Origin of the sequence: Cryobacterium sp. Y82 (assembly GCF_002929495.1) — a bacterium.
GTDB lineage: Bacteria > Actinomycetota > Actinomycetes > Actinomycetales > Microbacteriaceae > Cryobacterium > Cryobacterium serini.
This window is the reverse complement of the sequence record NZ_PJJJ01000022.1, coordinates 1-55662: the sequence shown is the minus strand read 5'-3', so window position 1 is coordinate 55662 and position 55662 is coordinate 1. Positions and strand designations below refer to the sequence as shown.

General features: G+C 63.9%; 54 protein-coding genes and 2 pseudogenes (1 of these 56 only partly in view). 23 read left to right on the top strand and 33 right to left on the bottom strand.

What is annotated here, in order from left to right; genetic code table 11:
- The 4 genes from CXY70_RS02455 to CXY70_RS02440 form a co-directional block, all read right to left on the bottom strand.
- Positions 1 to 892, bottom strand: partial view of an aldo/keto reductase gene (locus CXY70_RS02455; protein WP_104190804.1) — the 5' portion only. It extends 86 nt beyond the left edge of the window; 892 of the gene's 978 nt are visible here — the first part of the coding sequence; the start codon lies at positions 890 to 892; its stop codon lies off the left edge, out of view.
- 112 nt (positions 893 to 1004) lie between these two features.
- Positions 1005 to 2072: an NAD(P)-dependent alcohol dehydrogenase gene (locus CXY70_RS02450; protein ID WP_104190803.1), complete on the bottom strand. Its 1068-nt coding sequence runs from the start codon at positions 2070 to 2072 to the stop codon at positions 1005 to 1007.
- Between the two features lie 203 nt (positions 2073 to 2275).
- Positions 2276 to 2503: a sulfurtransferase TusA family protein gene (locus CXY70_RS02445; RefSeq protein ID WP_104190802.1), complete on the bottom strand. Its 228-nt coding sequence runs from the start codon at positions 2501 to 2503 to the stop codon at positions 2276 to 2278.
- A gap of 53 nt (positions 2504 to 2556) precedes the next feature.
- Positions 2557 to 3669 carry a YeeE/YedE family protein gene (locus CXY70_RS02440; RefSeq protein WP_104190819.1) on the bottom strand — a complete coding sequence of 371 codons (1113 nt, stop codon included), beginning with the start codon at positions 3667 to 3669 and terminating at the stop codon, positions 2557 to 2559.
- 178 nt (positions 3670 to 3847) lie between these two features.
- Here CXY70_RS02440 and CXY70_RS02435 point away from each other — a divergent pair.
- The 4 genes and pseudogenes from CXY70_RS02435 to arfB all read left to right on the top strand — a co-directional run.
- A pseudogene (locus CXY70_RS02435) lies at positions 3848 to 4696 on the top strand (AMP-binding protein); the annotation flags it as partial.
- 317 nt (positions 4697 to 5013) lie between these two features.
- Positions 5014 to 5553 (top strand): DUF3090 domain-containing protein, encoded by a 540-nt coding sequence (locus tag CXY70_RS02430; RefSeq protein ID WP_104190801.1) that lies wholly within the window; start codon positions 5014 to 5016, stop codon positions 5551 to 5553.
- The gene (locus CXY70_RS02425; RefSeq protein WP_104190800.1) at positions 5553 to 6320 is read left to right on the top strand and encodes an SCO1664 family protein; all 768 of its coding nucleotides are present in this window, start codon (positions 5553 to 5555) and stop codon (positions 6318 to 6320) included. Before CXY70_RS02430 ends, CXY70_RS02425 begins: the two co-directional genes overlap by 1 nt.
- A gap of 62 nt (positions 6321 to 6382) precedes the next feature.
- Positions 6383 to 6805, top strand: a complete 423-nt coding sequence (gene arfB, locus CXY70_RS02420; RefSeq protein WP_104190799.1) for an alternative ribosome rescue aminoacyl-tRNA hydrolase ArfB — start codon at positions 6383 to 6385, stop codon at positions 6803 to 6805.
- 33 nt (positions 6806 to 6838) lie between these two features.
- Here arfB and CXY70_RS02415 read toward each other — a convergent pair whose 3' ends face one another.
- Positions 6839 to 8716, bottom strand: coding sequence for an FAD-binding monooxygenase (locus tag CXY70_RS02415; protein WP_104190798.1), 1878 nt, complete (start codon positions 8714 to 8716; stop codon positions 6839 to 6841).
- 242 nt (positions 8717 to 8958) lie between these two features.
- Here CXY70_RS02415 and CXY70_RS02410 point away from each other — a divergent pair, with 242 nt between their 5' ends.
- Together CXY70_RS02410 and CXY70_RS02405 are read left to right on the top strand one after the other, a co-directional pair.
- On the top strand, positions 8959 to 9939 hold the full coding sequence (locus tag CXY70_RS02410; RefSeq protein ID WP_199183345.1) for a squalene cyclase: 981 nt from the start codon (positions 8959 to 8961) through the stop codon (positions 9937 to 9939).
- Between the two features lie 52 nt (positions 9940 to 9991).
- A complete protein-coding gene (locus CXY70_RS02405) occupies positions 9992 to 10171 on the top strand; it encodes a hypothetical protein (RefSeq protein ID WP_199183344.1) in 180 nt (59 codons plus the stop codon).
- A 16-nt stretch (positions 10172 to 10187) separates the two neighbouring features.
- Here the strand turns inward: CXY70_RS02405 and CXY70_RS02400 are convergent, their stop codons facing one another.
- Positions 10188 to 11075 carry a 1,4-dihydroxy-2-naphthoyl-CoA synthase gene (locus tag CXY70_RS02400; protein ID WP_104190797.1) on the bottom strand — a complete coding sequence of 296 codons (888 nt, stop codon included), beginning with the start codon at positions 11073 to 11075 and terminating at the stop codon, positions 10188 to 10190.
- A gap of 232 nt (positions 11076 to 11307) precedes the next feature.
- Here CXY70_RS02400 and CXY70_RS02395 point away from each other — a divergent pair, with 232 nt between their 5' ends.
- On the top strand, positions 11308 to 12288 hold the full coding sequence (locus CXY70_RS02395) for an NAD(P)-dependent alcohol dehydrogenase (RefSeq protein ID WP_104190796.1): 981 nt from the start codon (positions 11308 to 11310) through the stop codon (positions 12286 to 12288).
- Here the strand turns inward: CXY70_RS02395 and CXY70_RS02390 are convergent.
- On the bottom strand, positions 12254 to 12838 hold the full coding sequence (locus CXY70_RS02390) for a CGNR zinc finger domain-containing protein (RefSeq protein WP_199183343.1): 585 nt from the start codon (positions 12836 to 12838) through the stop codon (positions 12254 to 12256). The two genes, CXY70_RS02395 and CXY70_RS02390, sit on opposite strands and share 35 nt — an antisense overlap.
- Positions 12839 to 12923: 85 nt before the next feature.
- Here CXY70_RS02390 and CXY70_RS02385 point away from each other — a divergent pair, with 85 nt between their 5' ends.
- On the top strand, positions 12924 to 14072 hold the full coding sequence (locus CXY70_RS02385) for a DMT family transporter (RefSeq protein ID WP_104190795.1): 1149 nt from the start codon (positions 12924 to 12926) through the stop codon (positions 14070 to 14072).
- On the opposite strand, the gene CXY70_RS02380 is transcribed toward CXY70_RS02385, so the two are convergent.
- Complete coding sequence (locus CXY70_RS02380) at positions 13976 to 14614, bottom strand: hypothetical protein (protein WP_104190794.1); 639 nt, start codon at positions 14612 to 14614, stop codon at positions 13976 to 13978. The two genes, CXY70_RS02385 and CXY70_RS02380, sit on opposite strands and share 97 nt — an antisense overlap.
- Positions 14615 to 14774: 160 nt before the next feature.
- Positions 14775 to 15173: pseudogene (locus CXY70_RS02375) on the bottom strand (manganese catalase family protein); the annotation flags it as partial.
- A gap of 159 nt (positions 15174 to 15332) precedes the next feature.
- Here CXY70_RS02375 and CXY70_RS02370 point away from each other — a divergent pair.
- On the top strand, positions 15333 to 15962 hold the full coding sequence (locus tag CXY70_RS02370) for a DUF1992 domain-containing protein (protein WP_233205700.1): 630 nt from the start codon (positions 15333 to 15335) through the stop codon (positions 15960 to 15962).
- A gap of 140 nt (positions 15963 to 16102) precedes the next feature.
- On the top strand, positions 16103 to 17134 hold the full coding sequence (locus CXY70_RS02365) for an NADPH:quinone reductase (protein WP_104190793.1): 1032 nt from the start codon (positions 16103 to 16105) through the stop codon (positions 17132 to 17134).
- Positions 17135 to 17321: 187 nt separating this feature from the next.
- Here the strand turns inward: CXY70_RS02365 and CXY70_RS02360 are convergent, their stop codons facing one another.
- Positions 17322 to 19187: a DEAD/DEAH box helicase gene (locus CXY70_RS02360; protein ID WP_104190792.1), complete on the bottom strand. Its 1866-nt coding sequence runs from the start codon at positions 19185 to 19187 to the stop codon at positions 17322 to 17324.
- A 246-nt stretch (positions 19188 to 19433) separates the two neighbouring features.
- Between CXY70_RS02360 and CXY70_RS02355 the strand changes: the two genes are divergently transcribed.
- Positions 19434 to 19865, top strand: a complete 432-nt coding sequence (locus CXY70_RS02355) for a VOC family protein (RefSeq protein WP_104190791.1) — start codon at positions 19434 to 19436, stop codon at positions 19863 to 19865.
- Positions 19866 to 19868: 3 nt separating this feature from the next.
- On the opposite strand, the gene CXY70_RS02350 is transcribed toward CXY70_RS02355, so the two are convergent.
- Complete coding sequence (locus tag CXY70_RS02350) at positions 19869 to 20645, bottom strand: alpha/beta fold hydrolase (RefSeq protein WP_104190790.1); 777 nt, start codon at positions 20643 to 20645, stop codon at positions 19869 to 19871.
- A 306-nt stretch (positions 20646 to 20951) separates the two neighbouring features.
- On the opposite strand from CXY70_RS02350, the gene CXY70_RS18175 reads away from it, so the two are divergent.
- Positions 20952 to 21767 (top strand): hypothetical protein, encoded by an 816-nt coding sequence (locus CXY70_RS18175; RefSeq protein WP_233205699.1) that lies wholly within the window; start codon positions 20952 to 20954, stop codon positions 21765 to 21767.
- A gap of 87 nt (positions 21768 to 21854) precedes the next feature.
- On the opposite strand, the gene CXY70_RS02340 is transcribed toward CXY70_RS18175, so the two are convergent.
- A complete protein-coding gene (locus tag CXY70_RS02340; protein ID WP_104190789.1) occupies positions 21855 to 22469 on the bottom strand; it encodes a hypothetical protein in 615 nt (204 codons plus the stop codon).
- A 130-nt stretch (positions 22470 to 22599) separates the two neighbouring features.
- Here CXY70_RS02340 and CXY70_RS02335 point away from each other — a divergent pair, with 130 nt between their 5' ends.
- Positions 22600 to 23013, top strand: coding sequence for an ankyrin repeat domain-containing protein (locus CXY70_RS02335; protein ID WP_199183342.1), 414 nt, complete (start codon positions 22600 to 22602; stop codon positions 23011 to 23013).
- A 55-nt stretch (positions 23014 to 23068) separates the two neighbouring features.
- Here the strand turns inward: CXY70_RS02335 and CXY70_RS02330 are convergent, their stop codons facing one another.
- From CXY70_RS02330 to CXY70_RS02315, 4 genes are all read right to left on the bottom strand, one after another.
- Positions 23069 to 23632, bottom strand: a complete 564-nt coding sequence (locus tag CXY70_RS02330; protein ID WP_104190788.1) for a hypothetical protein — start codon at positions 23630 to 23632, stop codon at positions 23069 to 23071.
- Positions 23633 to 23877: 245 nt separating this feature from the next.
- The gene (locus CXY70_RS02325) at positions 23878 to 24738 is read right to left on the bottom strand and encodes a 3-methyladenine DNA glycosylase (RefSeq protein WP_104190787.1); all 861 of its coding nucleotides are present in this window, start codon (positions 24736 to 24738) and stop codon (positions 23878 to 23880) included.
- Positions 24739 to 24772: 34 nt separating this feature from the next.
- Positions 24773 to 25660 carry a dihydrodipicolinate synthase family protein gene (locus tag CXY70_RS02320; protein WP_104190786.1) on the bottom strand — a complete coding sequence of 296 codons (888 nt, stop codon included), beginning with the start codon at positions 25658 to 25660 and terminating at the stop codon, positions 24773 to 24775.
- A gap of 254 nt (positions 25661 to 25914) precedes the next feature.
- Complete coding sequence (locus tag CXY70_RS02315) at positions 25915 to 26103, bottom strand: hypothetical protein (RefSeq protein WP_104190785.1); 189 nt, start codon at positions 26101 to 26103, stop codon at positions 25915 to 25917.
- A 300-nt stretch (positions 26104 to 26403) separates the two neighbouring features.
- On the opposite strand from CXY70_RS02315, the gene CXY70_RS02310 reads away from it, so the two are divergent.
- Positions 26404 to 27402: an LLM class flavin-dependent oxidoreductase gene (locus CXY70_RS02310; protein WP_104190784.1), complete on the top strand. Its 999-nt coding sequence runs from the start codon at positions 26404 to 26406 to the stop codon at positions 27400 to 27402.
- Between the two features lie 116 nt (positions 27403 to 27518).
- Here CXY70_RS02310 and CXY70_RS02305 read toward each other — a convergent pair whose 3' ends face one another.
- Positions 27519 to 28181, bottom strand: coding sequence for a histidine phosphatase family protein (locus tag CXY70_RS02305; protein ID WP_104190783.1), 663 nt, complete (start codon positions 28179 to 28181; stop codon positions 27519 to 27521).
- Between the two features lie 93 nt (positions 28182 to 28274).
- Entirely contained in the window at positions 28275 to 28568 is a 294-nt protein-coding gene (locus CXY70_RS02300; RefSeq protein ID WP_233205698.1) for a putative quinol monooxygenase, read from the bottom strand.
- Positions 28569 to 28806: 238 nt separating this feature from the next.
- Between CXY70_RS02300 and CXY70_RS02295 the strand changes: the two genes are divergently transcribed.
- Positions 28807 to 29133, top strand: a complete 327-nt coding sequence (locus CXY70_RS02295; protein ID WP_104190781.1) for an antibiotic biosynthesis monooxygenase — start codon at positions 28807 to 28809, stop codon at positions 29131 to 29133.
- Positions 29134 to 29202: 69 nt separating this feature from the next.
- Here the strand turns inward: CXY70_RS02295 and CXY70_RS02290 are convergent, their stop codons facing one another.
- The 3 genes from CXY70_RS02290 to CXY70_RS02280 are packed head-to-tail and all read right to left on the bottom strand — an operon-like array spanning position 29203 to position 31156.
- On the bottom strand, positions 29203 to 29649 hold the full coding sequence (locus tag CXY70_RS02290; protein WP_104190780.1) for a hypothetical protein: 447 nt from the start codon (positions 29647 to 29649) through the stop codon (positions 29203 to 29205).
- The gene (locus tag CXY70_RS02285) at positions 29646 to 30662 is read right to left on the bottom strand and encodes a DUF6545 domain-containing protein (protein ID WP_104190779.1); all 1017 of its coding nucleotides are present in this window, start codon (positions 30660 to 30662) and stop codon (positions 29646 to 29648) included. Before CXY70_RS02285 ends, CXY70_RS02290 begins: the two co-directional genes overlap by 4 nt.
- Positions 30662 to 31156 (bottom strand): hypothetical protein, encoded by a 495-nt coding sequence (locus tag CXY70_RS02280; RefSeq protein ID WP_104190778.1) that lies wholly within the window; start codon positions 31154 to 31156, stop codon positions 30662 to 30664. The genes CXY70_RS02285 and CXY70_RS02280 overlap by 1 nt, the downstream gene beginning before the upstream one ends.
- A 391-nt stretch (positions 31157 to 31547) precedes the next feature.
- Here CXY70_RS02280 and CXY70_RS02275 point away from each other — a divergent pair, with 391 nt between their 5' ends.
- The 3 genes from CXY70_RS02275 (at position 31548) to CXY70_RS02265 (ending at position 36260) form a co-directional block, all read left to right on the top strand.
- Positions 31548 to 31928, top strand: coding sequence for a hypothetical protein (locus tag CXY70_RS02275; protein ID WP_104190777.1), 381 nt, complete (start codon positions 31548 to 31550; stop codon positions 31926 to 31928).
- A gap of 87 nt (positions 31929 to 32015) precedes the next feature.
- Positions 32016 to 35651, top strand: coding sequence for a methionine synthase (gene metH, locus CXY70_RS02270; protein ID WP_104190776.1), 3636 nt, complete (start codon positions 32016 to 32018; stop codon positions 35649 to 35651).
- Positions 35652 to 35789: 138 nt separating this feature from the next.
- Positions 35790 to 36260, top strand: a complete 471-nt coding sequence (locus tag CXY70_RS02265) for a hypothetical protein (RefSeq protein WP_104190775.1) — start codon at positions 35790 to 35792, stop codon at positions 36258 to 36260.
- Positions 36261 to 36289: 29 nt separating this feature from the next.
- On the opposite strand, the gene CXY70_RS02260 is transcribed toward CXY70_RS02265, so the two are convergent.
- From CXY70_RS02260 to CXY70_RS02220, 9 genes are all read right to left on the bottom strand, one after another.
- Complete coding sequence (locus CXY70_RS02260; RefSeq protein ID WP_104190774.1) at positions 36290 to 37252, bottom strand: ECF transporter S component; 963 nt, start codon at positions 37250 to 37252, stop codon at positions 36290 to 36292.
- Positions 37249 to 39291 (bottom strand): ATP-binding cassette domain-containing protein, encoded by a 2043-nt coding sequence (locus CXY70_RS02255; protein ID WP_104190773.1) that lies wholly within the window; start codon positions 39289 to 39291, stop codon positions 37249 to 37251. Before CXY70_RS02255 ends, CXY70_RS02260 begins: the two co-directional genes overlap by 4 nt.
- Positions 39291 to 39863 (bottom strand): hypothetical protein, encoded by a 573-nt coding sequence (locus CXY70_RS02250; RefSeq protein WP_104190772.1) that lies wholly within the window; start codon positions 39861 to 39863, stop codon positions 39291 to 39293. The genes CXY70_RS02255 and CXY70_RS02250 overlap by 1 nt, the downstream gene beginning before the upstream one ends.
- 20 nt (positions 39864 to 39883) lie before the next feature.
- Entirely contained in the window at positions 39884 to 41305 is a 1422-nt protein-coding gene (locus CXY70_RS02245) for an O-acetylhomoserine aminocarboxypropyltransferase/cysteine synthase family protein (protein ID WP_233205697.1), read from the bottom strand.
- Entirely contained in the window at positions 41302 to 42495 is a 1194-nt protein-coding gene (locus CXY70_RS02240) for a MalY/PatB family protein (protein ID WP_104190771.1), read from the bottom strand. Before CXY70_RS02240 ends, CXY70_RS02245 begins: the two co-directional genes overlap by 4 nt.
- A 670-nt stretch (positions 42496 to 43165) precedes the next feature.
- The gene (locus CXY70_RS02235; RefSeq protein WP_104190770.1) at positions 43166 to 43942 is read right to left on the bottom strand and encodes a hypothetical protein; all 777 of its coding nucleotides are present in this window, start codon (positions 43940 to 43942) and stop codon (positions 43166 to 43168) included.
- Positions 43939 to 44313, bottom strand: a complete 375-nt coding sequence (locus CXY70_RS02230) for a PadR family transcriptional regulator (protein ID WP_104190769.1) — start codon at positions 44311 to 44313, stop codon at positions 43939 to 43941. Before CXY70_RS02230 ends, CXY70_RS02235 begins: the two co-directional genes overlap by 4 nt.
- Positions 44314 to 44461: 148 nt before the next feature.
- Positions 44462 to 45193, bottom strand: a complete 732-nt coding sequence (locus tag CXY70_RS02225) for a Type 1 glutamine amidotransferase-like domain-containing protein (RefSeq protein ID WP_104190768.1) — start codon at positions 45191 to 45193, stop codon at positions 44462 to 44464.
- A gap of 301 nt (positions 45194 to 45494) precedes the next feature.
- A complete protein-coding gene (locus CXY70_RS02220) occupies positions 45495 to 46505 on the bottom strand; it encodes a YafY family protein (protein WP_104190767.1) in 1011 nt (336 codons plus the stop codon).
- Between the two features lie 95 nt (positions 46506 to 46600).
- On the opposite strand from CXY70_RS02220, the gene CXY70_RS02215 reads away from it, so the two are divergent.
- Positions 46601 to 47635, top strand: a complete 1035-nt coding sequence (locus CXY70_RS02215) for an NADP-dependent oxidoreductase (protein ID WP_233205696.1) — start codon at positions 46601 to 46603, stop codon at positions 47633 to 47635.
- 185 nt (positions 47636 to 47820) lie between these two features.
- Here the strand turns inward: CXY70_RS02215 and CXY70_RS02210 are convergent, their stop codons facing one another.
- Together CXY70_RS02210 and CXY70_RS02200 are read right to left on the bottom strand one after the other, a co-directional pair.
- Complete coding sequence (locus CXY70_RS02210) at positions 47821 to 48075, bottom strand: hypothetical protein (protein WP_104190766.1); 255 nt, start codon at positions 48073 to 48075, stop codon at positions 47821 to 47823.
- A 1055-nt stretch (positions 48076 to 49130) separates the two neighbouring features.
- A complete protein-coding gene (locus CXY70_RS02200; protein ID WP_104190764.1) occupies positions 49131 to 50075 on the bottom strand; it encodes a YafY family protein in 945 nt (314 codons plus the stop codon).
- An 85-nt stretch (positions 50076 to 50160) separates the two neighbouring features.
- Here CXY70_RS02200 and CXY70_RS02195 point away from each other — a divergent pair, with 85 nt between their 5' ends.
- Together CXY70_RS02195 and CXY70_RS02190 are read left to right on the top strand one after the other, a co-directional pair.
- Positions 50161 to 50559 (top strand): VOC family protein, encoded by a 399-nt coding sequence (locus tag CXY70_RS02195; RefSeq protein ID WP_104190763.1) that lies wholly within the window; start codon positions 50161 to 50163, stop codon positions 50557 to 50559.
- A 35-nt stretch (positions 50560 to 50594) separates the two neighbouring features.
- Positions 50595 to 50990, top strand: coding sequence for a hypothetical protein (locus CXY70_RS02190; RefSeq protein ID WP_104190812.1), 396 nt, complete (start codon positions 50595 to 50597; stop codon positions 50988 to 50990).
- Between the two features lie 738 nt (positions 50991 to 51728).
- Here the strand turns inward: CXY70_RS02190 and CXY70_RS02180 are convergent.
- Complete coding sequence (locus CXY70_RS02180) at positions 51729 to 52010, bottom strand: hypothetical protein (protein WP_104190761.1); 282 nt, start codon at positions 52008 to 52010, stop codon at positions 51729 to 51731.
- Between the two features lie 94 nt (positions 52011 to 52104).
- Here CXY70_RS02180 and CXY70_RS02175 point away from each other — a divergent pair, with 94 nt between their 5' ends.
- A complete protein-coding gene (locus CXY70_RS02175) occupies positions 52105 to 52956 on the top strand; it encodes a class I SAM-dependent methyltransferase (protein WP_104190760.1) in 852 nt (283 codons plus the stop codon).
- Positions 52957 to 53174: 218 nt separating this feature from the next.
- Entirely contained in the window at positions 53175 to 55400 is a 2226-nt protein-coding gene (locus CXY70_RS02170) for a UvrD-helicase domain-containing protein (protein WP_104190759.1), read from the top strand.
- The last annotated feature ends 262 nt before the right edge of the window (positions 55401 to 55662 follow it).

The window sequence follows — 55662 nt, the reverse complement described above, 5'->3', positions numbered from 1 at the left end:
TGGCATCGCTGAGGTGGTGCGGCTTCGTGGCGCCAACGATCGGCGCCGTCACGGCGGGGTTGCCGGACACCCAGGCCAGGGCTACCTGAGCCCGCGGCACGCCGCGCTCAGCGGCGATGTCGGCGAGGACCGATGCAACCGCACGATCGCCCTCTTCCGCCTGCGCGTAGAGGGTCTGGCCGAACAGGTCCGTCTCGGTGCGGGCGGTCGTTTCGTCCCAGTTTCGAGTGAGCTTTCCACGCGCAAGCGGACTCCACGGGGTGAGGCCGATGCCGGCATCCACTGCGAGGGGGAACATTTCGCGTTCCTCTTCTCGGTTGATCAGGTTGTACTGGCTCTGCATTGATACGAACGGCGTCCAGCCGTTCGCCTGCTGCAGGCGCAGGGCCTTGGCAAACTGCCAGGCAAACATCGAGGAGGCGCCCAGGTAGCGCGCTTTACCCGAGCGCACCACGTCGTGCAGGGCTTCAAGCGTCTCCTCGAGGGGAGTGAATGGGTCGAAACGGTGCACGATGTAGAGATCCACGTAGTCGAGGTCGAGGCGATGGAGACTGTTGTCGATTTCCTGCAGCACTGCTTTGCGTGACAGGCCGCGCTGGTTGGGGCCTTCACCGACGGGTGCGTATACCTTGGTCGCTACAACGACCTCGTCCCGGTTCGCATACTCCTTGAGTGCTCGGCCGAGGATTTCTTCGCTCGACCCGGCCGAGTACCCGTTCGCGGTATCGAAGAAGTTAATCCCGGCTTCGACGGCCTGCCGAATGAACGGCCGGCTGGTCTCCTCGGTCAGTGTCCAGGCGTGGTTGCCGCGTTCCGGCTCGCCGTAACTCATGCACCCCAAGGCGATCGGGGAGACATCCAGACCGGTGCTGCCGAGCTTCACGTACTTCATGGGACTCCTTTAATGACGGATGCCCCGGGCCGCGTTGAAATCTGCGGCCCGGGGCGGTTCGTGCCTGGGTTTTTATCAACCGGCGCGGCTGATGCCGCGCCGGTCGGGGCGCCTACGCGTCGGCGCGGGTCTCGTTCGCAAACGTGGCCACGTCGATAACGAAACGGTAGCGCACGTCGCTGCGGATAACACGCTCGTAGGCCTCGTTCACCTGATCGACCGAGATGATCTCAATGTCGGCGCCGATTCCATGGGCGGCACAGAAGTCGAGCATTTCCTGGGTCTGGCGGATGCCACCGATCTTGGAAGCGGCGATGGCGCGACGCTGGGCGGCGAGCCAAACCATCTTCACGCTGTCAGGCTCGGTGGGGATTCCAACGTGCACGAGCGTGCCGTTGAGGGCCAGCAGCTTCAGGTAGCCCTCCAGGTCGAGGTTCGCGGCCACGGTGTTCACGATGAGGTCGAAGTGGTTCTCGAGCTCGGTGAAGGTGGTCGGGTCGCTCGTGGCGTAGTAGTGGTCTGCGCCGAAACGCAGGCCGTCTTCCTTCTTGCTGAGGGTCTGGCTGAGCACGGTGACCTCGGCGCCGAGCGCGTGGGCGATCTTCACACCCATGTGTCCGAGGCCGCCCATGCCGAGGATGGCAACCTTCTTGCCGGGGCTGGCTTCCCAGTTCACGAGAGGCGAGTAGAGCGTGATGCCGGCGCAGAGCAGGGGAGCGGCCTCGGAGAGCTCGATGCCGTCGGGGATGCCGAGCACGTAGTTCTCGTCGACGACGATCGCGGTGCTGTAGCCGCCGTTGGTGGGAGTGCCGTCGTGGTTGCGGTCGTTGTAGGTGCCGACCTCGCCTTTCAGGCAGTACTGCTCCTCGCCGGCTAGGCAGTTGGCGCACTCGCGGCAGGAGTCCACGAAGCAGCCGACGCCGACGCGGTCGCCAACCTGGTAGCGGGTGACGTCGCTGCCGACGGCGGAGATGATGCCGGCGATCTCGTGGCCGGGAACCATCGGGAACAGTCCCACGCCCCACTCGTCGCGAGCCTGGTGGATGTCGGAGTGGCAGATGCCGGCGAACTTGATGTCGATCGCCACGTCGTGGGCGCCGGGGGTGCGCAACTCGATCGTGGTGCGAGCGAGGGGTTGGTTGGCCGCGGGGGCGGCGAGTGCAGGAACAGTGGTCGTCATAAAAAAAGTCTTTCAGTGCCGATGATGAGATGCGAGGAAATCCCGTGCCGTGGCACGTGTCGACGGTGACATCCGCTCGCTCAACGTTACGTGATTGAACCGACCCGATCGAGACTGGAGCGTGGCACTGTCTGACCCACCCAGGCATCCGGTGCTCGCGTCTGCGCGGCCAGCCTGAGCCGGCTGACCGCGCTGCAGCGGCATTAGGCTTTCTGAACGGTGATGGTCCAAGCGGCGTCGCCGACACGGTCGAAATTGGTGACCGGGTAGCCTTCCTCCGCGGCCCAGCGTGGCAGGGCATCCGTCGCTTGGGTGCAGTCGAAGTTGATGACCAGCTCATCGCCCAGATCGAGCAGGGCAATGGCTTCCTTGGCCTCGACGATGGGGAACGGGCAAACCTGACCATCAGTTTCAAGTACGTGAACTGCCATGATGAATCTCCTTATTTTACGGTGAATTGAAACGTGGCGCGGGGCGAGCGATGCTAGCGGCGAACGGATGCCCGTGCAGCGTTAGGACCGGGCGTCGCGGTCTGACTGGACGAGCCCGCGGCTGCGGCATTGCGGGCGGAACGGGCTTTGGAAGGCCCGGTGATGAAGAGCCGGGTGGCGGCACCGGTGCCGAGGATCATAAAGCCGAAGGCTACCCAGCCTTGCAGCTCGAAGGAAGCTGTGTTGACCATGGCGTTGCCGATGGTGCAACCGCCCGCCAGGCTCGCGCCGATACCCATAAGTGCACCGCCGGCGATGCTGCGAACGGTGGTGACGGCATCCGGAATTCGAATGCGGAATTCTCCGCTGCCCTTGGCAGCGATGAACGCGCCCGTGAGGATTCCAATCACCAAATAAACTCCCCAGTCGATGACCTCGGCGTCGCCGCTCACCAAATAGTTGACGATGTTCGAGGATGGGCCGGTGATTCCAAGTCCCGCTTCACGGCCGGTGGCCCAGCTCAGCGGCCAGGCCAAGATAGCCAGCGCGGCAATCACGAGCGCGGTCGTGAACGCGCCCCACTGCTTCTCGAAGAGAAGATGGGCGATGCCGCGTTTGCGGGGCGGCAGGGTGGCTAGGCGAGCTCCTGGGCGTTTGCGCAGGTGATGCCGGACCAACAAACCAACCGCGCTGGCCAGCACGGCGATCAGGAGCCACGGCGAGACGCCCAGCAAACCGTGCACGGTTGAGGCTTCGACCGTGACGCTGCGCAGGCCGGAGACTCCCGTAGCCAGCACGCCGGTCTTTGAGATCGCGGAGAACAGCGCGTAGAAGATGAGTGCCAGCCAGCTGCCCACCAGACCCTCACCGGCGCGATAGTAGGTGCCCGTTGCGCAACCGCCGGCGAGCACGATGGCGAAGCCAAAGAGGAAGGCTCCAAGAACCGTGGCGAGCCAGGGAAAGGCGCTGGACGACAACGAGATTACGCCGACTGCATCCAGGGTAAAGACTCCGACGCTCTGCACGGCAATCACGATCAAAAACGCCGTGATCCAGCGAGTGTTGCCCGTGACCCAGAGATCACGGAATGCGCCGGTGACGCAGAAACGACCGCGTTGCATCGCGAAGCCGAGGGCAATGCCCAGGCCCAAACCAGTGAGAAGCATGTCGTATCCCCGTTCGTTTTTGACCTTCGCTGCAGTCGTGAAGGCACTATTGACGCTACGACTCATCATCGGATCAGCGCCGCAGAAGTCGCCGGGTGACCCTGTGAGACGACACATTTGACTGCTTCGAGGTTGAGCGCTACGCATCGAAATCATGAACCAGAGCAAGCAGGGCCTGCTCGTGCTGTTCCCTAAGTTTGAACCCGGGCTGGTTCTCGACGCCATGAAGAAGTCGCCCGCCACGGTCTACTGCGCAGTGCCGCCGATCTACGAGCGCACGGCGCTCGCCGCGAAGGAAAAAGGAATCTCGCTGCGCTCGTGCAAGTACTGCATTTCGGGCGCCATGAATCTACCCGATCATGTCGTGGAACTGTGGGAGTCGGTATCGGGCGGACTTCTTGTTGAGGGATACGGCATGACCGAGTCGTCTCCCGTTGCCCTGGGGAATCCGTTTCATGCCAGCCGACGCACGGGCACGATCGGTGTGCCGTTCCCATCGACCCTGATGAAAGTGGTCGATCTGGATGATTCGAACGTTGAGGTGCCGTTGGGGCAGCCGGGTGAGTTGTTGCTGAAGGGACCGCAGGTTTTTCAGGGTTATTGGAACAACCCCGAGGAGACCGCAAAGACGCTCTTGCCCAATGGGTGGCTGCGCACCGGCGATATCGTGAGCGTGGATGAGGATGGCTTCACCACGATCGTAGACCGCGCTAAAGAGCTGATCATCACGGGTGGTTTCAACGTGTCGCCCTCCGAGGTGGAGGCCGTCTTGCGGCTGCACCCGGGCGTGAGTGACGCCGCCGTGATCGGCCGACCGCTCGAACGGGGCGGGGAGATGGTTGTCGCCGCGATCGAACTCACGGCCGGTGCCACCCTCGATGAAGATGCATTGCGGGCGCACTGCCGGGAACACCTCGCGGCCTACAAGATTCCGCGGCGGATCGTGCAGATCGAAAACACACCGCGCTCGATGCTCGGCAAGGTGTTGCGCAAGCAGGTTCGTGAGCAGGTTTTACCGCTGCTCTGACACCGGGCCAACGGTGTTACCGGGGGGGGCATCCAGGTCTCCCAAAACAGGCGAGCCAATGGAGTCCATTGCGAGCTTGAAATTGAGCGGATACTGTTCCACTGAACACACCGGTGTTATCGCTCGAACGGTGGGAGCCTCATGACAGCATCCTCGCCGGTCAGGCGGCCATCGAACGGATGCGCACCGAGTGCAACTGTGCACGCCAGGAATACCGACGGCGACGGCCTATTCTGGCCGGCCGAGCGCATCCTCCCGAAAGATGCGCCGGTGGTGGCCCGCAGACGTCACGCAACTCTCGCGTCTAAAATACTTACATGCCCCAAATCGTTCATGAGTTCGTCTGGCCTGACCGGGTCGTCATCGGCACCGTCGGCCTGCCTGGGGAGCGTACGTTCTATCTGCAGGTACGCAGCGGCGCGCGGATTGTCAGCATCGCCTTAGAGAAACAGCAATCGGCCCTGCTCGCCGAGAAGATCGACGAGATTCTCGACCAGCTGATCACCTTCGAGGGCAACCCGTTTAGTATCCCCACTGGCACCCCCATCGAGCTCGTCGATAACGACCCGCTTGAGCAACCGGTCGCTGAGGAATTTCGCACCGGCTCGATGAGCCTGGGCTGGGATCCATCGACGGTTCAGGTGGTGATCGAGGCCTACCCGATTGTCGACGAAGATGAGGAAATGCTCGACCCGCTTGAAGCGGCCAATGTGTTGCTCGTGCGCATACCCGTCGGCACCGCTCGCGCATTCGCGATGCGCACTCGTGAGGTTGTGGGCGCCGGGCGGCCGATGTGCTCCCTCTGCGGTTACCCCATCGACGCCGACGGGCACACCTGCACCGTTCCCGGGGACTGATGTCGATTCCCGACCTGGTCGACGGCGAGTTGAAACTCACCGGCCGGATCACGACGGCCTCGAACGCGACCTTCCTGGGCAGCATCGATGGCGCGATGGTCGTCTACAAACCGGTGGCGGGGGAGCATCCGTTGTGGGATTTTCCGGATGGAAACCTCGCCAATCGTGAAGTGGCGGCTTATCTCGTCTCGCAAGCCTTCGGGTGGAACGTCGTGCCGCACACCTGGCTGCGCGAGGGTCCAATGGGTGAAGGCATGGTGCAGCTGTGGCGGGAGCCTGACCCCGCGCAGAGCCCCGTCGATCTGGTGGCAGCGGACGCCGTTCCGGAAACCGGCTGGCGCCACGTTCTCGACGGGCGAGACGAGCACGAACGGATGGTCACCCTTATTCACGAAGACAGCGCCCCGCTGCGGCGGATGGCCGTGTTCGACGTCGTCGTGAACAACGCTGATCGCAAGGGCGACCACATTCTCGCCATGACCGATGGGCACCGACACGGAGTCGATCACGGGCTCACCTTTCACGTCGAACCCAAGCTGCGCACCGTGCTGTGGGGATGGCTGGGCGATGCGCTCACCACCGACGAGCTCGACGGCATCGACCGGGTCAAAGCGGGGCTTTCCGGCGAGCTCGGCACCGCCCTCGCTGGCCTGGTCAGCGCCGAGGAGCTCACGGCATTCGTCGCGCGTTGCGACCAATTGCGCTCTGAAGCACGATTTCCGGCCCCGAGCGGCGACATGCCCGCAGTACCCTGGCCGCTGTTCTGAGATCGCCACTTTTTTGATACTTATCGTGCCCGAGGTAACTTCGGGTGTGCAACGCTAGGGACATGGATCTTGAGGTGTCGGCGGCGCTGACCATTCCCGAGCGCGAACTCGGCTGGCGGTTCTCCCGGTCGTCCGGTCCCGGCGGCCAGCACGTCAACACCTCCGACAGCCGGGTCGAGCTGTCCTGGAACGTCGCCGAGTCCACGGTGCTTTCCGACGACGAGCGGATGCTGCTGCTCACCCGTCTGAGTCACCGTCTCGTCGCTGGGGTGGTCACCATTGCCGCGAGCGAGCAGCGCTCCCAGCTGCGGAATCGCGAGATTGCGCTGCGAAAGCTCGCCGACCTGGTGATCGCGGGCCTTGCGGCAGAGCCGGCCGCGCGCCGGGCGACCAAACCCACCCGCGGCTCAGCCAGGCGGCACCTCGCGATCAAACAGCAGCGCTCTGCCACGAAGCAGAACCGGCAGCGTCCCGCGGCCGAGTAGGTGGGCGATCCACCGACATCCGTTTGATGCGTCCTACCGCACGAGCAGTATCTGCCGAAAGTACGCAGCCAGATCCGCGGTCGCCGTCAGCGGCAGCACGTTGGCGACATACTGATCGGGACGCACGATCACTACGACGCCGGTGCGGCTGATACCGCGCTGCTCGAATATGTCGTGGTGTGGATCGGCGGCGTACACCTTCTCGTAGTCGATCAGCCCGAACGGGCCGGTTTTCGGCAAAAACATCTTGTCGACCCGGCCCAGGTCGACCTCGGTGTGCGGCTTTTGGTAGACCACCTTCACGTCGAAGACGCTGTCGATGTCGATGTCGCTGTCGGTCGGGGTGTGCGCGAGCAGCGGCGAATCGGGTGCGGTACGCATCCACTCGGCCCAGGTGGCCAGTATTTCAGCGGATGCGTCAGCGAATGCATACACGCGCCAGCGGCCGTCGGCGCGGTGGTGGTGGCCCAGCTGCACCGGGTTGGCGTCACCCACGCGCACGACCGGGGCGGACTTGAACCGTTTGCCGATCGGGAATCCGGTGGCAATGGATTGGTGGGTCGCCTCGCCGATGAGCATCGATGGCGGGTATTGGGTCATGAAGCCCGATGGAAACTCGGCTGTCTGGGTGTAGAAATCCTCGAGCGGAACCTTGAGGTCTTCCGGCTTCGCCGCCATCAGGCTCGACCACTCCTTGTCGAAGTCGATCAGGTTCTTCGCGATGACCTGGCGCTCGGCGGAATAGGTGCTGAGCAGGCTTTCGGGGCTGCGGCCATCGAGCACGTAGGCGAGCTTCCAGCCCAGGTTGAAGCCGTCCTGCATGGAGACGTTCATACCCTGGCCCGCCTTGGCGCTGTGGGTGTGGCAGGCGTCGCCGGTGATGAAGACCCGCGGCGAACGGATGCCGATCTCCTCGGGAAGCAGATCGTCGAACCGGTCGGTGAGGCGGTGGGCGACCTCGTAGACGCTGTGCCAGGCGACGTTTTTCACGTCGAGTGTGTAGGGGTGCAAAATCTCATTGGCCTTCACGATGATCTCGTCGATCGTCGTCGTGCGCACGGCGCCATTGTCGTCGGCGGCCACTTCGCCGAGGTCGACGTACATGCGAAACAGGTAGCCGCCCTCGCGCGGAATGTGCAGGATGCTTCCGCCGGATCCAGACTGGATTGCGCACTTGGTGCGAATGTCGGGAAAGTCGGTGACGGCCAGCACGTCCATGACGCCCCAGGCATGGAAGGCCGCGTCGCCGGCGAGGGTGCAGCCGATGGAATCGCGGACGGAACTGTGGGCGCCGTCGGCGCCGACCACATATTTTGCGTGCACGATGCGCTCCTGACCGGTCAGCTCTCCGCTGGTGTGCCGAAGCAACACGGTGACGGGGTAGTCGCCCTCATTGGTGTTGGTCAGGCTGAGCATTTCATAGCCGAAATCCGGGGTCATACGGCTGGGCGAATTGGCCATGACCTCGGCGAAGTAGTCCAACACGCGTGCCTGGTTGACGATGAGGTGCGGAAATTCGCTGATGCCGGTGGGGTCATCGATGGCACGGGCGGTGCGGATGATGTTGGCCGGGTTGGTGGGGTCTGGCTTCCAGAACGCCATCTCGGTGATGCGGTAGGCCTCGGCGATGATGCGTTCGGCGAAGCCGAATGCCTGAAAGGTCTCGACGCTGCGGGCCTGGATGCCGTCGGCCTGCCCGATCGCGAGACGTTCGCCGCGGCGCTCCACGATGCGGGTCATGATTCCCGGAAATTGGGAGAGCTGGGCGGCGGTGATCATGCCGGCCGGGCCCGTTCCCACGATGAGAACATCGACACTGTCAGGGAGCTCGTCGGGGCGATCGATGCCGACTCCCGCGGCGTCCTGTACTCGGGGATCGGTGGACACGTATCCGTGATGGTGAAACTGCACGGCTTCCTCACTTCTGTGTGTGGTTTCTCGGTGCTCTCGGCGCGGCGATTCGAATGCCAGCCCTATCCTGTGTTCTATAAAAGAACGCGTCGCTCTATTATCGTTTTTTGAATCATATACGACCGTGCGAGATCCGCAACCCGCGCACAGCTAGGCATCCGCTCGAGGCGGTCGGCTTGATCCGGCGTCGAAGTCGGTTTGGGCTCTTTCCGAGTGGCGAGGGCGCGGGTAACGTGCTGACAATGACTATCGAACCGAGACTTCTTGACTGGATGCTCGACTCCGACCCGGCTCTGCGTTGGCGCGTTGAGCGTGACCTTGTCGGCGCGCCGGCTGCGGTATGGCGGACAACCAGGGCCCGGGTCAACACTGAGGGGTTTGGGGCTCGGCTGCTGGCCCTGCAGGATGCTGATGGTCAGTGGGCGGGCGGCGCGTATTTTCCGGGAGATTTTGACTTTAATGGCCCCGAGGCAGCCGCCGATGCGGGGCAGCCGTACACAGCGACGACGTGGGCTCTCTTCGACCTGCGTGAGCTGGGCGTCGATGCCGCAATGCTCGCTGGCACAGCCGAGCTGCTCGCCGCCAATAGTCGGTGGGAGTACGAAGACCTGCCGTATTGGAACGGCGAAGTCGACTGTTGCATCAACGCCTTCACGCTGGCCAACGGAGCGTGGCTCGGCGTCAACGTCTCGGACAACGCCCAATGGTTTGTCGACCACCGTCAACCCGATGGAGGCTGGAACTGCGAATGGGTGGAGGGTTCGACCCGATCCTCCTATCACTCGACGCTGAATTCCTTGAAAGGGTTGTTGTATTACGAAATGACGATCGGCGGCACAGAAGAGCTACGTGCGGCCCGCCACGGGGGAGAGGAATATCTGCTGCAGCGTGGGCTGTTACACCGGCTGTCCACCGGTTTGCAAGTTGCCCTGTGGGCGACGCGCTTCGCCTACCCGTTTCGCTGGTTTTACAGCGTACTCAGCGCCGCGGATTACTTTCGGGCCGCGGCCCTGCATGATGGCAGCGCCCCCGATCCACGGCTCGCCGAGGCGATGGACCTGATCCGTGCCGCCAGGCGGCCGGACGGCACCTGGTTGCAGGAGCGCCGACACCCCGGCCGAGTGTGGTTCGAGGTGGATGTGCCCGCCGGTGAGGCGTCGAAGTGGCTCACGTTCTATGGCAGCCGCGTGCTGGAGTGGTGGGACGATGCCACCGGCTCGTAGGTGGCTCTTGACACAACGTGCGTTATCGCCACGATAGAAGAGGGCTCGCGGCGTGGACAAGGCGCTTGCCGGTGGCGCGACCGAGCCGCGACCGGCCCAGGACTATGGGTTCATGTACGCCCGCGACTGTCAAGACCCCGACGGCAACGAGTTCAGCGCCCTCTGGATGGACCCGGTCGCCTCCGAAAAGGGTCCTGCCGCGTACCTGGCCGAGCATCAGGCCGGCGCCTGACTCTGAGTGCTGCCAGCTAGAACTGCCAGGGGAAGGGCGACCAGTCGGGTTCGCGGTGTTCCAGGAATGCGTCTTTTCCTTCGATAGCCTCGTCGGTGCCGTAGGCCAGGCGGGTGGCCTCACCGGCGAAGATCTGTTGGCCGACCATGCCGTCGTCGACGGCATTGAACGAGAATTTCAGCATGCGGATCGCGGTTGGCGATTTTGTCAGGATGGTGTTTGCCCAGTCCAGTGCGGTCGTCTCCAGCTCTGCATGGGGCACCACGGCATTCACGGCGCCCATCTCGTAGGCGCGCTGGGAGTCGTACGGACGCGCGAGAAAGAAGACCTCTCTCGCGAACTTCTGCCCGACGTGTTGGGCAAAGTAGGCGCTACCGTAGCCGCCGTCGAACGAGCCGACGTCGGCATCCGTTTGCTTGAACATGCCGTGTTCCCTGCTGGCGATCGAGAGGTCGCAGACCACGTGCAGGGAGTGGCCGCCGCCGGCCGCCCAGCCGGGGATGACGGCGATGACGACCTTCGGCATGAAACGGATGAGTCGCTGCACCTCGAGAATGTGCAGCCGCCCCGTGCTCGCGACCCCGTCGCGGTATTGGTAGCCGTCGCGCCCGCGGATACGCTGGTCACCACCGGAGCAGAACGCCCAGCCTCCGTCCTTGGGGCTTGGCCCGTTACCCGTGAGCAGCACCACGCCGATGCGCGTGTTCTGCCTGGCGTCGTCGAGCACCCGGTAGAGCTCATCGACAGACTGCGGGCGGAACGCATTGCGCACCTCCGGCCGGTTGAAGGCCACGCGGGCGACCCGCCCGGCGTTGTCGTGGTGGTAGGTGATGTCTTGCAACGCGGAGAAGCCGTCGACGGGCTTCCACAGTGAAGGATCAAAAATTTCGGAAACCTGAGTCATGGTTTCAGCTTAGGTGTGCTCGGAGTCGGCGCGGCAGCGCTGTCGTTCGTAAGGGACGTGGCACGGCTTCACGCTGATCAGTCCATCAATGGCGCGTCAGGGGCCATAGGTACGGCGGCGATCCAGCTCGCCAGGCACTTCGGTGCCTCGGTCACCGCGGTGTGTAGCACGGCACACCTGGAGCTCGTGCGCGCCTTGGGAGCGATTTTCATTGGGGAGTACGCTGTGCCGCATGAAAGCTGCCGTGTACCGTCACTACGGACCACCGAGCTTCGTGCACGTCGAGAATACGCCGCAGCCGATCCCCCAGCGCGACGAACTGCTTGTGCGGGTCTTCGCCAGCACGGTCAACCGCACCGACTGCGGATTTCTCAGCGGCAAGCCACTCGTGGTGCGGCTATTCAGCGGACTAAGGGTGCCTCGGGCGACTATTCTCGGCTGCGAGTTCGCCGGGGAGGTCGCCGGTGTCGGCACCGACGTCAGTACGTTTGTGCTCGGCCAGCGGGTGTTCGGCTATAGCGGCGTGAAATTTGGAGGTCACGCTGGCTATCTGACTATCGCCGAGATGGGACTGGTCGCCGAGATTCCGGTAGGCATTCCCTACGTTGAGGCGGCACCGATTCTGGAGGGTGCCCACTACGCGCTCAACATGATTCGTGCGGCCAGGGTCACTGCCGGGCAGAATGTGTTGGTCAACGGCGGTACGGGTGGGATCGGATCGGCCGCAGTGCAGCTGCTCGTGAACCTCGGCGCTCGCGTCACAGCGGTCTGCGCTACCCCGCACCTATCCATGATGGAATCGCTCGGGGCCGAGCGGGTGGTGGACTATAGGCACGAGGACTTCACCGCGCTTGAAGACGAGTTTGATGTGGTGCTCGATGCGGTCGGTAAGAGTTCTTTCGGACGCTGCCGTCGGCTGCTGGGTCCCGACGGACTCTACGTCTCGTCCGACCTCGGGACCCTGTGGCAAAATCTGATACTGGCGCTGACCACGCCGGTGTTGCGGAGGAAGCGCGTTTTGTTTCCGATTCCCAAGGACACCCGCAACGATGCACTGTTCCTGCAGGGGCTGGTCGCAGCGGGCGAGTTTCGGCCGGTAATCGACCGGACCTACCCGCTTGAAGAGATTGGCGCTGCCTACGAATATGTCGCGACGGGCCAGAAGATCGGCAACGTCGTCATTTGCGTACGCGACGAGCCAGCTGTGCAGTAGCGTCGGTGGATTGGCGCTCACGGAAGGCGATCATGTTCATGCGGTTGCCGCAGCGCACGCTGCAGAAACGCTTGGACCCGTTACGGGAGAGGTCGAGAACCAGCCCGGTGCAGGCATCCGCTTCGCAAATTCGCAGGCGACCCATTTCGTCGCTGCGAATCACGTCGATCAACGCCAGCGCTGCCTCGACGCGCATGCGTTCTCCCAGCGGAGCCTCGGGCACGGTCGCGTGCAGGTGCCAGTCCGAGACATCGTGGCGGGCGAGCTGGGGGAGCGCCCCGGCCTCGCGCAGCATGCGGTTGATCTCCGTGACGGCGTCGTCGCGGTCGAGAGTCCAGACCCGGCGCAGCAGGGCGCGAGTCTGTCGCACGTCGAGCAGTTCGACGTTATCCCCGTCGATGCGGCCGGTGAATGGAATGGGGGCCAGCATAGCGGTGAGGTCGGCGAGCGTTTGCAGTTCGTCGCGGCCGCTTCGGGAGGCACCGGGATCAGTGGAGCCGAGCATCACCACGAATTCGAGTGCTTCCTCGGTGTCAGGGGCAAAATGCAAGTTGACTCCTTCACTCTGCGGTTCTACTGTCAGTGGTATAGGCCAGTTTAGACTATGACAGGACCACGTCGCCCGAAGGAGAAGCATGAGGATCTCGTCCCTGCCGGGAGGCTTGATCGTGGCCGCCATTGCAGCCACCTCGTTCGGAACCTCCGGCGCGCTGGTCAAGCCGATGCTCGAGGCTGGCTGGTCCCCGACGGCTGCCGTGACCGCCCGCGCGTTGACCGCCGGGCTCGTATTGCTGCCGGTCGCGTTGTATTCGTTGCGCGGTCGTTGGGCAGCCCTGTGGCGGGGCCGCTGGCGGGTGCTCGGAATGGGCATCGTCGGTGTCGCGGGTACTCAGCTGGCCTATTTTGCCGCGCTGCAGACCATCCCAGTCTCGACCGCGCTGCTCATTGAATTTCTCGCTCCGCTGATCCTGGTCGGGTTCGTCTGGGTGACGACTAAGCGGATGCCGCGCCGCACGGTGCTGCTCGGGTCGGCTCTCGCCGTTGGCGGGCTGCTGCTCGTGATCGGGCCCGGCGCCATTCGGGCCGTAGACCCGATGGGGGTGCTGTTCGCCTTCGGCGCGGCCATCGCCTGCGCGGTGTTCTTCGTGGTGGCCGCGCGCCCCGCTCGGGGCCTGCCGCCGATCGCGCTGGCGGCCTTCGGGCTGCTGGTTGGGGGAACGGCACTTGGCCTGCTCGGCCTGACCGGGCTGCTCCCCTTTACCGCATCGTATCTTGACCTGTCCCTGCTCGGCACGGTTGTTTCCTGGTGGGTGCCGCTGCTCATTCTCGCCATTATCAGCACCGCGCTCGCGTATGTGGCGGGCATTACGGCGGCGGGAACTCTCGGGTCGAGGCTCGCCTCGTTTGTGGGCCTGCTCGAGGTCATCTTCGCGTCGTTGTTCGCCTGGCTGCTGTTGGGCGAAGTGCTGACGCCGCTGCAGCTGCTCGGCGGGCTTCTTATCCTGGGCGGCATCGCAGCTGTGGGGGAGGAACGGGTTGAGCTGGCCGCCGAGTCGCTGCCGCCGGACGAGCCGGGATTGACGCACGCTCACGGCGAGGCTCACGGCGGCGCTGCCGACGTTGCCGACGTTGCCGACGAGGCCGATGAGGCTGCCCGCTCCGATGAGGCGACGGCCGGCGCATCCGCTCAGGCGATCAGTACCGGCGCGGGATCGTCGATGGTCGGCGGGTTCAGCACGATCTCGAGAGCATCGGAACGACCGAGCGAACCGGGAAAGTTGTAGCGGGCAAAGCGCCCGGTGGGGTCGTTGGGAGTCTGTGGCACGGCGATCGACGAACGGCGAATGATCTCCGAAACGACGTCGGTCACCACGGCGGGGAGTGTCTGGCCGCTGCGACCGCGCAGGCGAACGGATGCCCGCGGCCCGCCCTCCGCGCCGAACCGCAGCGTGAGCATGCGCGTGTGGGCGCGCTGACGGTCGAACATATCGAGGCGGGCCCAGACGATGTCAGCCAGAGGCACGACTCGGCGCCCGGCCCGCAGTTTATCCGTGTCGAAGTTCACCGATGCCTGCGGATAGCGCAGCCGCTGAACGAGGTAGAGCAGCAGGAACACCGGCACGACAGCTCCGAGGGCGAGCAGGAATGCCCACCAGATCGAGATATCGAAACTCCGAGCCAACGTGGTTCCAAGGTTGATCGGCAGGATACCCAGGAGAATGCCGTTCAGTGGAGTGGCCGCGAAGGTGCTCCACCAGCCCGCCCGGTCGAGTCTTACCCAGCCGGAGGGAAGCGTCGCTGGGCTCGGCGCGCTGGTTCCACTCATCGTCGTAACATACCAGTCGCCGCGCTTTGCGGTCCGGCCGGCTCTTACCCGGTGGGCGACCAGATGGCCGCGGCGCGCGCCGTGACGTGGCCGTGCTCGCCCGCCACGTCACGCTGTCCGCGGCATGAGGTCGCGCGGCACGAATGTGTTGTCAGACCACTCAGTTCGTGGCCTGTGCAGTCACCGGGCCGAACATGGCGTCGACGTCGGCAAGCTCCGGGTCGGCCGTCGCCTGGATGAGGGCGAGCAACTCCGGGTCGAGTCCGGGTGCGAACTCTTCGAGGCGTTCCTCCGAGATTATGGACGGAACACCGGCCGGCGCTTGCTCGGTTGCAGCGAGCTTGGTGCCATCCTTTGATGGTGACATGCCGCGGTAGATCTTGCCCACTTCAGACTGGCCGGCGAGGTTGAAGGTGTATTGCTTGCTCTGCAGACCGAGGTCGACAAGGCGCTTGACCTCCGGAAACTTCTCCGCGTTGGTCTTGGGAATCGGGAGGAGGGTCTTCCAATTCACACCGAGGGTTTCGAGAGCTTTGGTGAAGCCGTTCTCGTGTGCCTGAGTGTGAAAGTACATCAAATTCTCCTCGCGGTGTTCACTTGGTGACAATGGCGCGGTGAAGTGCATCACTCTTAAAGACGAGTCAAAAAGGAAAATCGTCACGCTGCGAGATAGGAATCTGCGCGAAATTCAGGGCCTGGGCGATCTAGGCTGGCAGTCATGACCGGCAAGAAGGACCGCGGTGACGCGCCACTAAACGACGCCCGGCTCAACGTGGCCCGATACCAACTCAAGCGGATGCTGCCGCCCGATGAGGCAGACTCCGCTGCGACGGAAGAGAACGACCCCGAGCAAAACACGGCCGGGCAATCCATGATGGAAGCCCGAGCCCAGTATGTGGAAATGGCCATTCAGCAGGCTATTCGTCGTGGCGAGTTCGACAACCTGCCCGGCGCCGGCAAGCCGCTGGCGAACCTCGAGCGTGGGTATGACCCTGACTGGTGGATTCGGCAGAAGATCGAAAGCGAGAAGATCACCGGGCTCGGGCCGCCGGCACTCACCCTACGCACCGAGAACGCCGAGCTCGATGCCCGGCTGGACAGCGTGCAGTCTGAAGCTGCAGTGACCGAGATTCTCAGGGATTTCAATAGCCGAGTGGTGGCGGCACGCCGGCAGTTGCAGGGCGGGCCGCCCGTGGTCACCCCCACCCGGGATCTGGCGGAACAGCTCGACCTCTGGCGGGAGCGCCGCGCCGCGCGCGGCGAGGCTGCCAGGCAGCAACGCGAGAGTGAGGCCGCGGCGCTGGCCGCCATGACCTGGCGGGAACGCCGTCGCGCCCGCCCCCAATGACCGCGTGGGGCCTCTCAACCGTTCTGGCAAAGAAAGTCCGTGATCGCCGCGGACATCACCGGTGACTTTGTCCAGTGCAGGTTTTGAACGCACCGCCCCCGTCAGGGAAACATTTCGGCGCCTCCAGCGTTGGCCCCTACATGAAGACCATTGTGTACAGCAAAACCGGTGACCCGTCCGTGCTCCATCTCATTGATCGACCGGTGAGCGAACCCGGTTCAGGAGAGGTGCGCGTTCGGATCGTGGTGAGCGGGGTGAACCCCACCGACTGGAAGTCGCGCCGTGGCACGGAATCGGGCGAGGCTCTGGCCTTCACCGACGTGGTCCCGAACCAGGACGGCGCTGGCGTCGTTGACGCCGTCGGTCCCGGTGTGTCGAACGTGGCTGTCGGCGATCGCGTCTGGCTCGTCCTCGCCGCGTACGAGCGAGCGAACAGCGGAACTGCCCAGGAGTACGCGGTGCTTCCGGCCGAACGCGTTTTCCTGCTGCCCTCCCCGGCCACTTTCGATCAGGGAGCCAGCCTCGGCGTGCCGGCCATCACCGCCTACCGGGCCCTCACCGTGGCCGAAGATGGGCCACCGCGCCTGCATCCCGGAGCGCTTGACGGCAAGATCGTACTCGTCGCGGGAGGTGCCGGCGCCGTCGGCCATGCCGCCATCCAGCTCGCCCGCTGGGCCGGCGCGACCGTGATCACGACCGTGAGTGGGCCAGCCAAGGCCGCCCTCGCAACGGCTGCGGGGGCACACCACGTGCTCACGTACACCGACTCCGACGTGGCAACCGACATTCGAAACATTGCGCCCCACGGCGTCGACCTCATCGTCGAGGTGGCCCCCGCCCAGAACTCCGAACTCGACCTCAAGGTGATTCGCAATCGCGGATCCGTAGCGGTCTACGCCAACAACGGCGGCGACCAGATGACCCTCGACGTGCGCAAGCACTTCAGTCTCAACGTGCGGTACCAGTTCTTACTGCTGTACACCGTCGGCATCGAGGTCGTGCGGCAAGCGGCCGCCGCGATCAATGAGGCACTCGTCGACGGCGCACTACCAGTGGGAGCGGATGCGGGTCTGCCGCTGCACCGCTTCGACCTCGCCCACACAGCGGATGCCCATGCCCTCGTCGAAAGCGGTGTCACCGGCAAGGTGCTGATCGACGTCTCCGCGGCCTGACCCGCGGTCGCCTGCTTCAGGAGCCAGCCCAGCGCATAACTCCTGCAATTTGTGGGGCGCACCGTAAGCTTCCGCATGTTTCCGCGGGTGTTGCGGCGGGCCAGATACGAATTGCAGGAGTTACGCGCCGGGGACTCGCAGAAAGCCCCCTCGTCGTGAACGACGAGGGGGCTTTCTGCGGCAGACTCTAGTACTCGCGGCGCGGAGCGCGCGGCGGGCGATCGCCCTGCTCGGCGGAACGTGAGGCGCCGCCCTTGTCGGCACGCAGCTCGATGAGCTTGCCGCTGATGCGGGTGTTCTCCAGCTTGGAGAACACGTCGTTCGACAGGTCAGCGGGCAATTCGACCAGCGAGAAGTCCGGCAGAATCTTGATGTGCCCGAAGTCGTCGCGGCTCAGCCCACCCTCGTTGGCGAGGGCGCCGACGATCTGACGCGGCTCTACCTTGTGACGCTTGCCGACTTCGATGCGGTACTGGGCCATCGGCTTACCGCTCGAACGCACCGGGCGTTCGCTTCGCACAGGCCGGTCGTCGCGGGCGCTATAGCTGCCGCGGTCGTCGCGGCTGCCTCGCTCGTCCCGATTAAAGCGGTCAGGGCGGTCCGAACGACCGCCGCGTTCGGGGCGGTCGCCGCGCTGCTCGGAACGTTCAACCCGTTCGTCGCGCTCGAGGCGCTGCTGGGCGCGAACATCCTCGGCCGAAAGCAGCAGCGGAGTTTCGCCCTGCCCGACAACGGCAAGAGCCGCGGCCACATCGACCTCGGGCACATCGTGGTGGGACACGTAGTGCGCGATGATGTCGCGGAACTTGCTGATGCGGTCGGTCTCGTCGAGTGCCGCCGTGATGGCGTCGTCGAAGCGGGTGAGGCGCGTCACGTTGACGTCCTCAACGCTTGGCAACTGCATCTGGGTGAGCGGCTGGCGGGTCGCCTTTTCGATGGCGGAGAGCAGACGACGTTCGCGCGGCGTAACGAAGCTGATCGCTGCGCCTGAACGGCCGGCGCGGCCGGTGCGGCCGATGCGGTGCACATACGACTCGGTGTCGATCGGAATGTCGTAGTTGACGACGTGGCTGATGCGCTCCACGTCCAGGCCGCGAGCGGCGACATCCGTTGCGACCAGAATGTCGAGCTTGCCGCTCTTGAGCTGGTTGATCGTGCGTTCGCGCTGTACCTGCTGCACGTCGCCGTTGATCGCCATGGCCGAATAACCGCGCGCACGCAGCTTTTCGGCAAGGATTTCGGTCTCATTCTTGGTACGCGCGAAGATGATCATGCCCTCGAAGTTCTCAACCTCGAGAATGCGGGTGAGCGCGTCGAGCTTCTGCGGGTACGACACCATCAGGTAGCGCTGGGTCGTGTTCGCGCTGGTCGTGGTCTTACTCTTGACCGTGATTTCTTCCGGGTCGTGCAGATACTTCTTGGAGATCCGGCGAATCTGCGCCGGCATGGTGGCCGAGAACAGGGCCACCTGCTTGTCGTCGGGGGTATCGGCGAGAATGGTCTCGATGTCCTCAACGAAGCCCATGTTCAGCATCTCATCGGCCTCATCGAGCACCAGGAACTTCAGCTCAGAGAGGTCGAGGGTGCCCTTGGCGAGGTGGTCCATGATGCGGCCGGGAGTACCCACGACGATGTGCACTCCGCGACGCAGGGCCGACAGCTGCTGGCCGTAGCCCTGTCCGCCGTAAACGGGCAGCACGTGCACGCCTCGCATGTGGGCGGCGTACTTCTCGAACGCCTCGCACACCTGCAGTGCGAGCTCGCGGGTGGGCGCAAGCACGAGCGCCTGCGGGTTCTTTTGTGCGAGGTCGAGTCGGTTCAGAATGGGCAGCGCGAACGCAGCCGTCTTGCCGGTACCGGTCTGGGCGAGTCCGACAACGTCGCGACCCTCCAACAGCGGGGGAATAGTGGCGGCCTGAATAGCCGAGGGCGTTTCGTAGCCGACAACTTTGAGCGCCTTAAGCATGGCGTCATTGAGTCCAAGGTCGGCAAAGGTCTTCGTTGTGGAGGCAGAATCTGCCTCGTTCTGCGTTGTAGTGTCTGGGGCGGTCATAGTATCAACGGTAGCCGAAGAGTTCGCCCCCGGCGCCAAGGCACGTCTGACAACTTGAAAAGCGGATGCCCGCGGCCGCGGCATCCGCTTATGCACTGCGCTGGTCGGCCACGCGTTCGCCCCCGCGGGCGGCACGTGTTTGAGAAGTTCGCCCTGTGCAAACCAGTGCCAACTTCTCAAACCCGTGCCACGAGAGCTGTGCAGGCGACTAACCCGACGCTCGGGTAGGGCTGCAACAGTGGTCCCATGGAACAACGCGTAAATTTCATCACTCTGGCCACCAGCGACCTCGAGGCAGTGCGCACGTTCTATCGCGACGGCCTCGGCTGGGCTCCGCTGGTGGACGTACCCGGCGAGATCGTCTTCTTTCAGGTTGGGCCCGGCCTGACGCTCGGCCTGTTCGACGCTACGAAGTTTGATGAAGACCTGCAGCACGAACACACGAGCGTCGGTGCGACCGGAATCACCCTGTCGCACAATCTCGAAAGCCGTGACGAGGTCTCCAGCACGATCGCGGCCATGGCCGCCGCTGGCGGTACCGTGCTCAAACCTGCCCAGGATGGCGCCTTCGGCGGTATCTTTCACGGCCACGTTGCCGACCCGAACGGCGTCATCTGGGAGATCGCACACAACCCGGGCTGGCACGTCGACGATGACGGAACGGTGTCGTTTCGTTGAGGCCTAAGCCTTCAAAAAGCCAATCGCCGCCTCGCGGAACGCCCGCGATGTGGGCGCATTGAAGTGATTGCGGCCGGGAATCTCGAAAAAGCCTCCGTTTGGCGTGGCGTCGGCCAACACCCGGGAGGCGTCGAGAATGCTGTCCTCGCTACCGGTGGCAAACAGTACCGGCTGAATGGGTGCGTTAGCGGCGCCGGGCTGCGGGCCGCCGCGCATGCCTTCGACCAGGGCGACGAGTGCCGCCAGATCATTGCCGGGTAGCGCCTTCGCCATCGTGAGATAGGTGCCCGTGAGACGATCGGTGAGTTCGGTACCGTGTTCGAGGTGGGCGCGGGCATCCGCTATCTGAAAACTTTTAAGTGGATCACCGTCGGGAATCCCGCCAAGTACCGCTTGCGTGATGCGGCCGCCGAGGTCGCGGGCAGCCTGCCAGCCGACGCGGGCACCGAGCGAGTAACCGACGTAGCGCACCTCGGTGAGCAGGTAGGCGTCGAGCACTGCCTCGACGTCGGCGACAAGTAATTCCATCGTGTACGCGTCGGGGGAGTGCGGTTTGTCGCTGGCGCCGTGCCCGCGCTGGTCGATGCCGATGACGTGAAAGCCGGCCCGGGTCAGGTCGCGGGTCCAGCCGGTGGCGTGCCAGTTGGCGATGGCGCTCGAGGCGAAGCCGTGCACCACGAACACGGTCGGCTGCTCCGGGTCGCCGAGCTCGTAGGTGGCCAACTGAACGCCATCGACGGACGGAACAAAACTGTGCTCGGGGGTGTTTCGGTGCAACATCCCCCTATCTCACCACGGATGCTGGGCGGCAGACGGCCCTGCCGCGCCAGTACGAGATCCTGGGACGGCGGCGGCTGCGTTAGTGACCGGCACACCAAACATGAGGAAGTGTTCAGGAAAGCCATGCATACTGGAAACTTCGCCCGCGACGCCGCCTGTGGAGTATCGATCCAGAACCGCTAGTGCGACCCAGCGATTCGTCCTCTGAAAGCCAGGCCTATTTCTTCTTCAACCACGCCCATCACATCCCTTGAGACCGACGGCAGACGCCTTCACGCTACGCGTCGTCGCCGGAAGCGGAGCCGCTTGATTGCAGCCGGCGCCGCCGTTGCCATCACCGCTGTCCTCGGCACCGGCTTCGTGGTGCAGTCCGCTGTCGCAGACCAGAACGCGCGCACAGCCGCCATAGTGGCCCTTGTCTCCAGCGGTGCTGGCCATGCCGAACAATTGGAACTAAACAGGGAACGCCTGCGAGACCGCGCCGAACACGCCTCTGAAACTGCCGTGACAGGTGCCAGCGTCGTAATCGCTGCAGCGCAGGGCAAGACGGATGCTACAGGCCTGTCGGAATCTGTTGCAGCGCTCTCCCACGTCACCCTTCTCGCTCCGGAGCGCATTTTCGAGCTCGTCGACGTCACGAAAACCGAGACCGCGAATGTGCACGCTTCCACGACAGAGGTCGATCGCGTCGCTGCCGAGCAGGCAGCGATTGCCACGGCCGCCGCTGAGGCTGCTGCCGCGGAGGCTGCTGCCGCGGAGGCCGAAGCTGCAGCAGCCGTCCCGGCGACACCGGCCCGACCGTCCGCTCCAGCTGACCCCAACGCGGCGCAGCAAATCGCCCGTCAGCTCATGGCCAGCCAGTACGGCTGGGGTGACGATCAGTTTGGTTGCCTGGTGAGCCTCTGGGACAAAGAATCAGGTTGGAACGTGAACGCCTACAACGCCTCCAGTGGTGCCACAGGTATTCCCCAGGCACTGCCCGGTAACAAGATGGCCTCGGCCGGGGCCGACTGGCAGACCAACCCGGCGACCCAGATCACCTGGGGCCTGGGTTACATCGCGAGCCGGTACAGCACACCGTGTGATGCCTGGGACAAGTCGGAAGCATCGGGCTGGTACTAGAGCGCGGGGAGCGGTCCGTCGTAGCTGGGCGGTTCCCGCTGTGTCAGGTGTGGTCAGGTAGAAATGAGGCGATCCCCGCCGGCGCGCTCAGCTCGCGGGGAGCAGGGCGGGCTGCACGATAACGACGTCGGGGCCGTATCGCTCGTCGACATAGCGCTGAATGCTGCCGTCGTCGTACAGAACGGACACCCAGAGGTAGCCGTTCATCGGTACGGACGTGAGTGTGTGCGTACCGGCGAGTTCGTCGCTGATGACCTGCAGGGTGGCATCATCGCTCGCGCCCGCGTTCTCCGCGTCCTGGCGTGGGTCGGGGGAGCCGACCGGTGAGTACAAAGAGAGCAAAATCGGAGGCTGGGTTTGTGTGAAGGTCGTGCCGTCCCACGTTCCAAAGACCGCGTACGTGCCCCAGGTCACCGTCGACGCGGTTTCGGAGTACTCGGCCAGCGACCAGTCCCAGCCATGAATCGTTGGTCCAGCGCACTGCGGTGGGTATGACTCCATGATCGGGCCCAGACAGAGCTGCGGATCGCCCTCGCCCTTCTGCAAAACGGTACCCTGGCCGACGAGCTCGTCGGTGTTCGTCGGTGGCTGAGGAAGAGCTGCGGGCACTTCGGCACCCGGTACTACCGTACCCGCGCACGCGGTCAGGGTGAGGAATGCGCCCGTCACGAGAGCGGCGATGAGCGCGCGTCGAGGTGTCATGCTCCGAGTGTGGCATCCCGATGTTTGCGCCGCCAGTTCCAGCCGCGCCGGAACCCAAATCGTAACGTTCACGTCACTCGACGGGCCGAGACGGATACGCTGGGCATACGACTGTCGAGGGGGAGTATCAGTGAACGAGAACACGCAAGTACCCGGCGGAGCCATCAGTCCGCAGGTCATCGAGGGTGTTTTCGACCTCGCCCGCGACGGCTTGACCGGCCCACTGGGCGAGATGATCGACGCCGGAGTGCCCCTCAACGTGGTCAACACGCGTGGAGACACGCTGCTGATCGTCGCGGCCTACCAGCAGCATCCCGATACTGTCGCTGAGTTGCTGCGGCGCGGGGCAGACGCATCCGTTATTAATGCCATGGGCCAGACCGCGATCTCTTGTGCGGTTTTTCGGGGCAATGAGCCGATCCTGTGCTTGCTCCTTGAAGCGGATGCCGACCCTGACCTCGGCGCGCACAGTGGCGTAGCCATCGCCGACCAGTTCGGCCTGCCGCGCATGCGCGAGGTCATCGAGTCGTACCCTCGCGGCTGAAATACGAAAAGGGCGCCCCCCGAGTGGGAGACGCCCTCGCTTCTAGTTGAACGCGTTAGCGGCCGAGGCCAAGTCCGAGGTCGCCGAGAACATCGTTGACGATCGAGTCGACCGAGCCGTCGATGTCGTCAACGTCGACGCCGCCGACATTGGTGCCGACATCGGTGCCGTTGCCGGCGTCGACCGGGGCGTCGACCGGCGCGGTGACGGGTGCCTCGATCGGTGCGACGACGTCGTTGCCGCTGCCGACGGATGCGTCGTTGCCGACCTCGTTGCCCGACGCGACATCACCGATGTCGCTGTTGAGCGAGTCATCGACCAGTGGACCATTGACGACGCCGCCGCCCAGGATTGCGCCGTTGCCGACGCCCCCGACGGAGGTGTCGTTGCCGAGCACGCCGTTGCCGGTCGAGTCGTTGCCCGAAAGGTTGAACAGGTCGCCGATAACGTCAAGCCGGTTCTGCTCGGATGAGCTGTCGGTACTCGTGGTCGTGCTGGAGCTGTCGCCGGCAAACGCCTGGGCGGGGGCGACAAAGCCTCCAATCATGAGCGCGGATGCTGCGGCGCCGGTGATTCCCAGCGCGGTGATCTTGCGAATATTCGTGTGCTTCGTGTTCATGAGAGCTCCTATTCGTTGTTCTGTTCCGACCTCGATGTGTTCTCGGGCCGCACAGATGGTCCGGAGCCCTGGCTGATGCGGTTTGGTCTGCGTACCCCAAATGGGTGCCGTCGAACGTTTTGGGCGACCGGTACGCTCGTGGTGACGCGCTTAGATCGCCGCCACGCGGGGCATCCGCTCGCCGCAGTGGCACAACCTGCGAAGGGGCTGACAACCGGTGCTCGCTGGCAATCGATGGAGCTGCGTTAGACGAGAAGGCTCACGACGCGCTCGCGCAGCGCGTTGCTGCGCGCGGTGAATGCGCGCTGACGGCGCACATACTCGGTTTTACCGGCCGGAGTCTCAACCTCGACGGGCGCGTAGCCCCACTCGGCGAGGTCATAGGGGGAAGCCTCCATATCGAGCTGGCGAATGTCGCGGGCGAGCTCGAAGGAATCGAGAAGCACCTCGCCGGGAACGAGCGGACCGAGCTTGATCACCCACTTGTAGATGTCCATTCCGGCGTGCAGACACCCCGCCTGCTCCATCACCGGTTGGTTCTCGCGGGAAGGTTGCAGTTGGTTTAGCCCAATAGCGGCGGGGGTGAAGAACCGAAACGCGTCGAAATGGCTGCAGCCGATGCGATTTCCGTCGACGACAGCGTCGGTGTCAGCCTGGCCGAGTCGGAGTGGCGCAACATGCCGGTGCTCGCCCTGCCGGTAGACCATCGCCCATTCGTGCAGGCCGAAGCAGCCAAAATGGGCCGGCCGCTGCCGGGTCGCGGCGAGGAGTGTTCTGATGAATCCGATGACGCGCTCGTTCTTCTCGTAGAAGGCGGCAGCATCCACTTGACTGGCGCCGCCCTCGTTGCGGTACCACTTCCAGCTAGCCCGCGGCTGGTCGGCGGCACCCTGCAGCAGTAGGCCAGCGCCGGGATGCCAGCGGCGCAGTAGACCGGGACGAAACGGGTAGTACGTGAACAGAAAATCGTCGACCGGATGCACCTGGCCGATTGCCGCGCGCTCACGGCGGCCAAGAGTGAACGCATCAGCGCGTTCCTCATGGGCCTGCTCGCGGCTTCGCCAGTCGGCGATCTCAAGCACCCGGGTCAGGTCTGTAAGTGGCACCCAACGACCTTACGCCGTCATCCGTAGCTGGGCCTCAGCCCCCGAGGCCCAGCTCGCGCAGGGTCGCGTTGAGTTCGGTGCGGGCGGCAGGGTCGAGGCCGAGCAGCGGCAGCGGCAGGTTGGGCGAGGCCACGAGGCCCAGAGTTTCGGCCGTAGCCGACATGACGCGCAGGCTGCCGTACCGGCGAAAGAGCGCCCAGAGTGGTTCGAGTCGGTCGGAGGCTGCGACGGCCGCTGTGCCGTTGCCGGCCTGGGCGGCTCGAGTGATCGCTACGGCGGTCTCGGGAAAAAGCCCGCCAAACACGCTGTACCAGGCGTCGGCGCCGCCAAGCAGTCCGCCGATGGCTAGCCAATCCCCGGAGACCCCAATCGTGACCTGCGCGGGCATCACCGCGCGGAGAGCGGCGATTCTGGCCGGGGCCGCCGTGGCGGAGAGCCCCGGAATTTTGATCGAGGCGACGTTCGGCAACGCGGCAATGCGCCCGTGCAATTCGTCGCTGAAGGCGACGTGCGTGGTTCCCGGGTTGTCGTAAACGACGAGCGGAAGGGCCAGCTCCGCGGTCACGGCCTCATACAGGCCGAAGACTTCATCGTCGTTGAGAGGCTGGTACGTCATCGGCGCGAGTAACACGCCGGCGGCGCCGGCAAGTTGGGCATCCGCTGCCAGTTCGAGTACCTGCCGGGTGCGGAGTGCGCCGATTCCCACGATGACCGGGGTGATGCCGGCCGCCTCGACTGCCGCCCTGGCGGCCCAGGCACGCTGTTCACGGCTGAGGTAGGCGTACCCGCCGGTCGAGCCGAGCGCGCCGATCGAGTCGACGCCGGCTGCGGCAAGTCGGGAGATCAGGCGCACGAAGGCCAGCTCGTCGATGCCGCTCTCGTTGGTTGGCGTAAGGGGAAATGCGCTGAGCCCTGTGAACATAGCTGTGCTCCTTCGTCGGTGCGCGCGCGTAAGCGGCGCTTCCACCATCCTCCTGCACGTTCTGGGTCGAAGAGGCCTTCATTCAGATGCGCTCCACCATGCCGCGGGTGGAGCCCGCAGCGATCGCCGAGCCGCCGAGCCGCCGAGCCCGCTTAGCTCGCCGCGACCGCCGGAGCAGCGCGATCAGCCGGGTCGAGCACGGCTGGGCGGGCAGGCACTCCTTTTCCCAGTTGGGTTTTTCGGTGGGGCGCTTTTTACGCGGCCAGAGCGTCGGCCGCCCAGCGAATTGCACTCACTCCAGCCCGGGTGCCGTGCGTGTCGTCCTCATGGCCGCGCAGGCGGCGGCACTCAACGAGGTCCTCGGCCGGTGTGATGTGCGGATCGCGGCAAGAACTGGTGTAGTCGGTGTAGTCGATTTCAAGAAGGAGTTCATCGTCGGTCATGGTTGTGGATCCACTTCAGCAGCGCATCTCAGGTGTAGATGCCGGATGGATGCACGTGACGGAGCACATGCTTGCCCCGAGCTGATCGTGCGCGAGTTGTTGGCGCGTGATCTAAATCGAAGCCGATGTCACTCTCCGGCGGCGTCGACGGAGCTGGTTCAGTGCTTCACAGCGTAGGTCGCCATCATCCGGAATGTCTGTAAGACAGTGAAATTCTTAGATTTCGTTACCGGCCAAAGATGCGTCCCGCTCATTTCGAGCCCCGGGTAACGATTTGCTCGCGAACGCGTTGCTCCCAGTATGACTATTCCGCTCTCTATCCTTGACCTTGCTCCGATTACCCCCGGCCAGACCGCTCGGGAGAGCTTCGCTGGGAGTGTTGCCCTCGCCCAGACAGCCGAAAAACACGGGTATGAGCGGGTCTGGTATGCCGAGCACCACAATATGCCGACCATCGGATCGTCGGCGACGAGCATTCTGATCGGCCACGTGGCTGGCCAGACCTCCACGATTCGGCTCGGATCCGGCGGCGTCATGCTGCCCAATCACTCACCGCTCGTGATCGCCGAGCAGTACGGAACCCTCGCGGAACTGTACCCTGACCGCATCGACCTGGGCCTCGGCCGGGCGCCCGGAAGCGACCAGAATACCGCTCGGGCGATGCGTCGCGACCCCCGTGCCTCTGACCAGTTTCCGCAGGACGTCATGGAGCTGCAGGCCTACCTTCGCGGGCAGTCGATCGTGCCCGGCGTGCAGGCCATTCCCGGGACCGGTACCAATGTGCCGCTGTTCATTCTCGGATCGTCGCTGTTCGGCGCCGGGCTTGCCGCAGCCCTCGGCCTGCCATACGCCTTCGCGTCGCATTTCGCGCCCGACGCACTACGCGAAGCGATCGCGCTCTACCGCCGCGATTTCACGCCGTCAGAGCAGCTTGCAGCGCCGCACCTCATCATTGCGGCCAACGTGATCGCGGCCGACGACAAAGCGGATGCAGTGACGCAGTTTGAGACGACCCGCCGCACCCGGGTGCGCGGCATGCTCTCTCGAGGACCGGCAACGCCCGAATACGACGACGACCAGATCGACGTCTTCCTGACCACGCCGGAGGGTCGCAATATCGCCAACATGATGCGCTACTCGGCGGTTGGTACCGCCGACGAGGTGCGCGCCTACCTTGAAGAGTTCGCCGAGGGAACCGGTGCCGATGAGCTCATTCTCGCCCACCAGTCCCCATCGATTACGGACCGCCTGCGCTCGGTTGAGCTCACGGCCGATGCGATGAACCTCGTCACTGCCTGAGTCCGTACGCGCTCGTCGAACAGCTGCTGCGGGACAGCCATGCGCTCGTGCGGCCCCGGGTTCCCGGGCCCCCGCCAAAGTAGCGGAGCTGGCTCGTCCGGGGCGGATACTCCAACTTACGCCCCGGGGACCGGGTCGCCCAGAGGATCGGCAGCACCCAGGTCGACAAGGGCCATCCCGCCTACCGGCAGGCCCGCCCAGGACAGTAGGGTCCACCCGTTCTCTGGTGAGCCGGTGAGTTCGACGACACCGGTGTTGTCGAGCTCGTTCTCCCCGGCAAAAGTCGACGGTACGTTTTGCGCGCGGGCCGCGGTCCAGACCCGAATGGCTGCCCCGTGGCTGAATACCGCGGCGACCTCAGAGCCAGCCGCTGCGAGCGCGATGTCCGCGTCGAACCGACGGAAGAAGGCGTGACCGTCGTGAGCACCCGGCATCCTCTTGTCGAGGTTGCCGGTGCCCCAAGCTACCGCTGTCTCTAAATAGGTGCGAACGGATGCTCGATCGCGCAGCCCCTCGAGAGATCCGGCTTCGATCTCGTGCAACCCGGTCGCAATCTGCACATCCAGCCCGCGATCGGTGGCGAGCGGGTGCGCCGTCAGATGCGTGCGCAAGAGCGTCGACACGAAGATGGCGTCAATCGGTTCGGAGCGCAGCGCATCGGGAATAGCGGATGCCTGGCGCAGGCCGAGATCGGTCAATCCTGGACCGGGATGCGCGGTGTCAAGCTGCCCGAGAACGTTGCCGGGAGTTTGGCCATGGCGGATCAGGAGAAGTCGCATATCCCTCCAGCATAGGCAACGTAACCGAGCAAGAGAAGACGGCCCCAGCGTTGAGGGTTTCGAGCGGCAGGTGCGGCACCTGCGGCGGCAGTGTCAGATGTCCGTGGCGATCTCGCACTTGGTGAGAACGGGCGTGCCGGACAGGATCGTTCCCAAAGAAGATTTACCGGGTCCAGCCCGATAGGTGCGGTAAGCGGTGTCGTGGTCCAGGGAGATCCACTTTTCCACGAGAACGAAGTGGGTGGGGTCCTCGGTGTCGACGAGCACATCGACACCGAGGCATCCGTCGAAAGCGCGGGTGGCAAGGAGAGTGTCGTGTATTACATCGGGAGCCTCGGCGAGGGACTCGGGCTTTACATGGATATCGAGGAAAGCGGTGATAGGCACAAGAGCTCCAAACAGGTTGAGGTCACGGGAGAATTGGCTGCGCGTAATCGATCTGGCACGCATTGACCGACCAAAAGAAAGGTCGTGTATTCCAGCATAGGGAACGCGGTGTGCCGGGGGATGCAGTTACGCCGACCGCACGGCTGTGCCTGGTCGCCGTAGCGCCGGCTCGAGCTGACAGCCGAGAGTGACAGCATGGAGGAAGTACATTTCGCGCGTTCGAACAGAAAGAAATTTCATGACGATCATCAAAATCAACGCCATCACCGTGCCGAGCGACGGCGGCGACGAGCTCGCCCGCCGATTTGCTGCCCGTGCTGGCGCTGTCGACGACCGGCCCGGCTTCGAAGGCTTCGAGCTTCTGAAGCCGACCGACGACCGCCTCACCTGGCTTGTCGTCACCCGCTGGGCCGACGAGGAATCGTTCCAGACCTGGTTGAGTTCTCCGTCATTCGCCAACGGGCACCGCAGCGAGACGCCGAAAGAGGGCGAGCCGGCGGCGCGCCCGGTCGGCGTGAGCAGCGAGCTGTGGTCGTACGCCATCGCTGGCGGTACTGCCAGCTAGCCGATCGCCCGACAGATCGGGACGTCGCAATCTTGACGGTGTCGTTCCGAACGGACACGCTAGCCCACACTACGTGGCGGGGCTCGACTCTGGATCGGGGGTGGTGTCCTGAAGCAGGTCGGTGATCGACCGGAGGGTTTCTGGCGAGACGTCGCCGAGCATCCGTGCTGCGAAGCTCACGACGCGGGCAACGCGCAGGCTCTTGACGAAGGCGAGTTGAGCGTCGACGCGTTCCGGCAGGTCGCTATCGGAGCCGAGCATGTATTCCGCGGGGATGCGGAAGAATTCGGCGATGCCGGTAAGGAGTGCTGGATCGGTCACGAGGGGTCCATCGCCGGTGATCATGTAGGCCCAGCGTGCGCGGGAGAGAGTTAGGCCGCGTGCCTTCAATCCAGCTTCAATTTGTCGAAACGTGTAGGGGGTATTTCCTTCGGCAACGACGACGTCGAGCAGCAGGTTGAGTTTGCGGGCCAACTCCAACTGTGGGCTCACGTCGGCGGCGTCCCGCGTGGTCATTGCTCTGGAACCACGAGGGTGGCGTCTTGGACCGCCGACCGGGCCTGGGTGCGCGCTTCGGCTAGATCGATCCGTGTCATTTCGGCGGGGGTAAGGGTTTGGTCCGGGAGCAGCAGCAGGTTGTCTCGAATTTCGACGTGTCGCCGGTAGAGGTGAATGCCAGGCGTACGCACCGTAAGAAGCTGCAGCGGCGAGAGTTGTCGCTCGATGCTGAGGTACGGGGTGTCGCTGAGTAGTCGTTGCCATAGCGGCGTGATGCGCCAGAGGAGCACTCTGTCGCGGTAGTTCTTTCGGCCGGCGGCCAAGCCGTCGACGGTTGCAGTGAGTCCGAGTCCAATGACCAGGCTGATAGGGGACAAGAGTAGGGATAGCGTGTAGGCAGTACGCGCCCAACCGACCAGCAAAAAGTCCGCGTAAAGAACGGCAAGAACTGCGCTCGTTAGGCTAACTACGGCGTAGGTGAGTACGCCCAGGCAAGCGAGAAGTATCAAGCTTAATGAAATCCGTGTGACATGGCGGCGCTGCCGACGCAGGTCAAACAGGCACGCCGTTGCGAAGGACACCGCGAAGATGCCCATCGCGATCCAGGTTGTTGCCGCATAAGCAGTGAAATCCCAGCGGGGAATGAACGACGCGGCGATGTCGTCTGTCACGCGCCAGTCGCTTCCGAAGAACAAAAGGGCCTGGGCGAGGACGATCACCGCGGTGATCAGGATAGTCGCATGTTTGCGAGCTCGGGTGAGCCCGCGAGGCGCCATAGCCTCTTGCACAATCACGTCGAGGAGCGCAATGGCCACAATGGTCAGAGCGTGGAAGATGAAATAAGTTACGTTGCCGTTGCCCAGCAGCGCGTCGACGGGCCGGTACACCGGTTGGGGCATGAGCGTCATGGTGAGTGCGAACACCGCTAGAAACAGGAGAAGCGGCCGACGTCGTCCCCGAATTGCCGACGGAACACACACTGCCGCGGCGATCCAGAAGACGGCAGAGAGCGTGAAGAGGATCGCTTGCATTAGAGCACTTGTCCGAATCCGGTTTTGGTGCCGTGGGCCGCTTCAGGGCCATCACGCAGCATGATGAGGGCCAGCTCGTCGCCGATGGCCTCGGCCAAGGCCTCCTGTTCGTCGGAGAAGCGGGTGCGCGAGAGCGCATAGACGATGGCATCGAGGGGGATCAGGGGCGCGAGCAGAGCGATTTGCTCGGCAGAGAGCAGCTCCTGTTCCTGATTGAGGATCATGTGGCCGTATTCGTGATTGATGAACTGCTGGCGGTGCACCACCGAACTGGTCGGTGCGTGGTGGATCCGCTCAAAACTCTCTCCGGCGACGGCGACCCACAACCCGCAGAGCCCGGCCCCGAGCATTCCTGGCGGCGCACTTTGAACCACGATCTTCTTGCCACGCACCGTTTCCATGTGTCGGTGCAGCAGCTCAGCAGTGAGCGGCCGGGGTAGACCGAGTTCGGCCACCATCGTGTGCGCCCGTTTCTGGCGTAACTCGTAGCTCATCCCGTACCCCCTGAAGATACTTTGAGCCTACCTCCTTGCCGGGAGCGGTTAAGGAGAGTGTCGGCGCACCGCCCGTAGAAGCCCTACGATAGACATGTCCAACGTTGGTCTAGGGGGGGGAGGATCGGCTATGGCTTGGCTCATAACTGGCGGTAATGCGGGGGCTCTGATACCGGTGTCTGACACTGGTTTTGGCCGTCCAGCACTCGGGCACAGGCTGCGCTCTGCGTGGAATTTGCATGCTTGGCGCTTCCGAGTCGGGGGCGCCAAGCGACAGAACGGTCGGTCGGTCTTTCATCGCGCGATTAACGGCGCCACAGTGCCTCATGACGCGGCGCCTCGGAGCAATACGAGCGTTGACACTCTCGCGCTGAGGTGGTTGCGGGGGCTCGTGCCCGCCGAAATCGATCAGCAGGTCACCCTGAGCTTTGATAGCTGGCACAACGCGCAAACGAAGACGGAGATCGGCATTGGCGACGACGGCGCTATGACCGTGGCGAATCTCCCGGCCGTTCGCGCAGCCTGGCGCATCGTTCAGTCAGGTCGCAGCGTTGTGGTTCAGGTTTGGTCTATGCCAGAACGTCCACGTGCATCCGGCGCCACAATCAGGGTCTGGGTATGCAATGGAGACAGCGCCCGTGCGATTGACGCCAAGATTTTGGAGCACACGCTGCAGCTCGAGGGGGGCGAGTCGGCGCGGACTACGCAGACTCGCTTCGCGACCGGCTGGATTGTGACCGGGGAACCCGGTGGCGCCCACCGCTCGCAGTGACGCTTGCCGCGCGGCTCATAATCCCGAACGCTAAGAAACGTTACTTCGCGGCCGCAGTCAATTCGGACCCGCCGTTAAGCTGTGCCAATGAGCACTGTGCGAACTAATGACGCCGAACCACCCGTCGATGCGGCGCGCCCGGCTCGATCCCAAGCACTGCTGGATGCCGTCACCAACTCTGTTGTCATCGCCGACGGCGCCATGGGCACCATGCTCCAGGAACACAACCCCACCCTCGATGACTACCAACAGCTTGAGGGCTGCAACGAGATTCTCAACGTGAGCCGCCCCGACATCATCGCGGCCATTCACGACGTCTACCTCGAAACCGGCATCGACGCCATCGAGACCAACACCTTCGGTGCGAACTGGTCGAACCTCTCGGACTACGGGATCGAAGATCGCATCGAGGAGCTCGCCAGGCTCGGCGCCGAGATTGCCCGCGCCAGCGCCGAAAAATTCGAAGGCCGCGACGGCCGCGTGCGCTGGGTGCTCGGCTCGATGGGCCCCGGCACCAAGCTGCCGAGCCTCGGTCACACCACCTACGCCAATCTCAAGGCCACGTTTGCCGAGCAGGCGCTCGGCCTCATCCGCGGCGGCGCTGACGGGTTCCTCATTGAAACCTCGCAAGACCTGCTGCAGACCAAGAGCGCGGTGAACGGATGCAAGCAAGCTATTGTCGAGACCGGCATCCGCTTGCCGATTTTCGTCGAGGTGACGGTGGAGACCACCGGAACCATGCTGATGGGCAGCGAGATCGGCGCCGCGCTGACCGCGCTCGAGCCGCTCGGAATCGATGCGATCGGCCTGAACTGTGCGACCGGACCGACCGAGATGAGTGAGCACCTGCGCCACCTCTCCAAGTTTTCCCGCGTGCCCGTCATCTGTATGCCCAACGCCGGCCTGCCGCAGCTAACCAAGACCGGCGCAAGCTACCCGCTGACCCCCGACCAGTTGGCCACGGCGCACGAACAGTTCGTGAAGGAATTCGGGCTGGGACTGGTCGGCGGATGCTGCGGCACGACTCCCGCACACATGACGGCCGTGGTCGAACGGTTGCGTGGCGTCACGGTGAAACCCCGCACCCTCGAACAGGACCCGGGTGTCGCGAGCCTGTACCAGCACGTCAGTTTCGACCAGGACAGCGCTTTTCTGGCCATCGGGGAGCGCACCAACGCCAACGGCTCGCGCGCTTTTCGCGATGCCATGCTCGCTGAAAACTGGGACGACTGCGTCGACATCGCCCGCAGCCAGGTGCGCGACGGCGCCCACCTGCTCGACGTCTGCATCGACTACGTCGGTCGCGATGGCGTCGCCGACATGAAGCAGGTCGTCTCCCGACTGGCCAGCGCCTCGACCCTGCCACTCGTCGTCGACTCCACCGAGCCGGCCGTGCTACAGGCCGGTATGGAACTCATCGGTGGTCGTCCGGTCGTGAACTCGGTCAACTTCGAAGACGGCGAAGGCCCGACGTCGAGGTTCGGCCGCATCATGCCGCTCGTCAAGGAGCACGGCGCCGCTGTGATCGCCCTGACCATCGACGAGGAGGGCCAGGCCCGCACCGCCGAACACAAGGTGCGCATCGCCACCCGTCTGGTGGACACCCTCGTAAACGGGTGGGGAATGCGGGTCGAGGACATCATCGTCGACGCATTGACTTTTCCCATCGCGACCGGCCAGGAAGAAACCCGCCGCGACGGCATCGAGACCATCGAGGCGATTCGGCAGATTAAGGCGAAGTACCCCGGTATCCACACCACGCTCGGCGTCTCGAACGTGTCGTTCGGACTCAACCCCGCCGCGCGATCGGTGCTGAACTCGGTCTTCCTGCACGAGGCCACGGAGGCCGGCCTCGACTCGGCCATCGTGAACTCGGCCAAGATCGTGCCGCTCGCCTCTGTACCCGACGACCGCCGCAAGGTGGCGCTCGACCTGGTCTGGGACCGCCGCGAATACGACGCCGATGGCGCCCTCACCTACGACCCACTCGTGGCCCTGCTCGACCTGTTCGCCGGCGTTGACTCCGCAGCCCTGAAAGACGAGCGGGCCGCCGAACTCGCCGCCCTTCCGGTGGGCGAACGCCTGGAACGCCGCATTATCGACGGCGAGGCCAAGGGCCTCGAGGCCGACCTCGACCTTGCCAGGGCCGGGGGGTTGAGCGCCCTCGATATCGTCAACGTGCACCTGCTTGTTGGCATGCAGGTCGTCGGCGCCCGCTTCGGCAGCGGTGAGATGCAGTTGCCGTTCGTGCTGCAATCAGCCGAGGTCATGAAAGCCGCCGTGGCGCTGCTCGAACCGCACATGGAGAAATCCGAAGCGGCCGGCAAGGGCACGATCGTACTCGGCACCGTGCGCGGCGACGTGCACGACATCGGCAAGAACCTCGTCGACATCATTCTCACCAACAACGGTTACGACGTGATCAACATCGGTATCAAACAATCGATAGCCGAATTCATCCGGGTCGCCGAGGAGAACAACGCCGACGTCATCGGTATGAGCGGGCTGCTCGTGAAGTCCACCGTGGTGATGAAAGAGAACCTCCTCGAGCTTCAGTCGCGCGGCTTTGCCGACAAATGGCCGATTCTGCTTGGCGGCGCAGCCCTCACCCGTTCCTACGTCGAAGACGACCTCGACAGCGTCTTCGCCGGGCAGGTGCGCTACGCCCGCGATGCCTTCGAGGGCCTCGCCCTGATGGAACCGCTCGTGGCGATCGCCCGCGGCGCTGACCCTCTCTCGGTTGGCTTGCCACCGCTGAAGAAACGCATTCACAAGAAGAGCCTGCTCACCCTCACCGAACCCGAAGAGATGCCCGGGCGTTCCGAGGTCGCGAGCAATAACCCGATTCCGGTACCGCCGTTCTGGGGCACCCGCATCGTCAAGGGTGTAGCCCTCGCCGACTTCTCGGCCTTTCTCGACGAACGCGCCACCTTCATGGGGCAGTGGGGGCTCAAGCCCAGCCGCGCCGAAGACGGCGCGAGCTACGAGGAACTGGTCGACACCGTCGGTCGGCCACGCCTGCGCTACTGGCTCGACCGCATCTTGGGCGAGGGCCTGCTCGATGCGTCCGTCGCGTACGGCTACTTTCCGGTGGTGGCCGAGGGCGATGACATGGTCGTGTTGCACCATGGCGACGACCCCACCGGTATGGTCGGCCGGGCCGGACTGCTCGCGCCCGACGGCGGTTCCGGCGGCGAGCTCGGCACTGACCGACTGCGCTTCAACTTTCCCCGGCAGCGCCGTGACAAACACCTGTGCCTGGCCGACTTCGTGCGGGGGCGCCGGAATTTGCAAACGGGGGAGCCAGGCCAAACGGATGTCGTCGCCCTCCAGCTGGTCACTGCCGGCTCCCACGTCGACGAGGTCACGGCCAAAATGTTCGCCGCGAACCAGTACCGCGACTACATGGAGCTCAACGGGCTCACCATGCAGCTCACGGAGGCCCTCGCCGAGTACTGGCACTCGCGCATCCGCTCGGAATTCGGCGTGGGCGGCGAAGACCCCGCCGACATAGCGGGCATGTTCAAGCTGGAGTATCGCGGAGCCCGGTTCTCCCTGGGCTATCCGGCCTGCCCCGAGATGGAGGACCGTCGCAAGGTGGTCGAGCTGCTGCAACCCGAGCGGATGGGCGTGGTCTTGTCGGAGGAGCTGCAGCTGCACCCCGAGCAGTCGACCGACGCGTTCGTGTTCCACCACCCGGAGGCGAAGTACTTCTCGGTGTAGTTGAACGGCGGCCAGTCGAACGGCGGCGAGTCGAGCAGCGCGGCAGCTTTTACCGTGGATCGCTTGACGGCAAGGGCATTCTTTTACGGTGGGGTGAGCGCACGCTTCAGCAAGAACCCCGGCCAGTAGGATTTATTTATGCAGTTGAAGGGGTACGAATCGTCGGTAACGTTGGAACCTGTTCGATATGAGCTCGCGAACCCTGCGGGCGATGAGTGGGATGACAATTGGCTGGTCATCAAGGGGGACGTATCGGCGCCTGACGCGGAGTGGCAATTTGCTGTTCCGTGTTTGACGACGTTTGAAGCGAAGCGCATTTCGGCTTGGCTGCGCGGCGTGGCCAACGGTGACGTCTCCATAAGCGTCATTGGAGACGCCGGGATTGTGCCGTCGCTCGAATTTACCGAACCAAATCTTGCGTTCAGTGTTGGCAGCTATCAGGGCGGCTTGATGTCGGTCAGGGTGCACTTTGCGCTTGAAAGCATGCCTGTCGGCCAGAGCAGCGATGAGCGTGATCAGTTTTGGGTGGAAATCGCAGTGACGGCTGCAGATCTTGACTCGTCGGCCAATCAGTGGGACAAAGCGCTCTCAGTCTTCCCGGACCGCTAAGCGCTGGGCAGATTCGAGCGGTCGCCTGGTCAACGGCGGGGGCTCAGGCGTGCTCGGCGCAGGGCCGCGAGCACGGCCGGGCCGACCAGCGCAATACCGACCACGGTCGTGATGGCGCGCACGGTATCCCAGGTGAGGGTCGACGTGACGAGTGAGTAGAGCGCGAACGAGGCAAGGTTCTGGCCGGGGTCGGCTCCCGCCGTGTAAGAGATATCGGTGCCACTACCCACCGCAAACGGCCAGAACCAGAGGTTCATCATGAGCCCGAACAGGTACGACGCAACTATCCCGTAGGCAGCCAGCAGAAAGATTTCGCGGCTGGCGCGCATACGCTGGCGGGAAGAATTCTGCCGAGTGGCGTTCTGCCAGCGCGGCAGCAGCCCGGCACCGGCGCCGACCCAGCCGCTGGCGAACATCTGGAACGGGGTCCACGGGCCAAAGCCGCCCCAGAGCACCGACGACACCGCGATGGTAAGCAGACCGAGCAAAAAACCGAAGCGCGCGCCGTAGACGCGTCCGGCCAGGATGAGCAGCACGAACACCGCCTCGACCCCGCCGACGCCGGCGCCGGCGATGCGCACCGCGGCGCCGACGGCTGAGAGCACGCCGAGCAGCGCGACGGTTTTCGCCGTGTACATCTCGCGGTCGAGGGTGAGCGCGAGGGCCACGATGAGCGCTGGGATGAGCGCGAACGCCACGATCGGAACCGCGACCTGCGTGTCTGCCGGCACGGCACCGACGAAGAGCGGCCAGGCGAACGCGGCCGCGGCGAGCACGCTGCCGCCGCCGAGAATCCAATTCGTCCAGCGGATGCTGCGGCGCGGCCGTGCCTGATCTGCGCGTTCGCGGGGGCGGTCGCTGAATGCGATCCCTGCGTCGGGGGCACTCTGGGTATCTGGAGCCTCGTCGGCGAAAGTACCGACGACGACGTCGTCGCTGACGTTGCCGGCGGCGGTTGCGTTCGCGCGGGTCGTGGTTGATTCGTCGGTCATGAAAGCACCTCGATCGGGGCAGCGAGCCGCCCGGCCTGCATGTGCAGGTTGCGCGTGGCCAGGTCCTGCGCAAAGTCGTCGTCGTGGGTGGCGAAGATGACCGCTGAGGCTGCACCGGCAGCCGTGAGCAGCGCCGCACTCACGAGCGCGCGCGCAACCTGGTCGAGGCCGCGAGTGGGTTCGTCGACGAGGAGTAAGTCGGGCCGGGCGGCGAGCTGAATGGCCATAACGAGGCAGAGCCGTTCGCCGGCGGAGAGGTCGCGCGGGTGGCGCTGCAACAGCGGCGCGGCATCCGTTGGGGCATTGAAGCCGAGCAGATGGGCAAAAAGAGCTGCGGTGCTGCGTTCGGTATCGGTAGCGGCGGGAAGAGCGCGCCTAAAATTCGGTTCGCGCAGCGTTCGATCAGCGCGGCGACATTCCTCGGCCACGGTGATCGCAAACAGCAGGTCGTCGAAGTTCTCGGGCACGAGCGCCACGGTCTGCCGGCGCGTTCGCCGCTTGAGGGATCGAACATCTTGCCCGGCGACGATGACGGTGTCGGCAGCGGTCGGCAGCGCGATCGCCCGCAGCAGGCTGGTCTTGCCGGCGCCGTTGCTGCCGCGCAGGGCCACGAGCTCGCCCGCCTGCACCTCGACGGACACGTCGTGGACGACCAGATTGGTTTTGTGCCGAACACTCAGCCGACGGATGCTCGCGAGCGGCACCGCAGGCACAGCGCCGATATCCCGCCTAGCGCCCTGCGCCGCCGTTGCGATGCCTGGACCGCTCCCGGAAGATGGCAATGCGCTGCCCCACGAATCGGCGGGCGAATCGGCGGGGAGCTGGTGCAGCCGGCTGCCTCGAATCTGGAGCCAGGCATCCGCTATCGAAGCGAACTCCTTCGTGTTGTGTTCGGCGATGACGACGCAGACGCCGGCTTCGTGCGCGAGCTGGCCGAGCACGGTGCAGACCCGATCGCGGGCGGCTGTATCGAGGTCGGCGAGCGGCTCGTCCACGAGCAACAGGATGGGATGGTTTACGAGGGCGGCGGCTATCGCGACGAGGCTGGCCTCACCGGCCGAGAGCTGCTCGATCGGACGGTCGACCAGGTGCTCGATTTTCAGCCGGGCGGCCACCTCGAGAACGCGGGCGTGCACGATCGGCGGGGCGACATTGCGCACGGCGAGGGCGAAGCCGATCTCGTCGTGCACCGTTTCGGCTGCGAAGCCGAGGCGCACGTTTTGCGCGACGAGCCCGACGAATCCGGCGGTGTCGCGCGGGGGAGTCGAGGCCCGGTCGGCGCCGGCAATGTCGATGCGTCCCTGCTGGGTGCCATCGTAGAAGTGCTGGAACAGGCCGCTCATGCTGTGGAGCAGGCTGGTTTTGCCCGACCCGGTCGCGCCGACGATCACGGTGAGGGTGGCTGGCTCGAGGGTGACGTTGAGCTCGTCGAGGTGCCAGCCCGTCTTGTCAGGCGCAGCACCGAAGTTCAAACCGGCATCCCGGAGCACCACCGGTGCCTCGCACACGCCGGTCACGACACGGGTGGCCGCGAATCCGCGGGTTTCCATTGATGCGGCTAGCGCGAGCGCGCGCTCGATTGTCTGCTCGAAAATGGGCACGAGCAACGACTCGATCGATCGTTCTCCGCGCAGGGAGCGGGCGACGCGCACGCGGCGCACGGATTCCAGCAACGCCGGAAAGGTCGCCCAGGCGATGACGAGCGAACGGGAGATGGCGCGCAGCGGGCCGCGACCGGCACCGCGCGCGAACAGGGATTGCACGTTGATGACCGCGTTCAGCAGGCCGAAGAACACGATGATGGCGGCGACCGGCAGTGCGCTGAGCGCGGCATTGCCGAGACCGACCAAGGTGATCGGGCCCAGCAGCGAGATGTGGCTGAACGGCCCGTCGAGTCGGAGCCGGGGAAGCTCCAGGAGCACCGGGCCGGTGCCTGCGCCGACGCCACCGAAGACCACGCGGTAGACGACCCGCAGCAGAACGAAGCCCACCGCGAGCACGATTGCCGCGAGAAGCGCGGCGAGGCGCAGGCGAAACACTAGCTGCCGGGCGTCGGCGTTTCAGTGCCGGTCGTGTAGACGAGGCCCACTGACTGGCCGGGCTCGACCTCGAGCGTGCCGAGGCCCTCCTGGGCGTAGGCCCAGTCGGCGTCGGGAGTAGCCTTCACCCAGAGCGCCCAGTAAGCGTAAGCCGGTGGCATCGAGGCGCAGGATTCGCTGAAGGATTCCTGGCCCTCGACCACGACGGTTTCGTCGGCGGCCGGGCGGTCGTTGACGCGGCAGACGATGGCGTCGCCGTATTCCACGCTGCCCTCGGTCGTGGTGCCCGTCGTTGCAAGGGTCTCGCTCGCAGCGATGGTCTTGGTCGCGTCGACGCACTCGGTGATCGTGGCGGCGTCAAGCGTTCCGAAGTCCACGACGACGGCGACGCCGGCGCAGTCGGCCGAGGAAGCTTCAACGGTCGCGGCAGGTGAGGCCGACGAGCCGGAATCAGCGGGAGCGCATCCGCTCAACGCGGCGAGCAGAACGAGCGCGCCCAGCGCAATCGAGGTGCGGGCACCCGTGCTGCGGAAGAAAGTGGGCGCAGAAGAAAATGGCGCGGTGAGGTTCATGAATCCAGAGTACCTAGCGTTTAGAGGATGCCGGCGACTCGGTCGAGCCCCCCGCGGAGGTCAAGCAGAAGGTCATCGAGCGATTCGATGCCGACCGACAGACGCAACATTCCGGCGGTGATGCCGAGGCGTGCGTTGAGATCGGGGGCAAACGAGGCGTGGGTGGTGGTGAGCGGATGCAGCACCATCGAGCGCGTGTCGCCGATACCGGTCATACGGCTGAACACCCGGAGACCGTTCGTGAACGCTCGGGCACCCTCGGTGCCGCCCTTGACGGTGACGGCGAACACCGATCCGGTACGACCCTTGTAGTAGCGCTCGGCGATCTCGTACAGGGGGCTGCTCGGCAGACCGGCGTAATCGACGACCTCGACCTCGGGCTGCTCCTGAAGCCAGTGCGCGATAGCGATCGAGTTGTCAACGTGGCGTTCCATGCGCAGCGACAGGGTTTCGATGCCCTGGTGCAGCAGAAATCCGTTGAACGGCGACAGCGACGGCCCGACATCGTTGACGACGGCTTCGCGCACGTATTGGGCGTAGGCGGCCGGGCCGAACCGGTCGAGCAACGAGGGCAGGCCGGGGCGCAACGAGTCGGTCAGCAGCGGGTAGCGGCGGGAGCTCGCCGCCCAATCGAAGGTGCCGCCGTCGACGATCGCGCCCGATACCCCGGCACCGTGGCCGCTGAGAAACTTGGTGGTTGAATGCACGACGATGTCGGCGCCGTACTCGAACGGGCGAATGAGGTACGGCGTGGCCACGGTGTTGTCGACGACGAGCGGAATGCCGTGGCGGCGGGCGACGGCGGCGATGCGGGCAATGTCGACGACGTCGTTGCGCGGGTTGGGAATGGTTTCGGTGAAGATCGCCTTGGTCTCGGGCCGAATGACCGCGTCCCAGGCTTCGTCGGAGTCGGTGTCCCAGACGTAGTCCACCTCGATGCCCATGCGCCGAAAGCTTCGGCCGAGCAGAATGCGGGTGCCGCCGTAGATGCTGGCGGTCGAGACGATGTGCTCGCCCGCTTCGGCCAGGGCAAACAGGGCGGCGCTGATCGCGGCCTGCCCACTCGACACTGCGACGCAGGCCGTGCCGCCCTCCAGTGACGCGAGGCGCTGTTCGGCGACCGCGTTGGTGGGGTTGCCCTGTCGCGAATAGATGGGCTCCCGCGACCCGCCATTAAAGCGTGCAGCCCCGTCGTCGAAGGAGTCGAAGACGTAGCCAGCGCTCAGGGTGAGCGGCGGAATGCGCGCGCCGCGGTTCTCGTCGGCGTATTCGCCGACGTGCACCTGGCGGGTGTCGAAGCTGAAGGCGTCCCAGTCGGTGATCGGTGCGACCACCTCGGTGGCGTCAGAATTCAGTAGCGATGCGGATGCTGGTGCGGGCGTGGCCATGGAACTTCCTGTTGCGTCGGTGTCGGTCTGGATCGGGGCATCCGTTGTCGTCATGCGAGGGTCGCCGCCGTCGGAAAATCGGCAGCGGCATCGGCCCGCGCGACGAGCGCCGCGATACGGGCGACGGCTTCGCGCAGGGTATCGGGCGAGCAGGCCAGGGTAAGGCGGCCGAACCCTCGGCCGCCGAGGCCGAAAGATTCGCCGTTATTGAGGGCGACGCGGGCCTCGTCAAGAATGCGCTGGTAGGGGCAGTCCCCGAGGCCGAGGTGGCGCAGATCCAGCCAGGCCAGGTAGCTGGCGCGCGGCCGGTGGTAAATCACAGCGGGCAGGTATTCACGTAGTAGTTCAGCAAGCAGAAAATCGTTGGCGACAATTTGATCGATGGCATTGTCGAGCCAGTCAGTACAACCGAACGCGGTGATGTTCGCGTGCAGGCCGAGGATGCTGGTGCGACAGGCGACCTCTTCGGGCAGCCGGTTCAGCAGGTCGTTGGTGGCGTCGTCGGCGGCGATGACGAGCGCGCACTTGAGCCCGGCCACGTTCCAGCCCTTGCTCGCCGAGGTCACGGTGACAGCGCGGGCCCCGGCGGCCAGGGCCAGCGGGGCGAATGGCGTGAACGTCACACCCGGGTAGGTGAGTGGTGCGTGGATCTCGTCGGAGATGACGAACACGTCATACTGCGCGGCCAGGCGGGCCAGCGCTTCGAGCGTTTCACGCTGCCACACAATGCCGTGCGGGTTGTGCGGGTTGCACAGCAGAAAAGCGTCAATGCCGCCGGCGAAGCTGGTTTCGAGTGCCTCGAGGTCAAGCGCCCAGCTGTCGCCTTGCTCGAGGAGGGGCGTTTCGATAACGGATGCCGCAGCCTCCTCCACGAGTTCGTAGAAGGGCGGGTAGACGGGCGGGGTGATCGCAACTCGGCCTCCGTTCGGAACGGCGAGGCGGAGGGCCTCAACGATGCCTACGCTCACGTCGGTTGCCAGGTGCACGTGGCTCGGGTCGACGGTCCAGCCCCAGCGATTCAAAGCAAATGCGGCGAAGGCCGGAGCTAGCGGGCCCGGACCGTCAAGGTAGCCGGTGTCGGAAGCCTGAACCCGCTCCACGAGGGTGGAGACAATGGCCGGGGCGAGGGGGTAGTCCATCTCGGCAACAAACAAGGGAAGTACGTCGGCGGGAAACCGAGTCCACTTGATGCTGCTGCGCTCGCGCCGGATATTCTCCAGCGGTGCGACCTTGATGACTGACATGATGACAGCTTGTTCCTGCCGTCGAGAATTAGCGAACAGGCACGTAAACATTCGACACATGAGCGGATGCCGCCATGACTACCACGCCTCCACCGGGCCGGGCATTACGCCCTCCTCGTGGTCACCGGAGAATTGGGCGCCAATTTCCAAGTTTGTGACACGAGCGCAGAGATCATAAGTACAGTGCACGCAGCTCTCGCACATCCTGATCGCACAGGCACCGGCGGGCTGGCTCGTCCAACTGTCCTATGGCGTCCTCGTACTGCCAGCGGTGTCGGGTACGTCGTCATCAGCTTCAGCGAAGGATTCGGCGTGAGTGCGGTTGAAAGCAGTAACTTTTCTCGGTAAAACCTCACGGTTTGTTGGCAGGACAGAACACGGTCGTAACACCGCAATGCCGGTGGGATTGCTGGGTTGATTTCTCGGCAACTAGATTGGCAGCCATCCGCTTCGCTCTCGCCCGGAGCAGGCGGCATCGAACCCGAGCTTCGCGGATTTGGGTGTCGTCGTCGTTGGACTCACTGCCAGTGTTCGGCACAACCCCCGCCAAAGCCAAAACCGGAGAACTCCGCTCCCTGCGGCAACGTCAGCTGACCCCGTGATTAGCGGTTTCCAGCGTCGTGATGGTGGCGTCGAGCACGTGGGTCCCGGCCCGCTGCCACGCCCGGTTTCATCGAGCTAGGGTGTCCATGAACAGTACGAAGGCGCAGAGGATGACACTCCCGATGACGAGCATCCAGTTGGTGGCGAACAGAAATAGCCGGATGCCGATAGAGATCCGTGGCGTGTCCGCCGACGCGGAGCCGGGGGGCACGATGGGGTCATCCTGATAGGGGTATTGGAACTGGGCCCACAGGGCTGGGGCGATGAGCAGCACGACCGCGACAATGAAGACCGGTAGCGCAGGAACGCTGAACACGATCCGGTCCACTGACCACAGCGATATCAGCACAAAAACCAGCGTAACTGCAAGCCCAACTGCCGCCCCCTCGACAAACGCTCTGACCTTCCCGTGCGAAAGTATCCGCACAATGATGGTGGAGAGGAGTCGTGGCAGGAACGCAATAATCGCCAGCACTGCGACGGTAATCAGAAGCACCCCGAGCCCGACTGTCACGTCTGTCTGATGCGTGAGCGGAACCACCGCCTCTATGAGCGCCATCAGCCCGAGCAGGCCGAGACCGCTGCGCAGGGTGGCACCCCACACCCCTTTTGAGGCACCTGCGGTTGCCGGAAGGCCCAGCTCCGCGGCGTAATGACGTGCGCTGTCGAAAGATTCTTCGGCCAGAGCCCCGGAGTCGACCAGAAACTCGCGTGCAGTCGCCACGGCGTCGCCGATCCTCGTGCCGTTGACGTCGAGCAGGCGCAGCTCGATGGTCAGGCTTTCCAGCCACTTCTCGTTCTCGGTGTCGCGGTCGTGTGCGTCGCGAATGTTGCTGGTCGTCATGATTTGTCCGTCCCCGTGGTTCGTGCGGTGCTGCCTGTGGGTGTGTTGTCGAGGTGGGCCAGGACCGTGCCCGTGAAGTCGCACCAGTTAGCTGTCTGGGTTGCCAACTCGTCGCGTCCGGCATCTGTCAGCGATAGGTATTTGCGCTCGGGGCCGCCGGCGCCGACCCGCCACTCGACAGCGATCCAGCCGGCCGCTTCGCAGCGGGTGAGCAACGGATACAGCGTGCCGCCCTTGATCGCGCCGAATCCGTTCGCTTCCAACGCGGCCGCGATGGCGTACCCGTAGGTCGGGCCGGCGGCGAGAGTGCGCAGCACGCACAGGCCAAGGGCGGCCCGCATCCAATCACTTGGCCACTGTTTGGCGCTCATAACATTCCCCTCCAAACGCTGAACTCATAACTACATAGTGTCACTAGTTAGTCAGGCTGTCTACTCACATCGCGGGTCGAGGCTTGCGCCCTGAGAGCGGTCGGGTCGTCGTGGCTCCAGTCGGAAAGGGTACCGCCACTGGACGAGATTAATTCGCTCTCCGAATCGAACTTGTGACTTGCCCATCAGATGCTTCGAACGTCCACGCATTGCCACCCCCGACGATCCTGATGCTGGAAGGGTCGGGGAGCGTTGTGACAACCGCCGTGTTCTCGTCAATGGCAACGACCCGATCAGCGAGACCATTGACGACTGCGGAAAGTGCCCGACCGAGGGTTCCTGCTTGGGCTGCGTGAACGTCGACCGTGAATGGGACCACGCCGAGGCCAGCCTTCAGCGTTATCTCCCCCAGCCCTTCCGCCCATTCTTCGGTGCAGACTTCTGTTCCATTCATTGTGTACCCCCCAATCAAGGCCACCTTCGGTGCGATCATCGCGCCCGCCGAAAACCCGATGTAGGGGGCTCCTTGTACGATCGCACTTGCGATCGCATCGATCGAAGTCTGGAGAGCATTTAAATAGGCCGGTGTCGGGCCGCCTGCGACAAGGATCGCATCGACGTCATCGAAGCTGGCCGATTCCACCAGGCTGTCACGGCAGACCAACACTGGTCGAATTTCGCACGACATTCGGCTTTCGAGCGGTGCTGTGTAGGCCGGCAGGAAGTGCGTCGCACTTCCTCCCTCGTCAAAGATAACGAGGACGATTTTCGGAACTCGGTGTCTCGTCGCTCCTCGCTCAAGTACCTCGTCAACAAACTGGTCAAATATCTCGGAGGAAGTAACGGTGTCCGGGCCGCCTCCGACAAGGAAAATACTCATGGCTGCCAACTTATCGGTGGCGACAGATGCTGGGACGCAAACGAGGAACCCGCGACCGTTAGCTCGTCGTAGGTGAGGAATTCGACTGGAGTCGGTGACCTGAATCGGCTTGGTCAGTGCCCGTTAGCCGAACCCGGTACGGGACTCTAGAATTCGGCGCCGTTGCTGGCTGAGCTTGTGCAATTGAACCGCCTACTCATTGTCACAACGGAGACACGCAGAACCAGCAGGTCGCCCAGAGCGGCACCGTGGGCCCGTGCCTAAATCGGGTCCACGCCAGAGTCGAGAGCTAAAACCTGCGCTATGGCGCTGCAGGCATCTCAGTGTCCTCGACCGAAGCTATTCGTTTCGCCTCGGTGGCGATGGTCGCAAATGCCGCTCGCAGCGCTGACGAATTGATGACGGTCAAAGGTCTATCCATCAGGAGCAGCCAGCGTGCGATCGCGTGGTAGCTGTCCGCGCCTGCGTGGACGATTGACGTGTGGGCTGTTTCCTCGGTGATGGTTCCCCAGGCGGCTGAGATCCAGTGGGCGACCTCAGCACGGGGAGCATGCACGCGCACGGTCGCGGTGACCTGCCGGACCGCGGCACCGACTCGGCCTGCCACATAAAGATCCAGGTCTTCTGCCGGCGGTTGTCGAGCGCGGCTTGAGGCCGAGGTGATGGTGGCATCCGCTAGACGGTCAATGCGAAATATGCGCCAGTCGTTCGCTTCGAGGGAGAACGCAACGAGGTGCCACCGGTTCATCGTGCGCACCAGGTGGAGGGGTTCGAGGCGTCTGTGCTTGCTCGTTCCCTCGTCGCCCTGGCAGGTGACCTCGACTTGTCGACGGTCCCGGCAAGCTCGAGCAAGCAGCATGAGAGTGTTCGCTCTCACGGGCGCCGGGTCTGAGCCGATCTGGCTGCCGAGGTCGATGCGGCTGGAGTTCTGTGCCAGGGCGTCGACCGTGGAACGAAGTCGGGGCGGCATGACGCGATTGAGCTTGTCGAGGGCGCTGAGCGCCCCCGGCGCTGCGGTCCGATTGCCTGTCGCCGAGGCTTCCTGCAGCGCGAGGAGGGTGGCAATGGCTTCTTCGGCGTCGAACATCAGCGGAGGTAATGTTGCACCGGCTTCGAGCTGGTACCCACCACCAGTGCCGTGAACACTGGCCACCGGGTAGCCCAGATCACGGAGCCGGGCGACGTCGCGTCGAATAGTGCGGGCCGTGACCTCCAGCTCGACTGCTAGCTCGGCAGCATTCCACTCACGGGTGCGTTGGAGCAGGGCCAACAATCTCAGCAGTCGTCCGGAGGTATCCCACATGACATCCATGTTCCACCCTGTGGCGGACAAGACCTGTCCGGTACTGCTTCTACGGTGGCAACTGCCCGGCAACCACCGGGCCGCATCCACATGGAGAACTTCACATGCCCAATGCCACCGCGCTTGCCACCACCACCAGCGAAATCATCCTGAACCGGTACCGCACCGATCACACAGTCTCTCCCTCGCACTGCCTCACGCTGCAGACGATCGAAGCCGTCCGTCTGCAGCCCGGTCAGGTTCGCGTGCGAAACCATTTCATTCAAATCACCGCCGTCATGGCCGATCTCATGACGCAGCATCCTGGCCTTCCAATGCCGCCCTACGCGCTGGGGGCGCCGCTCTGGGGCGGAGCCGTTGGAACAGTTACAGAATCAGCAGCCGACCTGCCGGTCGGATCTGTCGTGACTCACATGAGCGGATGGCGGGAAGAGTCCGTTGCCGCCGCGGAAACGTTCTGGCCGGTACCGATCGAGGTACTGCCGGGGGCGGAATACGTGCTGAATCAAGGTGTCACTGCCTATCACGGGATCGTCGACATCGCCCAGGTCCGGGAGGGCGACGTGGTTTTCGTCAGCGGGGCTGCGGGCGGCGTGGGTTCACTCGCCGGACAAATCGCCAAAGCCTTGGGCGCGAAGACCGTCATTGGAAGCGCCGGCAGTGATGACAAGGTCGCCTACCTGGTCGACGAGCTCGGCTTCGACGCCGCGATCAACTACCGCACGGGTTCGATCGCCCCCCGCTTGCAAGCACTGGCACCAGAAGGCATCGACGTCTTCTTCGACACGGTCGGTGGTGACCACTTTGAGGCGGCAGTTCAGGCCGCAGCTCCCGGCGCACGTTTCGCGCTGTGCGGGGCGCTGGCCGGTCAGATCGATGGCGGCGACGCCGGCAGTCCGCGTCTTGACATCATGACGGCCATCGTCAAACAACTTCAGATTCGCCCCTTCTCCACCGTCCACACCCCCGACCAGATTCAAGCCTGGAACCAGTACTACGGGCTCTGGCTCAGTGAAGGCAAAATCATCTTTCCGCACACCATCGTCAACGGCGGCCTCTCGGCTGCGCCGACGGTACTAGACGGACTACTCCGGGGGAAGTTTCGCGGTAACGTCATCGTTCGCCTCGACCGCGAGTGAAACAACACCGCGCTATCCTCGCCGTCTGCAGTATTGCGCAGCTCCTGGTCGTTCTCGATAGTTCAATCTTGACCGTCGCACTGCCGCAGCTGGCAGCCGACCTCGGCATCTGACGAGAAAACCTGCCTTGGGTCGTGAACGCGTTCGCTATCCCGATCGCCGGGCTGCTCCTCGTGTCGGGCCGCTTAGCCGATACGTTTGGCACGCGGCGCATCCTGCTTGTCGGAGTTGAGCTTTTTGCAGTGGCCAGTTTGGTCGGAGGGATGGCCCCAACGGCCGGCGTCCTGATCGCGGCGCGCGTGGCCCGGGGCGGCAGCCGGGACCGCCTGCGTCGCGACCCTGACGCTGGGGTTCGCGTCGCTCCACTCAGAGTTGCTCGACGTCCCCGCGGCTGTCTGGTTCATCACAGCGGCGGTGAGCTTCCTACTGTTCGTCTTCATCGAGATCCGGTCATCGCCGAATCCGCTGCTACCCCTTGGACGCTTGGCCGGGGAACGAGTGTGGCAGCTCCCCGTGGCGATGCTTCTCGTGGGTGGTGCGATGACTAATACGTTCTATTTTCTGACCCTGAATTTTCAAGTGCATAGAGAGCTGAATGCTCTGCAAACAGGGTTGTCATTTCTGCCTTTGTCCGTTGGCATCCGCCCGGACGTCGCCCGCGCGCGCTACTCACGCGCCCGGCGCACCCTACAAATACGATTTGGTGAGTGGGAACAATGCGCACCGCGATTCGTTGAGGCCTGGCCCGCACGGGGACCCTTGTATGGGACGGCCTTATCGCGCTTCAAAGGGGCAGAACACACCACGTCGCAGTCGTGCTTGTCATTCAAATACCCAGTGAAGTTCTAGATTCCGAAACAGCGGCATGGGGAGCGGGGACCTTGGACTGACTTGGTTCAAATAGTTAGGCTTGGACAAACAGGGATGGGGATGTACTGGGATGCACGTGATTGGCTTGGGCGTTTCGTGCTCAATGGACCACGTGTCCGAGGACTCGCTCTCTTTTTCGCTTCAAGAATTTGTGTACCTTGACGATTCCTCGCAAGTTGCCTTTCGGAGTGATCGCGGGTTTGGAATAAGCTTTCGCCCTAAGGGCCGTCAGTGGCAGTTGGCGGAATCCGAGCTGCGGGATCACGTCTCGATGGCTTTGCTGCCCGATGAGGGAATCATAGAGGATGCTGGAGAGCGGCTTTCTTGGCATGAATATTGTGAACTTCTGGAACGAATCGGGATAAGCGCATCGATCGAGATCTTGAAGAGTAGCCCTTATATTTTGCTTTTCTCTCCCGAAGTGCGGCGACTACTTGACGTTGAGTAGTCGCGGGGACGATCGTCCGGTCAGAAGGACACAATCTGGAAAGCAACTGCGAGCGTTCCAGTGATGAGTGGTGAACTGACGGCCGCCCTCGCGTCATCCGGCTGCTCAAAACTGCTCCGTAGACGCGCGTCCGCGATGAGGAACGCTCAACGGGCATTGTGAGTGCGGGTCCCGGGCCTATGGCCCATTGCGCTCCACGAGCGCGGCGCCGAGGCGCATGAGTTCCGAGCGCACGGATGCCGGCTCGAGAACGTCAATGTACTCACCCCATCCAGCGAGGCCACGTGCGAGCATGATTTCGGCCGGCGCACTGATTCGGACCCTGGCTCGATGGTCGTCGATCGCGGTGTCCTCCACTGCCAGCTCGCCGAACTGTTCACGCAGGAAGGGTAATATCGCGGTATTTGTGACCACGATCGTGGATGCGCTCTCGCGCTGCTGGTTCACGTCGCGCACGACGGTATCCCATGCCTCTGCGAGGTCGAAGCCGTCCGGGCGGTCGGCGGGATCTTCTGTGACAACTGCCCAGATGATCCGCTCGATACGAAATGTTCGCTGGGCGCCATCCACGCCGCCCAGTAGGTACCACACCTCGTTCTTCTCGACCAGGCCCCACGGGTCGCAGAGTCTTTCGTCCGGGTCGCGGTTCCAACCCCGGTAGCTCAGGCGTACTTTCCGGCGCTGTATGACAGCGGCCTGGAGTTCGGTCACGAGTGGTGGCTGTGCGCGGTGGGGCCGGCCCCACCGCGCGGGGTCAAGCACGACGGCCTCTGCCGCCGCTTCGGCATCCGTTCTAAAGCTGTCGGGAAGGGCGTGCACAAGCTTGCGGAGCGCCGACTTGGCCTCTGGGACTAGGGATGCCGCTGGCCCGACCAGGAGGAAAAGCGCACGCGCCTCAGCCGATGTGAGCCCGCTCAGGTCGGTGCGAGCACCGCCGAGTAGTTGCCACCCACCGCCACGGCCGACCTGTGGGTATACGGGAATTCCCGCAGCTGACAGCGCTTCGAGATCACGCCTCGCCGTAGCGATGGATGTCTCAAACTCAGCAGCTACTTCCTTCGCTGTCACGCGTCCACGCGCCTGCATCAGCAGGAGTGTGGCGACGAGGCGATCTGCGCGCATGAATCAATTGTCGCAAACAAAGTAGTCAGAAGGTGAGCACTTTACTGGTGGAAACTGGCATCACGTGAATCGGAAGGAAAATCTTATGTTGCGAGGCTTCGCTACCGTCAGCTATTTCGCCGCCGATCTGGAGGCGGCACGCAAGTGGTACAGCGAGCTGCTGGGTATCGACGCGTACTTTCAGATGCCTGGCTATGTGGAGTTCAGGGTTGGCGACTATCAGCACGAGCTTGGAATCATTGACGCGTCGTACGCGCCGCCAGTACCAGACGCGCCGGCCGGGGAGATCATTCAATGGCACGTGGACGACCTGCCGGGGTCATTCGAGAAGCTGCTGTCGATGGGGGCGACCGAATACCAACCGCCGACTGACCGCAGTGAAGGATTTGTGACGGCATCCGTCGTCGATCCTTTCGGCAATATCCTGGGGATTATGTGTAACCCGCACTATCTCGAGGTGCTCAAGAAGGTTTCCGGGAAATAAGCGAAGCTGTCATGTCTCGGTCTGTCGCTGAGAAGATGGGAATTAAAGAGGGCGCGCTGGCCCACTTCGTGAACGCCCCTGCGTCGACCCTGAAGGCCATCGGGCTTCCGGAGTTGGAGGTCAGTGAGGATCTCGAGGGTGACTTCGACTACATCCATTTCTTCAGCGTGACTCAATCCGAGATGCACGACATCTTTCCAACACTGAAGCTCCATCTGAAGCCGTCGGGCATGTTGTGGCTCTCCTGGCCGAAGGCGCGGAAGCTGGGCTCAGGTCTCAGTCTGCCGAAGGTCATTGAGATCGGATACAGTCACGGTCTCGTCGAGAGCACATGCCTGCGCATTGACGACATGTGGGCAGGGCTGAAGTTCACGCACCCGAAGAACGGCAAGATCTACATTAACAGCTACGGATCCCTGCCCAATCTCTGAGCCAGGTGCGCTGTTCTGCCCTCGGGTGGCCATGATTAACGCGGCGCCCGTGCGCGTCATAACTCCATGATTGCGCCGCGGGACACCTGTAACTTGGTTCGAATGCAATGGCCGTATGCCGAACCGCCTATGGAACGTGGGTGCTAGCGGGCCTACGCCTGTATGCCGAGCCGTGCAATGACGCGGCTTTCCAGCATCCATCGGTTTTGGATTCATGGACCTCCTTGCGTCCGGGCGGTTGCACGCGGGAGAGGCATCTCGCTCCGTCGACCGCCACCACTCATTCCCAAGCGAGTGTGAACCACGCGATCGCGCCGATATACCCAACGAAAGTAACGAGCGCTAACCGGGTTGGCGTGCTGAACGGGTTGTGTCTGCTGAACCCGAAGAACGAGTTCGCGTTCAGGAGGTGCAGTAACAACCCCCCGCTGAGCACACCCACATACGCCGTAGAGAAGAGCGACGATCGCGGCGGGCACGAGCGTGAACAGGTTGCCGAGCACCAGCGAGTGGGAGAACGGGTAGGAGTCGAATCGGATAGAACGTTGCAGTGGGTCGTTCCGGCCCACCGAGACGCGTTCGCGGCCTAGAAGGACGAGGATGGGTTAGACCAGGTCCGGCCATGCGACGCCGATAGCGATTGGGGTCACCGGCGAGGCCGGCACGAGCGTAACCAACACTGCAGCAGCTGCATAGTGACCGATGTACATGAGATTCCGTCGCGGGTGCGAAAACTGGTCAGTAGTCTGCAGCAGCCCGCGAGGGTAACGAAAGGGGATATTTCGCATCCAACCGTTGGCCGATGAAGATGCGGAAGAGAAAGTCGAAGAGCAACCGAACTCCAGCCCAATAGGCAGGAATGATGAACCATCCCAGCCACGAAAACGTCCCGGTGAGCTGCAGAACGATCGTTGCGAAGGTGACCAGGACGCCCACGCCTTGGAAAAGATAGGTGAACCCGTGCGTGATGGAATCACGGCCGGCTTGCTGCGCGCTCTTACGAGCATCTAGCTGTTCCACCGTCTCGAACGAGCCGATCTACCGCAGGTGGCGCTCGTAAAAGCCAGCGCGCGTCATGGAAACATGACCAGGCCAGCCGTGCAAGGCTTACGTCATGGCAAGCAGTAATGCTCGAAACGTCCAGGCGGTTTCCTTTGGCGCGGCCGCCGCTGAGTACGAAAGAGGGCGTCCGTCTTACCCGTTTGAGGCTGTCGAATGGGTGTTGCCGCACGACGCGCGACAGGTTCTCGATTTGGGCGCAGGCACCGGTCAGCTCACTCGCCAGCTCGTCGAGAGGGGCCTCGACGTGGTCGCCGTCGAGCCGTCAGCAGGCATGCGCAAGGAGCTGTCGCGGCGGTTGCCGCACGTCTCAGTGCTCGACGGCCGAGCCGAGGATGTTCCTCTGACCCCCGGCGCCGTCGACACCGTTCTGGTAGCGCAAGCCTGGCACTGGGTTGATGTTGAACGAGCCGGCCCCGAGATCGCACGCGTTCTCCGTCCCGGCGGAAATCTCGGTCTGCTTTGGAACATTCGCGACGAGCGTGAGGACTGGGTCGCTCAGCTGGGTCGACTCATGCACCAAGGGATCGAGTTGGACATGAACAGCGAAAGTCCCGATGTCGGTGGAAAATTCGCACCGATTGTTCGTGCGGACTTCTTGTGGGAGCACGTGCTCACACCCGCGGCGCTGATGGATCTCGTGGCATCTCGGAGCTACGTCATCACCCTGGCCGGCGACGCACGAGCATCACTCCTGCGCCGAGTTCGTGAACTATTGGACTCTCATCCTGCCGTGCGGGGGCGAGACGAGATCGCCCTGCCTTACATCACGAGGTGCTCACGCACCAGGCGTATGGGGAACGCCAACGACGATCCGCAGAGTTCCGCGGGTGCGCGATTCCCGTATGCCCCGCCTGAGAAAATGCGCGGTGACGCTGGGGATAAACGGTACGGTCCAACAGCATGACCGGAAGGCCTTCGGCTACGCGCGCGTATTTACTAACGAGCAGGATCTCCGGTTTAGAGGAATGTCCTCGTCACTTGCGGCAAGACGGTCGAGATGACGTTCACCGATCAAGACCTCAGGGAACGAAGCGTGCCAGGCCTTTCCCAGCGGCTCAATACACACAGCCAAGCCCACACTGACCGCGACTAAACTAGGACTTCGGTTTAAGGGGGGCGTGCGTGATCGACCAGGAGCTTGTTCGAGAGCAGGACTATGTTCGGGCGCTGTATGAGCGGCTCGACGCGCTGCAGGAAGAGGCCGAGGGTCAGCTGAAAGCAGTGCGCCGCCTCGACGTCGGCGGTAACCACCAAAGCCGTAGCGAGCGCGACACCTTCGCCCGCCTCTACGAGGACCGTATCGTGCAACTGCGCGAGGTCGACGACCGACTTGCCTTCGGCCGGCTCGAAACCGTACCAGATGACTCCGGCAACTCGGTCTACCGCTATATCGGCCGCGTGGGTTTGCGTGACGAAGATCACAAGCCGCTGCTGCTTGACTGGCGCGTGCCGCAGGCTAGCGCTTTCTACCAGGCCACCGCCGCCACGCCGCTCGGCGCGAGGGCCCGCCGCCATCTGCTCTCTAAGGGGCGCAATATTATCCGCATCGAAGACGAAATTCTCGATGCCGCCCTGCTCGCCGACCCTGACGCCAGCACACACCAGGGGGAGGGCGCCCTGCTCGCGGCGCTCACCGCGCAGCGTACCGGCCACATGTCCGATATCGTCTCAACCATTCAGGCTGAGCAGGACCGCATCATCCGCTCAGAACTGGCCGGTGTTCTTGTCGTGCAGGGCGGTCCCGGCACCGGAAAAACCGCCGTGGCGCTGCACCGCGCTGCCTACCTGCTCTACACGCACCGGGATCGCCTGCGCGACAGCGGCGTACTCATCATCGGCCCGTCACGTTCCTTTCTGCAGTACATCGAGGCTGTGCTGCCCTCCCTGGGCGAGACCGGTGTCGTGCTGGCCTCGGTCGGCCAGCTCTTTCCCGGCGTTGAAGCGACCAGAGAGGATGCCCCGGCCGTCGCGGCACTGAAGGGCCAGGCGTTCATTGCCGACCTCATCGCGCGGGCCGTGCATTCCCGGCAGCGCACTCCTTCCGCCCCGCAGCAGTTGGTGGTGAACGGTGACCGCATCGTGCTGCAGCCCGACCTCGTGGCTAATGCGATCGCGCGCGCCCGCGGCACCGGTAAGACTCACAACGAGGCCAGGGTCACCTTCGTGAAGACCGCTATCAACGCGCTTTCCCGGGTGTGGCTCGAGCAGCTGCAGAGCCAGGGCCGTTCGATGGACGACACCGACCTGCCCATGTTGCGCGAAGACCTGCGCCTGGCCGACGATGTGCGCATCGCGCTCAATACCGCCTGGCTGCCGCTCACGCCGCAAAAACTGTTGCAAGATCTTTATGCGCGGCCGCAGTGGCTCGAGGAGCTGACTCCGCGCTGGCGTTTCGCCCAGCGCAAGCTGCTGGCGCGTCCGCGGGACGCCGAGTTCACGATCTCCGACATTCCACTGCTTGATGAGGCGGCGGAGCTGCTCGGTGAATATAACGCGGTCGACCAGGCGAAGAAGCGTGCGCTCAAGGAACAGCGCAAGCGCGACGTTGAGAATGCTGAAACGGCCATTGAAAATATGCAGGTGAAAGGCCTGGTCAACGCCAAAGACCTCGCCGCCAGTTTCGCCGAACTCGATGAACGTGCGACGACCAGCGAGCGTGCCGCGCGCGATCGCACTTGGACCTACGGCCACGTCGTCATCGACGAGGCGCAGGAACTCTCGGCGATGCAGTGGCGGCTGGTGTTGCGGCGTGGTCCGCGCCGATCGTTCACGATCGTCGGTGACATCGCGCAGGCGGCGAGTGCTGCGGCATCCGCCAGCTGGAAAGAGGCGTTGCAGCCGGTGCTCGAGGGCTCGCCCGAGGCGGACCGCTGGCGGCTCGAGGAATTGACCGTGAACTATCGCACGCCGAGTCAGATCGCGACGGCGGCCGAAACTGTCGCGATGTCGCACCGGTTGCCGATCACGCCGTCCCGCACGGTGCGGTCCAGCGAATGGCCGGTTGAAACGGTAACGGATGCTGCGGTCGCGGTGCGCCGTGACCTGGCACTTGGCACCGGCGGCACCCTCGCCGTGATCGTCGTCGACGCCGGACTCGAAGACCTTGAAGCAACCCTGCGCGCTGAATTCGGCGATCTGCTCGGCGTCGGTGCGCTTGGTCTCAGCCGCGAGATAGCGCTGCTCACGCCGCAGGATGCCAAGGGGCTGGAATTCGACGCGGTCATCGTCGTCGACCCGGCTGCCATTCTCGCGGCCTCCGAGCGTGGCGCTGGCGCACTATATGTAGCCATGACCCGGGCCACGCAGCGGCTCTATTTGGTGGGGGACGCGCCGCTCGGTCGCTCATGATCATGGCGCCGCTGACCTGAACACGCGGTTAGAGATCGTACGAATCTGCGGACGAAGCCGGGCACCGAATCTCTGGGGCGTCGTGCCGAGCGAACCTTGGTAATCGTGCATCGTATGTATCTCGTAAAAAAACTTCATAATTTACTGAGGTTTCCTCGTGTTTATGGTCGTTTCAGGCTATAATTGTTGGTGAAGGAGGCACCGACGCCATGACCCTCACCGCTCCGCCCGCCGCCACCGGCTCTGTGCCGGAACCCGAGGG

Coding starts and splice junctions, on each gene's coding strand:
- CXY70_RS02175 (WP_104190760.1), top strand. CDS start 52,105: ATGGCAAGCAGTAATGCTCGAAACGTCCAGGCGGTTTCCTTTGGCGCG.
- CXY70_RS02355 (WP_104190791.1), top strand. CDS start 19,434: ATGGAACAACGCGTAAATTTCATCACTCTGGCCACCAGCGACCTCGAG.
- CXY70_RS02360 (WP_104190792.1), bottom strand. CDS start 19,187: ATGACCGCCCCAGACACTACAACGCAGAACGAGGCAGATTCTGCCTCC.
- CXY70_RS02240 (WP_104190771.1), bottom strand. CDS start 42,495: ATGTCAGTCATCAAGGTCGCACCGCTGGAGAATATCCGGCGCGAGCGC.
- CXY70_RS02400 (WP_104190797.1), bottom strand. CDS start 11,075: ATGACTCAGGTTTCCGAAATTTTTGATCCTTCACTGTGGAAGCCCGTC.
- CXY70_RS02445 (WP_104190802.1), bottom strand. CDS start 2,503: ATGGCAGTTCACGTACTTGAAACTGATGGTCAGGTTTGCCCGTTCCCC.
- CXY70_RS02220 (WP_104190767.1), bottom strand. CDS start 46,505: ATGGATGTCATGTGGGATACCTCCGGACGACTGCTGAGATTGTTGGCC.
- CXY70_RS02430 (WP_104190801.1), top strand. CDS start 5,014: ATGCCCCAAATCGTTCATGAGTTCGTCTGGCCTGACCGGGTCGTCATC.
- CXY70_RS02320 (WP_104190786.1), bottom strand. CDS start 25,660: ATGTTCACAGGGCTCAGCGCATTTCCCCTTACGCCAACCAACGAGAGC.
- CXY70_RS02190 (WP_104190812.1), top strand. CDS start 50,595: ATGGGAATTAAAGAGGGCGCGCTGGCCCACTTCGTGAACGCCCCTGCG.
- CXY70_RS02280 (WP_104190778.1), bottom strand. CDS start 31,156: ATGAGCTACGAGTTACGCCAGAAACGGGCGCACACGATGGTGGCCGAA.
- CXY70_RS02235 (WP_104190770.1), bottom strand. CDS start 43,942: ATGACGACCAGCAACATTCGCGACGCACACGACCGCGACACCGAGAAC.
- CXY70_RS02215 (WP_233205696.1), top strand. CDS start 46,601: ATGCCCAATGCCACCGCGCTTGCCACCACCACCAGCGAAATCATCCTG.
- CXY70_RS02195 (WP_104190763.1), top strand. CDS start 50,161: ATGTTGCGAGGCTTCGCTACCGTCAGCTATTTCGCCGCCGATCTGGAG.
- CXY70_RS02260 (WP_104190774.1), bottom strand. CDS start 37,252: ATGACCGACGAATCAACCACGACCCGCGCGAACGCAACCGCCGCCGGC.
- CXY70_RS02210 (WP_104190766.1), bottom strand. CDS start 48,075: ATGAAGACGAACAGTAGGAAGCTCACCGCCGCTGTGATGAACCAGACA.
- CXY70_RS02250 (WP_104190772.1), bottom strand. CDS start 39,863: ATGAACCTCACCGCGCCATTTTCTTCTGCGCCCACTTTCTTCCGCAGC.
- CXY70_RS02380 (WP_104190794.1), bottom strand. CDS start 14,614: ATGAGTGGAACCAGCGCGCCGAGCCCAGCGACGCTTCCCTCCGGCTGG.
- CXY70_RS02310 (WP_104190784.1), top strand. CDS start 26,404: ATGACTATTCCGCTCTCTATCCTTGACCTTGCTCCGATTACCCCCGGC.
- CXY70_RS02265 (WP_104190775.1), top strand. CDS start 35,790: ATGCAGTTGAAGGGGTACGAATCGTCGGTAACGTTGGAACCTGTTCGA.
- CXY70_RS02425 (WP_104190800.1), top strand. CDS start 5,553: ATGTCGATTCCCGACCTGGTCGACGGCGAGTTGAAACTCACCGGCCGG.
- CXY70_RS02340 (WP_104190789.1), bottom strand. CDS start 22,469: ATGACACCTCGACGCGCGCTCATCGCCGCTCTCGTGACGGGCGCATTC.
- CXY70_RS02245 (WP_233205697.1), bottom strand. CDS start 41,305: ATGACGACAACGGATGCCCCGATCCAGACCGACACCGACGCAACAGGA.
- arfB (WP_104190799.1), top strand. CDS start 6,383: ATGGATCTTGAGGTGTCGGCGGCGCTGACCATTCCCGAGCGCGAACTC.
- CXY70_RS02410 (WP_199183345.1), top strand. CDS start 8,959: ATGACTATCGAACCGAGACTTCTTGACTGGATGCTCGACTCCGACCCG.
- metH (WP_104190776.1), top strand. CDS start 32,016: ATGAGCACTGTGCGAACTAATGACGCCGAACCACCCGTCGATGCGGCG.
- CXY70_RS02370 (WP_233205700.1), top strand. CDS start 15,333: ATGACCGGCAAGAAGGACCGCGGTGACGCGCCACTAAACGACGCCCGG.
- CXY70_RS02290 (WP_104190780.1), bottom strand. CDS start 29,649: ATGACCACGCGGGACGCCGCCGACGTGAGCCCACAGTTGGAGTTGGCC.
- CXY70_RS02395 (WP_104190796.1), top strand. CDS start 11,308: ATGAAAGCTGCCGTGTACCGTCACTACGGACCACCGAGCTTCGTGCAC.
- CXY70_RS02315 (WP_104190785.1), bottom strand. CDS start 26,103: ATGACCGACGATGAACTCCTTCTTGAAATCGACTACACCGACTACACC.
- CXY70_RS02200 (WP_104190764.1), bottom strand. CDS start 50,075: ATGCGCGCAGATCGCCTCGTCGCCACACTCCTGCTGATGCAGGCGCGT.
- CXY70_RS02450 (WP_104190803.1), bottom strand. CDS start 2,072: ATGACGACCACTGTTCCTGCACTCGCCGCCCCCGCGGCCAACCAACCC.
- CXY70_RS02385 (WP_104190795.1), top strand. CDS start 12,924: ATGAGGATCTCGTCCCTGCCGGGAGGCTTGATCGTGGCCGCCATTGCA.
- CXY70_RS02440 (WP_104190819.1), bottom strand. CDS start 3,669: ATGCTTCTCACTGGTTTGGGCCTGGGCATTGCCCTCGGCTTCGCGATG.
- CXY70_RS02225 (WP_104190768.1), bottom strand. CDS start 45,193: ATGAGTATTTTCCTTGTCGGAGGCGGCCCGGACACCGTTACTTCCTCC.
- CXY70_RS02285 (WP_104190779.1), bottom strand. CDS start 30,662: ATGCAAGCGATCCTCTTCACGCTCTCTGCCGTCTTCTGGATCGCCGCG.
- CXY70_RS02330 (WP_104190788.1), bottom strand. CDS start 23,632: ATGAACACGAAGCACACGAATATTCGCAAGATCACCGCGCTGGGAATC.
- CXY70_RS02295 (WP_104190781.1), top strand. CDS start 28,807: ATGACGATCATCAAAATCAACGCCATCACCGTGCCGAGCGACGGCGGC.
- CXY70_RS02350 (WP_104190790.1), bottom strand. CDS start 20,645: ATGTTGCACCGAAACACCCCCGAGCACAGTTTTGTTCCGTCCGTCGAT.
- CXY70_RS02365 (WP_104190793.1), top strand. CDS start 16,103: ATGAAGACCATTGTGTACAGCAAAACCGGTGACCCGTCCGTGCTCCAT.
- CXY70_RS02305 (WP_104190783.1), bottom strand. CDS start 28,181: ATGCGACTTCTCCTGATCCGCCATGGCCAAACTCCCGGCAACGTTCTC.
- CXY70_RS02230 (WP_104190769.1), bottom strand. CDS start 44,313: ATGAGCGCCAAACAGTGGCCAAGTGATTGGATGCGGGCCGCCCTTGGC.